Here is a 57,518-nt window from a genome sequence, read left to right on the forward strand (position 1 = left end):
GGCGGTCGCCCGCGCGGCGGTTGGTGACGGCGACGGCGGCGACGAAGCCGACCAGGGCACCGACGAGGGTGTCCGCGATCCGGTCGGTGATCAGCTCGGTGGCGTCCTGGGTACGGGCGAACTCGGTGATGAGCAGGGCCATCGGGGTGACGCAGACGCTGCCCAGCCAGTAGTTGCGGCCGATCAGCGCCTCGGCGCCGAAGTTGAGGGCGAGGCAGCACAGCACCAGGGCGGCGGGGTGCAGATGGGCGAGCGGGGCGAGCGCGGCGAAGAGGAGGACGCCGAGGAGGTTGCCGACGACCCGCTGGACGCCCCGGTTCCAGGTGAGGGTGACGTTGGCCTGGTAGAGCGAGGCCGCGGTGACCAGCGCCCAGTAGGGGCGGCCGACGCCGAGGGCGAGGGCGGCGTATCCGGCGAGGGCGCAACCGAGCGCGGTGCGCACGGCGAGCGGGGCGAGGGGAGCCAGGCGGTGCCACGGCGAGCGGGGCGGCAGGGCCTGTTCGGCGGCCAGGCCGAGGAGTTCGTCGGCGGACTCGCGCGGCGCCTCGACGCGCGGGACACGGCCGGTGCCGCGCAGGTCGCGGGCCCAGCCGCGCAGCCGGGCGGGGTCGGTGTCGGCGGGCGCGGCCAGGGCGACCTCGGCGCGGACGAGGAGTTGTTCGAGGGCGCGCCGGGTGCGGTCGGGGCGGGCGCCGGCGGCGAGCAGCGACTGCCAGGCGGCGTGGATCGCGGCGGCGGTCGCGGCGCGGGCCCGGGCGTGGCCGTCGGCGGTGCCGCGCGTGTCGGCGTACGCGGCGGCGGCGTTCAGGGCCTGGGCGGTGGCGCGGCGCTCGGGCCCGTGCGGGCGGAGCAGCCCGGGGGCCATGCCGACCAGCCAGGCCCAGGCACCGGCGGCCAGGGCCAGCCCGACGTGCCCGGGGACCTGGCCGGGGGTCTGCGGTGCGAACAGCGAGGCCGAGCTGATGAAGGTGAGGACCACGTTGCCGGGCGGTCCGATCCGGGTGGCGTCGCACACGGTCTTCTGGACCGCCGCCAGGACGGCGCCGACGGTGACGAGGACGACGGCGTTCGTGGTGAGCGCCGCGGCGAGCAGGGAGACGGCGAGGCCGCCGACCATGCCGAGCACGACCCAGGCGAGCGCGCGGGCCCGGGCGGCGTAGGGCCGGTTGTGGCCGTAGAGGGCGCACAGGGAGCCCGCCATCGTGTACATCGCGAGGTCGAGGCGGCCGAGGGCGAGCAGGGTGAGGTTGGGCGGGGCGACCGCGGCCACCACGCTCAGCGCGGGCTTGAACCAGATGTCGGAGGGACGCCCGAGGCGGAGGGTGGTGGCGAGGGGAAGACGGTGGGGGGTCGCACTGCTCATACCATCAATTTAGCATGTGTTTTACTCGTGAAACAGTCTGCGGAAGTCCTGGTCACCGACCGTGCTCCCCTGCATGCTCCGGGTGTACACCCTTGCGCTCGCGTGCGCTCCGCCGGCGGTGGGCATCGCACCCTCGACCGACCGTCGAGCGTGGAGGTGCGCGTGCACGGACCGGTGTCGATCGCCTGGCTGCTGGTCGCGCTGTGCGCGCTGACCGGGGCCTACTGCCTGCTGCGGATGCGCAGCGGTGTCGAGGAGCAGCGCCGGGCCGCGGGCGGCGAGGCGCTGATGGGCTTCGGTATGGCCGCGATGGCCGTCCCGGCGGCGGTGTTCACGCCACCGAGATGGGCGTGGCCGGTGTACGCGGCCGTGTTCGGCACGGCGGCCCTGCGCGCACTGTGGGCCGCGCGCGGCGCCCCGCACCATCTGCACCATCTGGTGGGCAGCGCCGCGATGGTCTACATGGCGGTGGCGATGGCCGCGTCGCCGCCCGCCGCCCACCACGGGCACGGCGGCACCGGCGTGCCGCTGCTGACCGGCGCGCTGCTGCTGTACTTCACGGGCTATGTGCTGCTCTCCGGCGCCCGGCTGGTGCCCGCCCCCGCCTCCGCGGGCGGGGGCGGCCCGGCCCACCGGGGCGACCGCCCCGAGCTGGCCCGGGCCTGCCGGCTGTCGATGGGGATCGGCATGGTCGCGATGCTGCTGGCCATGTAACGGCCGGGCTCCGCACGGCGCCCGCCCGCACGTCGGCGTCCGGACCCCTTGCTCGCGCCACTGGGGCGCCGCGGACCGTATCGCTGAGCGCCGCGCGCTCTTAGGGTGCTGACCATGACGGTCCCCGTGGCCCCGCTGCTGCTCGGCGCCCCGTGGATGCGGCTGGGGGTACCCCGGCCGGGGAAGCATCGGGGCCGCCGTCCTGTTGCGCCGCGCCCTGCCGACGCCCCTCGGCGCGGCGGCGGCCTGCGGAGTCCGGCGATGCCGGTCCGGGACGTCGTAAGGGCCCGGGCGCAACGGCGTGCGCGGCGCGCCGAACCGTTCGCCTGGAGGCTGCCCGGCGAAGGCGCCCCGGCTCGTCGTCACCTCGACCGCGTAGCTCCGCCTGAAAGCACGACGACGGGACGCGTCGCTCGCGCACGAGCAGGGACACGCGCGGGCCCGGCACGGCCGGCTCCCGGGCGGTCCGACCGCGCCGAACTCGGCGAGGAGCGGGACGCGTTCGGTGCCGGTCCGCCTCCGCACGCTCCCGTCCCGCACCGTGGACGGCGCCCGCCCCCAACGGCACCGGACCGCTTGCCGCCCCTACGCAGACCGCCCCGACACCACCAGCCCGGCTACCGCCCCTGCACAGACCGCGCCCGACACCACCACCCCGGCCGCCGCCCCTACGCAAACCACGCCCGACGGCGACCGCCGCACTCGACGGCGACCGCCGCGCTGGTGCCGGGGCCGCGGGCGCCGGGCTGCTGCCGTTCGCCTGACGGATCGCGCCCACCGGCACCGTGGCCACGGCGGCCCCGCCCCACCGGGACTTGGCCACGGCACCTCGCTTCCACAAGGATCACGGCATGCACCAGCGCCCTTCCGCTCCCCCGTCGCCCCCCGCCCCCGAGCCACCGACGACGCTCCGCAGAGCCGCCCGCGTGGCCGCCGCTCTCGGCGCCTGCTTCCTTGTGTTGCTGGTCCTCGTCGCCCTGCGCTGGCATCCCCTGATCACCGTGGACGGCGGCATCTCCCGGACCGCCCACCGCTGGGCGGTCCGCGACCACGAGTTGACGCATGTCTTCCGGGTGCTGACGGACTGGGTGTGGGACCCGACCACCATGCGTCTGGTCTGCGCCGCGGCGGCGGTGTGGCTCGTCTGGCGGCGCGCGGCCTGGTGGACGGCGCTGTGGCTGGGGATCACCTGCGCGGTGGCCACGCTCGTGCAGCAGTTCGTGAAGGCCGTCGTCGCCCGGCCCCGCCCGGTCTGGCCGGATCCGGTCGACTCCGCGCACTACGCGGCGTTCCCGTCCGGTCACGCGATGACCGCCACCGTCGTCTGCGGCCTGCTGCTGTGGCTGCTGCACCGCCACGGCCCACGCCCCGCCCTGTGGCGTACGGCGGTGACGGCGGCGCTCGTCTCGGTGGTGGGCGTGGGCGTGACCCGGGTGTGGCTGGGCGTCCACTGGCCCTCGGACGTGCTCGGCGGGTGGCTGGCCGGCGCGGCGCTGGTCGCGGCGGCGGTGACGGTCCACGAGTGGCCACGCGACGGCCGGGCGCGGCCGTCGCGCGGCCGGTAGGGTCCGGCGCATGACCGCCGTGCTGTTCGACTTCTCCGGGACGCTGTTCCGCGCCGAGTCCGCCGCGTCATGGCTGCGTGCGGTGCTGGACGAGACCGGCCACACTCTTCCCGAGCCCGAACTGGCCGCCACCGCCCGGGCGTTGGAGGCGGCCGGCGCGCTGCCGGGCGGTGCGGAGCCGGTGGAGCCGCCGGCGGACCTCGCGGCGGTCTGGGCGGCGCGGGACGAGAGCGCGGCGCTGCACCGGGCCGCCTGCACGGGCCTGTCCCGCCGGGTGCCGCTGCCGGATCCCGGGCTGCACGACGCCCTGTACGAACGGCACATGTCCCCCGCCGCCTGGACCCCGTACCCGGACGCCGGGAAGGTGCTGCGCGCCCTGCGCGGGCGCGGGATCGGCGTCGGCGTGGTCAGCAACATCGGCTGGGACCTGCGCCCGGTCTTCCGGGAGCACGGGCTCGACGCGTATGTGGACGCGTACGTGCTGTCGTACGAACACGGGGTGCAGAAGCCGGATCCGCGGCTGTTCGCGGTCGCCTGCGAGGCGCTCGACGCCGATCCGCGGCGGGTGCTGATGGTCGGCGACAACCGGGTGGCGGACGGCGGCGCCACCGCGCTCGGCTGCCGGGTGCACTTCGTGGACCACCTGCCGGCGGCCCAACGCCCCGACGCACTGCTGCCGGTACTGGATCTCGTCGGCTGAGCGCCGACGCGAACCGGCACACCGCACCGTCCGTCTGAGACGATCCCCCGCGTCGCCCCAGACGGACGGCTGTTCCGGGCAGGCCCGAGCATGGGCGTACCCGCTGCGTTGAGTATAGTTGGCTGGCAGCCAGTCAACGCAGGAGTTACAGAATGTCCCCGCGCAGCGCCTCGGTCAATGAAGAATTGCGGCGGCGTTCCCGGGAGCGGCTGCTACAGGCCGCCGTGGAGCTGGTCGGCGAGCGCGGGTTCGAGGCCACGACACTGGGCGACATCGCGGACCGGGCCGGTTCGGCGCGCGGCCTGGTGTCGTACTACTTCCCCGGCAAACGCCAGTTGGTCCAGTCCGCCGTGCACCGGCTGATGCACCGGACGCTGGAGGAGGCGCTGGAGCGGGAGCCGCGCACCGAGGACGGCCGGGAGCGGCTGGCCCGGGCCATCGACGCGATCCTGGGCCTCGCCCGGGACCGGCCCGTGCTGATGCGCCAGCACATGGCGGGTCTGCTCCAGGCCGAGGGCTTCGTGCAGTGCCCGGAGCAGCGCCGGCTGGCGGAGCTGCTCAGCGACACCGTCGCCCGGTACGGCGCGCAGAACGTCTCGGCCGACTACCCGATGCTGCGGGCCCTGTTGATGGGCGCGGTGTTCGCGGCGCTGGTGCCGGGCGTGCCGATGCCCGTGCCGGTGCTGCGGGCGGAGCTGTTCCAGCGGTACGGCCTCGACCGGGAGATGGGTGTGCCTCCCGAGGGCGATGCGGAGCCGGGGGCGGGGCTGGAGGACCTGTCCCGGTTCTTCGCCACGGAGGAGCGGCCGGGCACGCCCTGACGGGGTCCGGCCGCTCGTCAGCGCCGGGCGTGACGGGGCGCCAGCAGGCCCGCGTCCCGTGCCTGGGCGATCAGCCGGAGGGCGCGCCGGCGACCGCGTCCGGTCGCGTTCATCACGGCGAGCACCGGGTCGGCGCCCTCGTCCTGTGCCGCCCGGTACTCCCGAGCGACGAGCCGGCGGCCCTCGGTGCCACGCGGCCAGGGCGGCCGGGCCCGGCGTACGACGGCGTCGCCGGCGTCCGGCTGGGGTTGCCCGGCCGGAGGGCACGCGGCGTCCGGGGTCGCGCCGTCATCCGCCCCGTCCGTGTCCACGCCGCAGACCAGGTCGTCGCGCACCGGGTCCGCCTCGGCATCGACACCGCACGCCGCGAACAGCGGCCCCTCGATCCAGTCGGCGAGCGCCGTCAGGTCGGCGAGGGACAGGGCCGGCTCGGCCTGGACGTCCTCGATGGAGACACGCCCCGCGCTCACCACGGCCAAGGCGTCGACCCGGGCCCCGTCGGGGAAGGCCAGCCGGACCTGGAACCAGGAGGTGACGCCGCCGTGCTCCCGCACCTGCCACGCGGGCCACACGGAGACCGCGCCATCCTCCGGGTGCCGATCAGGAAGATCAAGAAAGGATGCTTCTGGCACACACGCAACGTAACGTCGTGACCACATCCGGACGTATGGACACGCACCCGGGTCACCCCACCGGCCCCTGCCGTCGGGGCCCCCGCGGTGCCATGCTGGAGCCGTCGCCACACCTCCTTCGGGCGAGGAGTACCGCTGTGCTGCGTGTCGCCGTCGTCGGTTCCGGGCCGAGTGGGTGTTACACCGCCCAGAACCTCGTTCAGCGTGATCCGGAGGTCCGGGTGGACGTCCTGGACCGGCTGCCGTGTCCGTACGGCCTGGTCCGCTACGGCGTCGCCCCGGACCACGAGAAGATCAAGTCCCTCCAGGGCAGCCTGCGGACGGTGCTGGAGCACGAGCGGGTGCGGTTCCTCGGCGGGGTCCGGGTGGGCGGCCCCGGCGGGCTGCCGGCACAGCGGCTGCGGGGGCTCTACCACGCGGTGGTGTACTGCGTGGGCGCGGCGACCGACCGCCGGTTGGGGATTCCCGGCGAGGACCTGCCGGGCAGCTGGTCGGCGACCGAGTTCGTGTCCTGGTACAGCGCGCATCCGGACGCGGTCGACGCGGGCTTCCTCCGCGGGGTGCGCTCGGCGGTCGTCGTCGGGGTGGGCAATGTCGCGGTGGACGTCACCCGGATGCTGGTCCGGGGTGCGGCGGAGCTGCGGCCCACGGACATCCCGCAGGCCGCGCTGGACACGCTGGCGGCGAGCGGGCTCACCGAGGTGCAGATGGTGGGCCGGCGCGGTCCCGCGCAGGCCCGTTTCACCACCAAGGAGCTGCGCGAACTGGGCGGGCTGCCGGACACCGACGTGATCGTGGACAAGGCCGAGCTGGCGCTCGATCCGGCCGATCCCGGCGCGCTGCCGGCGGGGCCGCGCCGCAATGTGGAGGTGCTGCGCGACTGGGCGGCACGGCCTCCCGCGGTGACCGCCGCGCGGCGGATCCGGCTGCGGTTCTTCCTGCGGCCGGTGGAACTGCTCGCCGACGACGGCCGGGTGGGTGCCGTGCGCTTCGAGCGGACGGCACCCGACGGCACGGGCGGCGTGACCGGCACGGGCCGGTACGAGGACGTGCCCGCCCAGTTGGTCCTGCGCTCGGTGGGCTATCGCGGGGTGCCGTTGGAAGGGCTGCCGTTCGACCCGGCGAGCGGCACCGTCCCGCACCAGGAGGGCCGGGTGCTGCGCGACGGCGTGCCCTCCCCCGGCGAGTACGTCGCCGGGTGGATCAAGCGCGGGCCTACCGGGGTCATCGGCACCAACCGGCCCTGCGCCAAGGAGACGGTGACCTCGCTGCTCGCGGACGCTCCCGCGCTCGCCCGCGCGGACGTGCCCGAGGAGCCGGTCGCGGCCCTGCGGGCGGCGGGCGTCGAGCCCGTGCCCTGGGACGGCTGGCTGGCGATCGAGCAGGCCGAGGCCGAGCTGGGGGCGCGGCTGGGGCGGAGCGTGGTCAAACTCTCCGACTGGGACGCGCTGCTCGGAGCGGCGCGGGTGCTGTCGTAGCGCGGCTGTCCGGGGGCGGGCAGGACACACACCGGCAACGGGCCGGAAATCAACAAACTGTTCAAGACGCCTACGGTCTCGTCCTGTCCGCATGCCACTCCCCACCCGCCGCTGATGGAGCTCCCATGGCCACGACCGCAGACGTGCACCCCGTCGACGAGATACCCCCGGTACGACAGCTCGCCGCCTTCGGGTTGCAGCACGTGCTCGCGATGTACGCGGGCGCGGTCGCCGTGCCGTTGATCGTGGGCGGCGCGCTGAAGCTGTCGCCCGCCGACCTGGCGTATCTGATCACCGCGGACCTGCTGGTGTGCGGCATCGCCACGCTGATCCAGTGCGTCGGCTTCCGGCGGTTCGGGGTCCGGCTGCCGATCATGCAGGGGTGCACGTTCGCCGCCGTGTCACCGATGGTGCTCATCGGGACGACGGGGGGCGGACTGCCCGCGATCTACGGCTCGGTGATCGTCGCCGGGCTGGCCATCATGCTGCTCGCGCCGCTCTTCGGCCGGCTGCTGCGCTTCTTCCCGCCGCTGGTGACCGGCACGGTGATCCTGATCATCGGGGTCTCGCTGCTGCCGGTCGCGGGCAACTGGGCGGCGGGCGGCGCCGGGGCGAAGGACTTCGGGGAGCCGAGGAACCTGGCGCTGGCGGGCTTCGTGCTGGCCGTGGTGCTCGGCGTGCAGCGGTTCGCACCCGCCTTCCTCTCCCGGATCGCCGTGCTCCTCGGCATCGCGGCCGGTCTGGCGGTCGCCGTGCCGTTCGGGTTCACCGACTTCAGCGGGGTCGGGGACGCCGACTGGGTGGGCGTCAGCACGCCGTTCCACTTCGGGGCGCCGCAGTTCCGCTTGTCCGCGATCGTGTCCATGCTGGTCGTCGCCCTGGTCACCATGACCGAGACGACGGGTGACCTGATCGCCGTCGGTGAGCTGACCGGGCGGAAGGTCGAGCCGCGCCCCCTCGCCGACGGGCTGCGCGCGGACGGCCTGTCGACCGTGCTGGGCGGGGTGTTCAACACCTTCCCGTACACGGCGTACGCGCAGAACGTGGGCCTGGTCGGCATGACCCGGGTGCGCAGCCGCTGGGTGGTGGCGGCGGCCGGCGGGATCCTGGTGCTGCTCGGCCTGCTGCCCAAGCTGGGCGCGGTGGTCGCGGCGATCCCGGCACCGGTGCTCGGCGGGGCCGGCCTGGTGATGTTCGGGACGGTCGCGGCGAGCGGGCTGCGGACGCTGGCCCGGGTCGGCTTCAAGGGCGACGACAACCTGACCGTGGTGGCCGTCTCGGTGGCGATCGGCCTGCTGCCGGTGGGCGTGCCCACGGTGTACGCGAAGTTCCCGGACTGGTTCCAGACGGTGATGAACAGCGGCATCAGCGCGGGCTGCCTGTCCGCGATCGTGCTGAACCTGCTCTTCAACCACCTTCCGGTGAGGCGCGGTTCAGCCGTCGGCGCGCAGTCGGCCGGACTGCCGGTCGGCGGCGGTGAGGAGGCTGTCGAGCAGCCCCGGGAAGAGGCCGTCTAGATCGTCCCGGCGCAGGCCGTTCATCTTGGCCGTGCCCCGGTAGACCTGCCGGATGACCCCGCTCTCCCGCAGCACCCGGAAGTGGTGCGTGCTGGTGGACTTGGTGACCGGCAGGTCGAACTGCGAGCAGGTCAACTCCGCTTCCCGCAGCGCGAGTTCGCGCACGATCTGGAGCCGCATCGGGTCGGAGAGCGCGTGCAGCACGGACTCCAGCCGGATCTGCTCCCGTTCCGGATGCGGCAGCGCACGGCCGGCGGTGGCGGTGTCGGTCACGGCGACTGCCCCTTCCTCGCAAGAAGCTCGACTGTCTGCATTGTACGAGAGCCATCGTAGTTTGACATTCATCGTAGTACGAGGAGTACCGTACGAACCGATCAGCGGTCCGTGACGAATGGAGTACGTCGTGAGTGCGCTCTTCGAGCCCATCACCCTGCGCGAAGTGACCATCCCGAACCGGGTGTGGATGCCCCCGATGTGCCAGTACTCGGCCGACCCGGAGGGGCCGCTCACCGGTGCTCCGAACGACTGGCACTTCGCGCACTACGCGGCGCGGGCCGCCGGCGGCACCGGCCTGATCGTGGTGGAGGCCACCGCGGTCTCGCCCGAGGGCCGGATCTCCCCGTACGACCTCGGGCTGTGGAACGACACCCAGGTGGAGGCCTTCCGCCGGATCACCCGCTTCCTCACCGCCCAGGGCACCGTCCCGGCGGTCCAGATCGGCCACAGCGGCCGCAAGGCGTCCACCGACCGGCCGTGGAAGGGCGGCGCGCCCGTCGGTCCGCAGGCGCACGGCTGGCAGCCGCTCGCCCCGAGCGCGCTGCCCTTCGACGAACGCCACCCCGTCCCCACCGAGCTGACGGTCAACCAGATCACCGAGATCGTCGGGCAGTTCGCCGCCACCGCGCGCCGGGCGCTCGCCGCGGGGTTCGAGGCCGTCGAGATCCACGGTGCCCACGGCTACCTGATCAACGAGTTCCTCTCCCCGCACTCCAACCACCGCACCGACGCCTACGGCGGCTCCTACGAAAACCGCACCCGGTTCGCCCTGGAGGTCGTGGACGCCGTGCGGGAGGTGTGGCCCGCGGACAAGCCGGTCTTCTTCCGCGTCTCGGCCACCGACTGGCTCCAGGAGGGCGGCTGGACCCCCGAGGACACGGTCCGCTTCGCCCGCGACCTGCACGCCCACGGTGTCGACCTGCTCGACGTCTCCACCGGCGGGAACGCCGCCGGCGTCTCCATCCCGACCGGGCCGGGCTACCAGGTCCCGTTCGCCGCCCAGGTGAAGGCCGAGACCCCGATGCCGGTCGCCGCGGTGGGCCTGATCACCGAGCCCGAGCAGGCCGAGAAGATCGTGGCGAACGGCGAGGCGGACGTGGTCCTGCTCGGCCGGGAACTCCTGCGCAACCCGTCCTGGGCCCGCCAGGCGGCACGCGAGCTCAAGGCGGGGATCCGGGTCCCGGACCAGTACCACCGCTCGGTCTGAGCCGGGGCCGCCGGGCCGGCTCCCCGGCCCGGCGGTGCGGGTCAGACCGGCAGCAGCCGCCCGACGGTCCGCTCCAGCCGGGGCAGTGTGCGCTGGCCCGCCAGGGCGAGGGCGATCGCGGCCACGACACCCGCCCAGGCGACCGGGCCGAGCGGGGTGCAGCCGAAGACGCGGCTGATGCCCGGGGTCTGGACCACGGCCACCAGGGCCAGCGCGGAGCCCAGCGAGGTGATCTGCACCAGGCGGCTGTCGCGCCGGTCGAGCAGGGTCTGCACGAGTTGGGTGCCGACCACCCCGCACAGCGCCATGGTGCTGGAGCGGCGGGCGGTGCCCGGTGTGAAACGGCCGATCAGCCAGGCCGTGAGCGCGCCCAGGCAGGTGGTCAGGGCCCGGTGCCGGATCTGCCGCAGCAGGGGATCGCCCAGCACTCCGGCGGCCTCCTCCACGTGCCCCAGGTCCGCCTCGCCCTCCTTCTCGGTCACCGCCACCGCCATCGACGGGAACAGGTCGGTGAAGAGGTTCACCATGAGCATCTGCCGGGTGGACAGCGGCGCCCGGCCGGACAGCAGCGCGCCGAGGATGCCGAACCCGACCTCGCCCGCGTTGCCGCCGATCAGGATGGCGATCGCGTCGGCCACGCTGTGCCACAGCGCGCGGCCCTCGCCGACCGCGTCGATCAGCACCGTCATGTCCTCGTCGGTCAGCACGATGTCCGCGGCGTTGCGCGCGGCGGCCGACCCGCGCGCGTTGATGCCGACGCCGATGTCGGCCGCGCGGATGGCCGCGGCGTCGTTGGCGCCGTCGCCGACCATGCCGACCACCCGGCCCGCGTCCCGCAGCGCCTCCACGACCTGGAGCTTCTGCTCGGGCGCCACCCGGGCCACCACGCCCGCGTCGCGCAGCATCCGGGCCCGGGACGCGCGGTCGGCCGCGGCCAGCTCGTCGCCGGTGACCACCACGGTGTCCTCCGGCCAGCCCAGGTCGGCGGCGATGGCCCGCGCGGTCTGCGGATGGTCGCCGGTGAGCATGACCGGTCGTACGCCCGCCGCGTTCAGCCCGTTCACCAGCGCCGTGGAGGTCTCGCGCGGTACGTCGGACAGCGCCAGCAGGCCGATGAACTCCAGGTCCTGGAGCGGCTGTTCGAGGACGTCGGACTCCTGCTCCCCCGCGCCGAGCCGGCGTTCGGCCACCGCGAGGACCCGCAGGCCGGCCCCGGCCAGCGTGTGCGCGGAGTCGGAGGCGTGCGCCGGCAGTCCGGTACAGGCGGGCAGCACGGTCTCCGGGGCGCCCTTGACCACCAGGACGGCCGGGCCGTCCCCGCTCCGGCCGACGGCGGCGGCGTACCCGCGCGCTGCCTCGAACGGCAGGTCGGCGAGCTGGGTCCAGTCGGGGTCGGGCGGCGCCGCGGTCAGCACGGCCTCGTCGGTGGCGTGCACCGGCCGGTCGGAGTCGCCGTTCAGCCGCGGGCAGGCCCGTGCGGCGGCCCGGATCGTCTCCTCGGAGCCGGCGTCGTCCACCGCGCGGACCGTGCCCCCGGCGTCGGAGGTGCGCACCAGCCGCAGCCGGTTCTCGGTGAGCGTGCCGGTCTTGTCGAAGCAGATGGTGTCCATGCGGCCCAGCGCCTCCAGGGCGCGCGGGGTGCGCACCAGGACACCGCCCCGGCTCAGCCGCCGGGCGGCCGCCAGCTGCGCGACCGTCGCCACCAGCGGCAGCCCTTCCGGTACGGCCGCCACGGCCACCGCCACCCCGCCGCTGACCGCCTCGCGGATCGGGGTGCCGCGCAGCAGCGCCAGCCCCGTCACCGCGGCGCCGCCCGCCAGCGTCAGCGGCAGTGCCTTACGGGTGAGTTCCTGGAGTCTGGCCTGGACACCGGCGGCCGGGGGCGTACGGGCGGCGAGGTGGACGGCACGGGCGGCCTCGGTGCGGTCGCCGGTGTCGACGACGATGGCCCGCGCGTCGCCCGCCACCACGGTCGTGCCCTCGAAGAGCATGCACCGCCGGTCGGCCACCGGGGCGTGCGGAGTGGGGTCCGTCTGCTTCTCCACCGGCAGCGACTCCCCGGTCAGGGCGGACTCGTCAACCTCCAGGCCCTCCTGCCACAGCAGCCGGGCGTCGGCGGGCACCACATCGTCCGTCTTGAGCTGGATCACGTCGCCCGGCCGGAGCTTGCCCGCCTCCACCGTGCGGATGCCGCCGGCCGGGGCCTCGGTCTCCGGCGGTACCAGGCGCGCCCTCTGCTTCTGCTCCGCGACGAGCCCGGACAGCGCCCGCTCGGCCCGCAACCGCTGGATGCCGCCGACCAGGGCGTTCAGGTCGAGGGCGCCGACGACGAGCAGCGCGTCCATGACGGAGCCGAGGATCGCCGACGCGGCCGAACCGACGGCCAGAACCGGGGTGAGCGGGTCCTGGAGTTCGCCGCGGACGGCGCGGCCGAGCCGGTAGGACCAGCGGGCGGGCGCGACGGCCGGATGCCGGCCGACACCCTCGGCCGCCTTGCGCATCCGGGTGCCCAGCCCGCCGAACGGGCCGGTCTCGGGGGCCGGTTCGTGGGCCAGCCGGTCACGGGCCTCCTCCGGGTCCAGCTCGTGCCAGTGCACCCGGGGGCGCGGGTGCGGGGTGCGGGCCGCCGCCACGCCCAGTGCGGACCGCATCCCGGACAGCAGGGCCAGGGCGGCGCCGGCGTCGACGGGTGCGTGCCGCAGCCCCGGCAGCACGGACCGGCGGCCACGTCCGCCGCCGGACTCGCCGACGGCGACGAGCAGCCCGGACAGCGCGGCACCGGAGCGGGCCAGGGTCTGGGCCCGGTGGCCGACCCGGCGGGCGGCCGGGACCGCGGTCAGCACCCGCCACACGTCGGGCAGGCCGTGCAGGGCGAGGATGTCCGCGCCCCAGACCACCGCCGCGTCCCGGTCGGTCAGGGCGAGCGCGACATCGGCGGCCCGCAGGGCGTCCAGCACGTCGTGCTCGTCGGCCGTGCGGACCCGGGCGGCCACCAGGACGGCGCCCTCGTCGCCGCGCGCCTCGTACACGACGTCGTCCAGCGGCCTGCGGGCGTCGACGACCTGGTCGGCGAGGCCGGTGAAGTCCTCCAGGGCCGGGTCGTCCACGAGGACGACCCGGAGCCCGGCCCGGCGGGCCGCGTCCAGCACCGGTTCGGCCCACGGGTCGGCCTCGCCGTCCTCGGTGCGCAGGGCACTCGGGTGCAGGACGACCGTGCCGGCCATCTCCAGCTGGCGCAGCCGCTGCGGGGCTCGGACCAGCACGCCGGTGCGGGCCAGGGCGGCGCTGAGCACGGCGTGGAAGGCGGCGGGACCGTAGCGGGCGGCCTTCGGCGAGCCGGCCAGCACCGCTTCGGCCGCCTCGGCGCCGTCGTGCTTGACCAGGAGGGTGGCCGCCGCGCCCAGGAGGCTGCCGGCGGAGGCGTGGGCCGCGTACTCCTGGGCCGGGGAGACGCGCAGCGGCGGGCGCGGCGGGCCCTGCGCGGCGAGGCTGACGCGGTCGGGGGCGCACAACTGGTCGTGCACGGCGTCGAAGGCGGCCGAGCGGGCCACCGTATCGGCCACCTGGCAGGCCCGCAGGACGCCGTCGAGCACCAGGGAGGTGGGGGTCTGGCCGGCGCCGTGCACGGCGGCGTTCGCGCAGGCCAGCAGGAGGTCCATCCCGGAGTCGCCGAGCCGGGCGCGCAGCCATGCGCGGGAACGGGGGTTCTCCCGCAGGAGCGTCACCGCCGCGGTCACCACCCGGGGCGAGGGCGGCAGCCGCAGCGCGTACGCGGTCAGCGCCACCGCGATCCCGGCGCCGTCGGCGGCGAGCGTGGCCACCGCTGCGCGCACGCCGGCCGGGTCGGCCGGGTGCGTGGTCTCCTCCACGCCCGCGCCCTCCAGGACGAGCCCGTGCCGCTCGGCGAGGCCGGCCGCGTGGTCCAGGACGCGGTCGGCGGCCTCCTCCTCGGTCACGGTCACCACCAGGCGGGCGAGTCCCTGGTCCCAGTAGGCGACGAGTACGTCGGGGTGCTCCGCCAGTGCCTCGGCCATCCGGCGCGCCAGGTGTTCCGTGCCGCCCGCGCGCCCGGCCTGCTCCAGGGGCCGTACCGCCAGGTGGGTGCGGGTCCCGGCCCGCCAGTGGTCACCGGAGCCGGGCAGCGCGTTGCGCACCACCCGCCCCACACGCGCGGCGGCGTCCAGGCCCCGCACGCCGGCGCGCGCGGTGCCGGCGGCGGCACCGGCGGCCAGTCCGACCGCCGGTGCCGCCGCCCGCGCGAGCAGGCGTTGCGCCGTCGGCAGCGAGCGGGGGGCGGGCGACGGCGCTGTCGGCAGACCGGGCACATGACCTCCTCAGAGCGTGGTGCGATCGGGGCGCGCGGTGGGTCCGAGGGGGCCGGAGGACGTCTTGCCCGCCGACGCCCGGGCACCGTGGGCGCCCTCGGGCGGGCTGGGCGCGGGTGAGGTACCGGGCTCCTCGGCGGGCCCCGGCGCCGCGGTACCGACCGGCGCCTGGGTACCCGCGGCAGTCCAGGTCCCGGCCGCCTGGTCGGGACCGTGTTCCCCACCGCCGGGCCTGAGGGCCGCGCTGCCCATGTCGTGCGCGGGTTCGGCGGGCGGGGCCGTCTCCCCGGCGCCCACCGGCTGAGCGGGCCGGGGCTGGGTGAGCCAGGCCACCGCCGCGCCGGTGAGGGCCACGGGCCACTCCACCACGCCCGCGGCGCCGAGCACGCCCGCTCCCGCGTAGACCGTCATGCGCCGACCACGGGGCGAGACCGCGCCGACCTTGTCCAGTGTTTCCCCGGCGGCCCTGGTCACCGTTCCGGCGCCGGGCACCCTGCGCAGTACCGAGGCCGCGCCGCGCAGGGGCGCCGTGAGGGCCGACGACTTCTGCTCAGCCATGACTCTCCTCGGGTGAGATCGTCTTGCGTGCCCCACCGAGTGCCCGCGACCGTGCTGGTCATCCCCTCCTTTCGCGGGGAAATCACCATTTCCAAGGAAATGCCATGAATCCCTTCGGCGCCACCCGTCCCACCCGTCAGGAGGTGTGCCGGAACAGCCCCGCGGGCACGGCCGCGGCGAGGACGCCGTAGCCGTCGGGGTTGAGGTGCAGCCAGTCCCCGGCGTGCAGCGCGGGCTGGAGCCGGTCGGGGACCTCGGGGTCCCGTACCGCCCGGTCGAAGTCGAGCACCGCGTCGAAGTGGCCGGGGGTGCGGATCCAGGCGTTGACGCGCTGCCGGGCGGCCTCCCGCTCGCCGGCCGGATCGTCGTACGGGGTGCTGCCGCCGAACGGGGTGAGAGTCGCGCCGTAGACCCGGATGCCCTGGGCGTGGGCGCGGACGACGATCTGCCGGTACCCGGCGATGAGGTCGTCGGTGACCGCGCGCTGCGCTTCGGGGGTGGCGTCGGCGGTGCCGATGTCGTTGACGCCCTCGAAGAGGATCAGCCAGGCCACGCCGCTGCGGGAGAGGACGTCCCGGTCGAGGCGGGCGAGGACGTTGGGGCCGAGCCCGTCGTTGAGGACGCGGTTGCCGCCGGCCGCCTGGTTGAGGACGGCGATGTCCGAGGTGGCGGGATTGCCGTGCAGGCGGTCGTAGAACTGGTCGGGCCAGCGGTCGTTGCCGTTGGTGGTGGAGCCGCGTCCGTCGGTGAGGGAGTCGCCGACCAGGGCGACCGCCTCGGTACGGCCGGAGGCCAGCACCTCGACGTCGCTGAGCAGGTACCAGTGGTCGACGGCGGTCGCGCCGGGGAGGTCCTGGTCGCGCGTGTGGTCGCCGTGCGCGAGGTACGACGTGGTGCGCGAGCCGGGATGGGAGGTGAGCGCGAGCGACGCCTGGCCGCGCGCGGTGTACGCCGTCACCGTCAGCTCGGACCCGGCACGCAGCTCGAAGTCAAGGGGGTCGGAGACCATCTGGGCGCCCACCGGGACGGTCGTGGAGTCCCGGCCGGCGAAGGTGACCCGGCGCAGGGTCCCGGGTTCGACCGCGCCGGCCCCGGCCCTGCCGTCGCGGGGCAGGGCCACGGTGACGGCGGTCAGCGGCAGCGGGGTGTCGCCGTACGCGTTGGAGAACCGCAGCCGGATGCGGGGGCCGCCGGCGGTGACGCGCACCGTCTGCCGCAGGGTGGTGTCGACGAGCACCGACTTCTCACCGGTGTACGGCGCGGGCGGCAGGTTGGCGGGCTCGGTCAGCTGGGGCATGCCGGTCCAGGTGTTCACCCAGTGCCGGCCGGGGGCGGCCGCTGCGGTGGCCGGTGCCGCCCTCTTGACCAGCGCCGTGAGCGCTGAGGCCGTCACGGCGAGGGCGAGGACGAGGACGCAGGTGCTGAGGACGGTGGCGAGCGGCGTTCTGCTGGGCGACTTCACGGAGACCTTTCCGGGGTGCGGGGCGACGGCGGGTGCCGGATGTGCGGTGCTGACAGCCGGGGCTGACCGAGGCTCCGGTGCGGCGGGGCGCGCGCCGACGGCTCATGCCACTGCGGTGCGCGCCCCCGGGTCATCGGCCGACCGTGCACGCACCGCCGTTGAGGCTGTAGGCGGCCGGTGCCGCGCTGTCGCCGGTGTGCGTGGCCTGGTAGCCGATGGTCACGCTCGCGCCGGGGGCGAGGGTGGCGTTGCACGAGGCGTGGGTCGCCGTCACAGCGCCGGAGTTCGGGCCGAAGGTGGCGTTCCAGCCGTTGGTGATGGTCTGGCCTGCCGGGAGGGTGCAGCCGAGCTTCCAGCCGTTCAGCGCGGTCGTATCGGTGTGGGTGACGGTCACGGAGGCGGTCGGACCGGTGCTCCAGGCGCTGACCTCGGCCGTGACCTCGCAGGCGCCGGCGGGCGGTTGCGGGGTGGTGCCGCCGCCGTCGAGACCGAAGAAGGCGAGTGCCCGGGAGGCCATACCCGGGCCGTAGAGGTTGTGGCCGACGCCCTGGAGGCTGATCGCCTCGACGGGAGCCCGGTCACCGGTGGCGCCGTAGCGGGTGCGGGTCCAGCCGGAGACGGGGGTGTCGGTCGCGGCCGGGGTCTGGCTCACGCCGAGCACGTTCGTCCACTGCTTGATCTCCTCCCCGAAGTCGGGGTAGCGCAGGGTGTCGTCCGCGGTGCCGTGCCACAGCTGCATCCGGGGGCGCGGACCGGTGTGGCCGGGGTGGGCGGCGCGCACGAGGTCGCCCCACTCCTGCGGGGTGTGGCTGACGGTGCCGCCGGAGCAGGAGCTGTTCCACTCGGAGCCGTCGGTGGTGGCGAAGCAGCCGAAGGGGACCCCGGAGAAGGCGGCGCCCGCCGCGAACACGTCGGGGTAGTCGCCGAGCAGGACGTTGGTCATCATCGCGCCGGAGGAGATGCCGGTGACGAAGACCCGGCCGGTGTCGGCGGCGTAGGTGCGGGTCGCCCAATCGACCATGGACCGGATGCCGACGGGGTCGCTGCCGCCGTCGCGGCGGAGCGCCTGCGGGGAGGAGACGCCGAAGCACTTGCCGGCGCGGGTCGCCGACGGGTACACGACGACGAACCCGTACCGGTCGGCCAGCGAGGCCCATTCGGTGCCGGAGTACATCGCGGAGGCGGAGCCGCCGCACCAGTGCACGGCCACCACGACCGCCGGGTGCGCGGTGACGTTGCCCGGTGCGTAGACGTACATCCGGAGGTCGCTGGGGTTGGTGCCGAAGCCGGTGACCTCCGTGAGGGTGGCCGTGGGGACGGTCCGCTCCCGGGCCGTGGCCGGGGGCACGGCGAGGGCCAGTGCCGCGAGGAGCGGCAGGAGGGCACCCAGGAGGGCGACAAGTGCCTCGCGGGTGCCGGTTCTTGAGCGGTGCGGTGTGGGGGGCACGTCACTTGTCCCTTCGGATCGCGGCTCGTGCGAGGGCGCGCTGCGTGCGCGTCGTGCGAGGAACATGCGAGGGACACCCCGGCATCGTGGCATGGACACGCGGTTCATGGAAGCGCTCCCACGGCACTTCCCCGCCGACCGGAACCGCGCCGCGCGACCTGTTGGCTAGAAAGCGCTTGCACTCTACGGTCCGTTCATCAGCGTGACCGACCGGCGCCCCAACGGGCCTCGGCGGCCACCGAACCCCCCACCAGCGTTCCGCAGGGCGTACCTGATTCACGTACACGACCGAGCCCACGCGGGACCCCACCCGGATCCGCACGAGCCCCACCCTGACCTCGATCTGACCTCACTCGGAAGACGGCATCCGGGACATGACCTCATCGGCACACGCGCGCGGTCTGCTGGGCGGCCTGGCCACCCTCGGACTCGCGCTTGGCATGATCATGGCATCATGAGCGCCGGCGGGCGCGGCCACCTGGCCCAGCGCCAACGGCAGCCAGGCGGTCTCCGCCACCATCTCCCTGTCCGGCACCAAGGACTACGGGATGAAGCGGCTGTACGGCTCCGGCGACCTCGGCAGCGACAGCCAGGACGAGGACCAGGGTCCCCTGCTGGAACTCGCCCCCGGCACGGCCCTCAAGAACGTCATCATCGGCTCCCCCGCCGCGGACGGCATCCACCGCCTCGGCAGCTGCACACTCCAGAACGTGTGGTGGGAGGACGTCGGCGAGGACGCGGCCACCTTCCTCGGCTCCTCGCCGTCCAACGTCTACACCGTCAGCGGCGGCGGGGCGAAGGAGGCCAGCGACAAGGTGTTCCAGTTCAACGGCGCCGGAACGCTGAACGTCTCCGGCTTCGCGGTGAAGAACTTCGGCACGTTCGCCCGCTCGTGCGGCAACTGCAAGACGCAGTACAAGCGGACGATCAACCTCAGCGGCATCGAGGCGGCCTACAAGGGCAGCAAGCTCGTCGGCATCAACACCAACTACGGCGACAGCGCGACCCTGAGGAACGTCACCATCGTCGGGGACACCGGCAAGAAGATCGTTCCGTGCCAGAAGTACATCGGCAACAACACCGGCAAGGAGCCGACCACGAACGGCTCGGGCCCGGACGCCACGTACTGCAAGTACTCCAGCTCGGACATCACCTACAAGTGATCGCCGGCCGGGCGCCCGGGGGTGCCACCGTCGCCCCCGGGCGCTCGCGCGGCCCGGACACCGCGGTGGGCGGGGCACCCGCGCCGGTGCATGGCGGTCCCACGTCCCGGCGGGGTCGTCACGGCAGGCCGGACCACCCCCGGCCGTGCGGTCAGCCTTCGCCTTCCGGTTCCAAGGCACCCAGGGTCGTGGCCAGTTCCCGCCGGTAGTCGGCGTAGGCCGTCCGCAGGTCCTCCCCCGGCCAGTCGGGGGGCAGCAGCGCGGCCGGCAGGACCGGGTCGGTGAGCAGGTGCCGGACGGCCGCCGCGTAGGCGGTGAGCCGGACGGCCGGGTGGTCGGCCCCGGTCGCGCGAGTGAGCAGGGAGCGCGCGGTGGCCGCCCAGTCGGCCAGCGGCCAGAGCCGGGCGGCAAGCTCGCGCGGGGGCTCGTCGGGGCGCGCGGTGTACGTGAGCGCCACCTGACGCAGGTCACCCGGCAGCGGGCGGTCGAGGTTGGCCGGGCGCAGCCAGACGCCCTCGCGGAGTTCGGCCAGGCGCAGGGTGGTCAGCCGGGCGCGCAGGTCGGCGCGTTCGGCGGGGCCGCGGCCCGTCGCCGTGATCACCACCATCTCCCAGTCGCCGTCCCACGCGCGCGTGCGGGGACGCACGGCTTCGTCCTGGCGGCGCTGCCGGGCCAGCAGCCGGTCGCTGAGCCGGTAGACGGCGTCGCCGCGCCGGAGGTCGCCGGCGGCCACCATCCGGCTCAGCGCGGCCCGCAGCGTCGAGCCGCCGACCCCGAACGGCTCCACCAGCCGGACCAGGTCCTTCACCGGCAGCCGGGGCGGATGCACGCCGAGGAGCAGGCTCAGCACGACCGATCGGGCCGACAGCGGTCGCAGGCCGGCCGCGTCCGCGTCCGGCTGCGCGGGGACGTTCATGCGCATGGCCCCGTACTGTACGTGCGTTCCCTTGTTGCATCATTGCTACAGCCGTAGGGAGAGTGCAACATGGCACTTATGGTCTCGATTTCCGAGCAGTCGAAGCTGCCGTCGCCGTCCCAGCCGTCGTACGCCACGCACGACGTGACCAACCAGCCCCCGCCGCTCGCCCCCTACGACGCCTCCGACGACCCGGCCCTGCTGGAGGGGCTGCGCCGGGAGGGCGCGGAGTGGGCCGAGGAGGGCGTCCGGCGGCTGGGGGCGCGCGCCGGCAGCGCGGAGGCGCAGGAGTGGGGCGAACTGGCGAACCGGTACGAGCCGGTGCTGCGCACCCACGACCGCTACGGCCACCGTGTCGACGAGGTGGAGTTCCACCCCAGCTGGCACCACCTGATGCGGACGGCGGTCGCCGAGGGCCTGGCCGGCGCCCCGTGGGCCGACGACCGGCCGGGCGCGCACGTCGCCCGGACCGCGGGCGGCCTGGTGTGGGGGCACACGGAGGCGGGACACGGCTGCCCCACGTCGATGACGTACGCCGCCGTGCCCGCCCTGCGCGCACAGCCGGATCTCGCCAAGCTGTACGAGCCGCTGCTCACCAGCCGGGAGTACGACCCCCGGCTGCGCGTTCCGGCCGAGAAACCCGGGCTGCTCGCCGGGATGGGCATGACCGAGAAGCAGGGCGGCTCCGACGTCCGGACGAACTCCACCACGGCCACGCCCACCGGGGAGGCGGGCGTCTACACGCTGCGCGGGCACAAGTGGTTCACGTCGGCGCCGATGTGCGACGTCTTCCTGGTGCTCGCGCAGGCCCCGGGCGGGCTGTCGTGCTTCCTGGTGCCGCGCGTCCTGCCGGACGGCAGCCGCAACACCTTCCGCATCCAGCGGCTGAAGGACAAGCTCGGCAACCGGTCCAACGCCTCCTCGGAGCCGGAGTTCGACCGGACCGTCGCCTGGCTGGTGGGGCCGGAGGGGCGGGGCGTGAAGACCATCATCGAAATGGTCAACTGCACCCGCCTGGACTGCGTGATGTCCTCGGCGACCCTGATGCGCAAGACGCTGGTCGAGGCGGGGCACCACGCCCGGTACCGCAGCGCGTTCGGCGCCCGGCTGATCGACCAGCCGTTGATGCGCAACGTCCTGGCCGATCTCGCGCTGGAGTCGGAGGCGGCGACGACGCTCACGCTGCGGCTGGCCGGCGCGGCCGACCGCGCGGTGCGCGGGGACGCCGGCGAGCGGGCCTTCCGGCGCATCGCCACCGCCGTCGGCAAGTACTGGGTCACCAAGCGGGGCCCGGCCTTCACCGCCGAGGCCCTGGAGTGCCTGGGCGGGAACGGGTACGTGGAGGACTCCGGCATGCCCCGGCACTACCGGGAGGCTCCGCTGCTGTCGATCTGGGAGGGCTCCGGCAACGTCAACGCGCTCGACGTGCTGCGCGCCCTGGGCCGCGAACCGGACACCGCCGAGGCGCTGTTCGCCGAACTCGCCCTCGCGCGCGGGGCGGACACCCGGCTCGACACGGCCGTGGCCGCGCTCAAGCGCGATGTGGCCGGAACCGACCAGGTGGGCGCTCGCCGGCTGGTCGAGCGGATGGCGCTCGCGCTCCAGGCCGCCCTGCTCGTCCGGCACGCTCCGCACCCGGTCGCGGACGCCTTCTGCGCGAGCCGGCTGGGCGGCGACTGGGGCCACTCGTTCGGCACCCTGCCGGCGGGAACCGACCTCGACGCCGTCCTGGGACGCGCCCTGCCCGACCGGAACTGACCCCTTCGCGCGCGCGTGCCGGGCGACCGCGTCCGGTGGCCGGTCACCGCCGACGGATCGCACACAGTCAGCGCCCGGTTCCGCACCGTTGTCAGTGCCGTGGTGCACACTCCCGATCAGGTGCCACTCGTCTGGGGAGGACAGGGAGGACAACGTGTTCACGGGGATCGACGAGGTCGACTGGGCCTCGCTGCGGCACGCGCACGGCAGAGCGGAGGACGTGCCCGGGTGGTTACGGGCCCTGGCGTCCCCGGACACCGTCGAGCGGGCGACCGCGCTCGACGGGCTGTACGACGCCGTGCACCACGAGGGGAGGGCGTACGAGGCGACGCCGGCCTGCGTGCCCTTCCTGTTCGCACTGGCGGCCCGCGAGGAGGTACCGGACCGGGGCTGCATCGTGGAGTTGCTGGTCGGCATCGGCGGGGAGGGCGACGGGAGCGCGGGCGCGGGGGGTGCGGCGAACGCGGCGTGGGAGGCGGTGCGCGCCGGCGCCGACGCCTTCGTCACGCTGGCCGGGGACCCGGATCCGGTGGTGCGCCGGGCTGCGGCCGGAGCCCTGGTGCGCTTCCTGGACGACCCCGTGCGGGTCCTGGGGCTGCTGCGCCGGCGACTGCGGGCCGAGCGGGACGACCACGTGCTGCCGGCCCTGACGGAGGCACTCGCCCTGTTCGCACGCCGGTATCCCGCCCTCGCCGACGGCGCGCTGGACCTCCTGGCCGAACAGAGCGCGCCGCCCTACGCGCCGGGCCCGCGGCTCGCGGCACTCGGCCAGCTCGCGCTCCACGCGCCCGTCCGGCTCCCCGCCGACCTGGTGCCCACGGCGGTCCGGCTGCTGCGCGAGCGGTCCGCGCAACGCCGGCCGCCCGCGGAGCGCTCCGGTACGGACACCCTGGTGCGCCGGATACGGCGGCTGCGTCCCTCGGACGAACAGGGCGCCGTGCTGCTGCGCACCCTGCACAGCGCGCTCGGAGACCGGGTGCACGACCGGATCGCCCTGCTCACCGGGCAGTTGACCAGCCCGGACCCGGTCGACCGGTGCAACGCCGTCTGGATGTCGGCGGGCCTGTTCCGTGGCTGGCGCGGCGACTACGGCGCGCTCGTCCGGCTGCTGGGCGCCCAGCTGAACACCGATCAGGACCGCCTGCGGGACGCGGCGGTCTCGGTCCTGGCGGAGCTGTACACGCTGGCGGCGCCCGCCGCGGACGACCTGCACGCGCTGGTGAGCACCCGGCCCGACCTGTGGACGCACCGCTGGGAACGCGGCTCCCCCGCGCTGGGCGGCCCGCTCAAGGCGCTGGCCCGGACCGGCGATCCCCGCGCGGTCCCGGCCCTGGCCCAGTTGCTGGCCGGTCCGGCGGCGCCGGTCGGACTGGGCTGCGAAGCCGCGCACCTGGGCCGGGCCGCGGCCCCGCTGGCCCCCGCGTTGAGGCTCCGCCTCGGCCGTGTCCCGCTCGCCTCCCCCACCGCCGCCCGGCTCGCCGGCCCACTGCTGACGGCGGTCAGGGCCATCGGCGACAAGGAGGCCGTGCCCGAACTGGTACGGCTGCTCTCGGGCGCCCCCGACGGCCTGGGAGCGCGGGACGTGGTCGCCGTCCAGGTGATCGAAACGCTGGCGGAACTGGGCGCCGCCGCGCAGACGGCACCACTCCTGCGCCGGCTGTTCCACACCCGGCACGCGGCCACCGCGGCGGGCGCGCTGTGGTCGGCGGACGGGGACGCCACCGCCGTACTCCCCGTACTGCTGCGGGAGTTGGCGCGGGACGATACCGATGCCCGGCGCGCCGCCGTCCGGCAGCTCGGCAGGCTGGGCCCGGCCGCGCGCCCCGCGCTGCCCGAGCTGCGCCGCCTGGCCCGGTCCGGGCCGGTGCGGGAGCGGATACCGGCCGCGTGCGCGCTGTGGCGCGTCGCCGGGGATCCCGAACCGGTGCGGCCAGTCTTCCGCTCCGCCTGGACGGCGGACCCCCGCACCCGCGGCCCGATCGCCCGGTGCCTGACCACGATGGGCCCGGCCGCAGGGCCGCTGCGCGACCTGATCACCGCCGAACTGACCCACCCACGCCGGCACACGGCCCCCGGGGGCGCGTACGGCAGACGTGACATCCCGGACGACGAGGAACTGCTGAGGAGGTGCCGGGAGGTGCTGGCGGGGCTTTAGGACCTGCCTGACGGTTCCGCTCTGCCGTGCGAGGTCGTGGAGCCCTGAGGCGCTGCTGCGGCCCGGCCCGCTTCCCCACGCCGTGGAGCGGGCCGCCGACGGTATCCGGAGTCCCGCCCGGGCCGGGCCGACGTATCCAGGGGGTCAGACCGTTCGGCCCCACTGGGGGCCCAGCCGGGCCCATTCCGCGTCCCATGCCTCCATGCGCCGGTGTTCCAGACGGCTCCGCACGGCCAGGCCGGCGACGAACGGGACGGCGGCGGTGCTCGCGCCGACCAGGAGGCCTATCAGGGTGGACCGGAACGCGGCCTCGGAGGCGGTGGCGGGGCGGGAGACCAGGTGGCCCCGCGGGTCGGTCCAGACGGTGACCGGTGTACCGGGCTTGCTGCCGGGCTCCACCCGGGTCCGGCCGGTGTGGGCGGAGCCGTCACTGACCGTCCAGCGGACCTCGGCCCAGATCCGTTCCCCGGCGGAGGCATGGCTGCTGTGCGCCGGGGACTTCCCCGGGACCTGCGCGACGACCCGGGCCACGGTGGGCCGCCAGGTGGCCCGTTCCCGGGCGAGTCCGTGCTCCACCGAGCCGGCCGCCGCCAGGCCGGCGAGCACACCGGCCAGGACGGTCAGCAGACAGGCGCCGAGCACCACCCAGGCCTCCACGACGTCGGCCCGGCGCTTGAGCGGGTTGCGCCGCCAGCGCCACAGCCACACCTTCGGACCACGGAACGCCTTCAAAGGCATCCTCCTCACGAGCGCACCGACCGGCCGGACCGCCCTCCCCTACGCGGGAGACCGCTCCGTTGCTCACGACGAGCCGTCTCCCCGACGGTCGCACGAGACACCCCTTTCCCGCAGGCGCATGCCGGAACGGAACCGGCCGATCTTGGCCGCACCCCGGCGACACAGGCGGTGACCTGGACGAACACGTACTCCGGGGGAGAGTGTCAGTGGCGGGGTGCAGACTGGCCGATATCTGACGGCTATCGGGACAACGGCGTCCCGGAGGTGATCGGCATGACCGAGGTACTGCTCGCGGTGGGCACCCGCAAAGGCCTGTTCATCGCGCGGCGGAGGGGCGAGGGCCCCTGGGAGTTCGACGAGCGTCCGTATTTCAACGCGCAGGCGGTCTATTCGGTGGCGATCGACACCCGCGGCACCCGGCCCCGGCTGCTGGCGGGCGGTGACAGCGCGCACTGGGGCCCGTCGGTGTTCCACTCCGACGACCTCGGCCGCACCTGGACCGAACCGGCCCGGCCCGCCGTGAAGTTCCCGAAGGAGACCGGCGCTTCCCTGGAGCGCGTCTGGCAGCTCCACCCGTCCGCCGCCGAGCCCGACGTGGTGTACGCGGGCACGGAACCGGGCGCGCTGTACCGCTCGGAGGACCGCGGCGAGACGTTCGAGCTGGTCCGGCCGCTCTGGGAGCACCCGTCCCGTCCGCAGTGGGTGCCGGGCGCGGGCGGCCAGTGCCTGCACACGGTGCTCACCGACGCACGCGACCCCAGGGTCGTGACGGTGGCCGTGTCCGCGGCGGGCGTGTTCCGCACGACAGACGGCGGCGCGAGCTGGTCGCCGTCCAACTCCGGTGTGTCGGCGGTGTTCCTGCCGGATCCGGACCCGGAGTTCGGCCAGTGCGTGCACAAGATCACCAGGGACCCGGCCGAGCCGGACCGGCTGTATCTCCAGAACCACTGGGGGGTGTACCGCAGCGACGACGCGGGCGCGCACTGGACCGACATCGGCGAGGGACTGCCGTCGACGTTCGGCTTCGCGGCGGCGGCGCATCCGCGCCGGGGCGACACGGCGTACATCTTCCCGATCAACGCGGACGAGGACCGGGTGCCCGCAGGGCGCCGCTGCCGGGTCTTCCGCACCACCGACGCCGGCCGCACCTGGGAGGCGCTGTCCAAGGGACTGCCGGAGGAGGACCATTACGGGACGGTCCTGCGGGACGCCCTGTGCACGGACGACTCCGACCCCGCCGGGGTGTACTTCGGCAACCGCAACGGCGAGGTGTACGCCTCGGCCGACGACGGCGACAGCTGGCACCTGCTGGCCGCGCATCTGCCGGACGTGCTGTGCGTACGGGCGGCGGTGATCGGCTGATCCCTCGTGGCCTGATCCCTCGCGCGGGCGGGCGGCGGCGAGGCGCCGCCCGCCGCCGTACTCCGGCCATCGGTTGATCACCGACGGGTGTACGGCAGTAGGGTGACGCCCGTGGCACCACGACCCTTGCATGAAATCGTCGAACCGGGCTGGGCGAAGGCCCTGGAACCCGTCGCCGGACAGATCGCCGCGATGGGCGACTTCCTGCGCGCGGAGATCGCCGCGGGGCGCACGTACCTCCCGGCCGGACCGAACGTCCTACGGGCCTTCCAACAACCCTTCGACGAGGTACGGGTCCTGATCGTGGGTCAGGACCCGTATCCCACGCCGGGGCACGCGGTGGGCCTGTCGTTCTCCGTGGCACCCGACGTGCGCCCGCTGCCGCCCAGCCTGATCAACATCTTCCGTGAGCTGACCGGCGACCTGGGGCTGCCCCAGCCGTCCACCGGGGATCTCACGCCGTGGACCCAGCAGGGCGTGCTGCTGCTGAACAGGGCGCTCACCACCGCGCCGCGCAGTCCGGGCGCGCATCGCGGCAAGGGCTGGGAGGAGGTCACCGAGCAGGCGATCCGGGCCCTGGCGGCACGTGGCAAGCCGCTGGTGTCCATCCTGTGGGGCCGTGACGCCCGCAATCTGCGTCCGCTGCTGGGCCGTCTGCCGGCGGTGGAGTCCGCGCACCCCTCGCCGATGTCGGCCGACCGCGGCTTCTTCGGCTCGCGCCCCTTCAGCCGCGCCAACGACCTGCTGATCCAGCAGGGGGGACAGCCGGTGGACTGGCATCTGCCGTGACCGCGTCCGGGGCGGCTCCCCGCCGCCGCCGACCAGCGGTTCCGTCTCGGGTTCCGCCACGACGGCCGGCACCTGTGCCGGGCGCGTGCCGGCCGCACGCGTCTCCCGCGCGTAACTCATCAGACAAAACAGGACGGATACCGCTCACCTGCACCCTCCCCGAACGGCGGAGGCCAGGAAGCCAGTAACATGCGGCGCCATGAGCTCCCCCACTGGACCCGCGTCCGGCCTGCCCGTACGAATGCCGCGACCTCGCCAGCCCGGACGGCACCGCCGTCCGGAACCGCTGGTGGCTCCCGAGGGCGCGCCCGCGCTCGTCCTCGCGGTGCCCGGTGTGCCCAGCACCACCACGCGCAGCCTCGCCGAGGAGGTCGTGAGCATCGCCCGCTCCGAGCTGCCCGGCCTCGACGCCCGGATCGGGTACCTGGACGGGGACGACGCCGAGTTCCCCGCGCTGCGTTCCGTGCTGGCGCGCGCCGCCGAGGAGCGCACCGCCCGGTATGAGCAGGCCGTCGCCGCCGGGGTCGAGGGGATCAAGGAGCCCGACGGCCCGGTCGCCGTCGTCGTCCCGCTGCTGGCCGGTCCGGACAGCGCGCTGCTGCGTCAGATCCGTCAGGCCGTCATGGACAGCCGGGTCGCCGCCGAATTGACCGATGTCCTCGGCCCGCATCCGCTGCTCGCGGAGGCGCTGCACGTGCGGCTGTCGGAGGCGGGCCTGGCCCGCGCCGACCGCGCCCGGCTGTTCACCGTGGCCACCGCCGCGGACGGCATCATCCTGGCCTCCGTGGGCGGCGAGGAGGCCGTCCAGGCGGCCGGGATCACCGGCATGCTGCTCGCCGCGCGCCTGGCCGTGCCGGTGATGGCGGCGGCCCTGGACCAGGAGGGCTCCATCACCTCCGTGGCCGAGCAGCTGCGTTCCGCCGGCTCGCAGCAGCTGGCCCTGGCGCCGTACCTGATCGGCCCGGAGATCGAGCCGGCGCTGCTGGCCGCCGCCGCCGAGGAGGCGGGCTGCTCCACGTCCGAGGCGCTCGGCGCGTACCCGGCGATCGGCAAGCTCGCGCTCGCCAAGTACACGACGGCGCTGGGCATCGCCCCGCAGCAGCCGCAGAGCGCGCCGGTCCGCTGACGCCCCCGGCACCCGTACGCCACAGGGCCCGCTCCCGTCCGGGAGCGGGCCCTTCGCCTTGACCGAGGGTCCCGGCGCGCTCAGGGGCGCGGCCTCACCAACCGGGTGACGGCGCCGCGGGCCCGCGGCGCAGTTCAGCCGAAAACGACACAGGAGGCCGCCGGAACCCGTACGGAGCCGTCGTAGCGGGGCACGCCCGTCGTCCTGTCCACGGCGAACCAGGTCACGTCGCCGGAGCGCTCGTTCGCGGCGTAGAGGAAGCCGTCGTGCTCGGCCAGGGCGCGCGGCCAGTGCCCGCCGCAGGGCACCGTTGCGGTCAGCCGGAGCCCGTCCGCCTCGACGGCGAAGACGGACAGGACGTCCTCGCCGCGGGTCGCGGTCCACACGAAGCGGCCGTCGGGCGAGACGGCGATTCCCGACGGGTAGGCGTCGCCGGCGGGCGCGCCGGGCAGCACGGGTACCTCCGTCAGCGGCTTCAGGAAGCCGCTCGCGGCGTCCCAGCGGCACACCGTGACCGTCGGGGTCAGCTCGTTGACCACGTAGGCGTGCTCGCCGTCCGGGTGGAAGGCGAGGTGGCGCGGCCCGGAGCCGGGGCGCAGGGCGATCTCGCGGTGCACGGCGGGACTGCCGTCCGCGAGGGTGCACACGCGCACCGAGTCGGTTCCGAGATCGACGCTGACCGCCCACCGCCCGCTGGGGTCGGGCCGCACCTGGTGGGCGTGCGGGCCGCGCTGGCGCCGGTCGTGCGGTCCCGAGCCGGTGTGCTGGAGCCGTCCGGAGGGCGCGCCGGCGAGCGTGCCGTCCGGGCGCACGGGGACGGCGGTGACGCTGCCGCAGCCGTAGTTGGCGGTCAGCACGTGCCCGTCGTACAGGCTGAGGTGGGTGGGGCCGCTGCCGGCCACCGGCACCGGGGGTCCGGCGGGTGCGAGCCGCTCACCGGTGACGCGGTAGGCGGCGACGGCGCCCTCGGCCGTCTCGCTGACCGCGTAGAGCGTGTGCCCGTCCGGTGACAGGGCCAGGTAGGACGGGTCGGGGACGTCCTGCACGGCGAAGACGAGGGTGAGCGCCCCGGTCCCCGGCGCGACCTCGGCGGTCACCAGTCCCGGGCCGCCCGCCGCCGTGAACGATCCGATGAACGCCCGGCGCCTGCCCGCGCTGCCGTCCTGTGCCACCGCTGTCCCCTCTCGGTCGAGCCCGTCGAGCCGGTCCGGGGCCGACGGTAGCAGTCGATCAGCCGAGGTCTAGACCAAGAGGCCGGGGCGGCAGGGCGGTTCTTCCGGGAGTTGGCGCACTTCCTCGCTCCGTGGGGGCGCGTTCAGGTCTCGTGCGCCCCGCCCCGGTCACGCCCCGGCCAGTCGGGAGCCCGACGGTGTGCGCAGCGGCTCCGCGAGGTCGGCGAGCGCGCTTTCCAGACCGTGCAGATGCGCCAGGGCGGGTTCGGCGGGCGGCTCGGCGGGGCGGCGCAGGGGTTCGGCGCGGCCGTCGGTGAGCGCCTCCACGGCGGCCTCCACCCGCCAGCAGGCGGCGGCGAGACGGGCGTCGTGGGATGCCTCGGGATCGGCGGCGACCGCGACCAGGCCCCGTATCTCGCGGGCGCAGTCGTCGAGGAGCGCCAGGACCCGGCGGGCCCGCGCCTTGCGCGCCGGCATCGGGTTCAGCGGGTGCACCAGCGGGGCCACCGAGAGCCGGACCCGGCCGAGCAGCTGCTCCAGTTCGGCCACGCGCGGCGCGGGGTCGGCCGTGGCGGAGCCGGCGAGGCGGGCGGCGGCCTCGGCCGTGCAGGCGTGCACACAGCGCAGGGCCCGCTGGATCCAGGCGTCGGTGGTGGCGTGCGTGGTGACCGGCAGCACGAACAGGACGGCGAGCGCGGCGCCGAGCGTCCCGACACCGGTCTCGACGAGCCGCAGCGCGAGCAGTCCGGGGCTGAGGACGCCGAGGAGGCCGTACAGGGACTCGGCGAGCAGGGTCACCCAGAGCATCATCCAGGTGTAGGAGACGGCGGCCGTGTAGAAGATGCCGAACACGGCGACCGCGACGAGGACGGCCGTCGGCAGGGGCGCGCCGTGCACCGGGACGGCGATCAGGAAGCCCAGGCAGATGCCGATGACCGTACCGAGGACCCGGCGGAAGCCGCGGACCAGCGTCTCACCGCGCGAGGCGGTGTTGACGAAGACCCACCAGGTGGCGCCGACGGCCCAGTACCAGCGCTGCCCGGACACCAGCTGGCCCACGACGAGCGCGAACCCGGCGCCGGCGGCGGCCTGGACGGCCTGCCGGGTGGTCACCCGGGCCAGCCCGGTCCCGGCGGGCGGGGCCGGTACGGCGGCCGGGGGCAGCCGGCGCTCGTAGCACCAGAGGCCGAACCGCACGACGGCCGCGCTGAGCACGGAGAGCAGGACGGCGGCGTACAGCTCCGGCAGCTGTCCCGGGGCGGCGTGCAGGAACTGGGCCACGAAGAACGTCATGAAGGCGAACACGCCGAGGCTGTGCCCGCGCGGCCCCCACCGGCGGGCGTAGACGCCGGCGCCGACGACGGCCAGGAAGGTGAGGTCGCGGGCGACGGGGTGGTCGTGCAGCCCGGCCGCGGCGGCGAGCACCGGCACACCCACGACGGGCAGCACGGCGGTGGTGACCGCCTGCCCGCGCACGGTGGGGTCGGCGACGGTGAACAGCGCGAGCAGCGCGGCGAGGCCGCCGGTGACCGCACCGGCGAGGGAGTGTCCGGCGAGCCCGCAGACCACCACCGCCAGTCCGATGCCGAGGACGGCCCGCGCGGCGAAGCGCAACCGCGCCCGTCCCGGGTCCGGAGCCGCGAACATCCTCTTCAGCACTGCTGCCCTCCCCTGGGTGCATGGGTGCATGGGTGCACCGGCACAGAAAAGGCGCCGCGGGGATCCGCAGCGCCATCGACACGCCCATAAGAGCATCACCGAGGTCACTGGCTCAAGTGTGACGCGAGTCGCTGAGCCATTGGCACAGCACCGGTTCGGCACCCACGCTCACCGGAATGCCATCGGACCAGGTAGGGCGGCACGCGCGGATCTGGAGCACCTGGGCCATTGGTACAGTCGTCCATCATGGCCGTGGACGCACTCGACACCCGCATCCTGCGGCTGCTCCTGGAGCAGCCGCGCACCAGCGTGCGCGAGTACGCCCGCATCCTCGGCGTGGCCCGCGGCACGCTCCAGGCCCGGCTGGACCGGATGGAACGGGACGGCGTGATCACCGGCACGGGTCCCTCCCTGTCCCCGGCCGCGCTCGGCCACCCGGTGCTGGCGTTCGTGCACATCGAGGTCACCCAGGGCCACCTGGACGACGTGGGGGACGCGCTGGCGGCCGTACCCGAGATCGTGGAGGCCTTCTCGATCACCGGTGGCGGAGACCTGCTCGCGCGTGTGGTGGGCCGGGACAACGCCCACCTGGAGGACGTGATCCAGAAGCTGATCAGCCTCCCGGGCGTGGTGCGCACCCGCACCGAGGTGGCACTGCGCGAGCGCGTCCCGTACCGGCTGCTGCCCCTGGTGGAGTCGGTGGGCCGGACGGCCCCCTCCTGACGCTTGGCATCCTGGACGCCATGAGCGATCTCGGCGCCCTCACGGTCATCTTCGATCTCGACGGAACGCTGGTGGACAGCGAGCCGAACTACTACGAGGCGAGCCGGCAGACGCTGGCCGAGCACGGCGTCCCGGACTTCACCTGGGAGGACCACGAGAGCTACGTCGGCATCAGCACCCGGGAGACGGTGACGATGTGGCGGGAGCGCTACGGCCTGCGCGCCTCGGCGGCGGAACTGCTGGCCGCGACGGACCGCCGCTATCTGGACCTGGCCCGCACCCGCACCCGCGCGTACCCGGAGATGCGCGCGTTCGTGGAGCTGCTGGCCGCGGAGAACGTCCCGATGGCGGTGGCGTCGGGCTCCTCCCCGAAGGCCATCGGGGCGATCCTGGCGGGCACCGGCCTGGACGCCTTCCTGCGCACGGTGGTCTCGGCCGACGAGGTCCCGCACGGCAAGCCGGCCCCTGACGTCTTCCTGGAGGCGGCCCGCCGGCTCGGCGCGGACCCGGCCGACTGCGTGGTGCTGGAGGACGCGGCCCCCGGGGCTGCCGCCGCCCACGCGGCCGGCATGCGCTGCCTGGCCGTCCCGTACGTCCCCGCCCAGGCCGACGCCCCCGGATTCGGCACCGCGACCCTGCTCCTGCCGGGCGGCCAGGCCGAGTTCACGGCGCGGTCGGCGTACGCGTGGCTGCGGGACACGGCCCGCTGATCAACCCGCTCGTCACGGCACCGGGTTCGCCCCCTGCCTGGGGGGAACCGCATGCCTGCGTGCGCCGCTCGGCGCGGTGGGGGCGGCGGCGCCCTTTCGGAGCAAGGGCACGCTGCCCGTCCATGTGGACAGGATCGGGGGTGCCTGGGTGGCCGAGGGACGGCCGGCTCGGGCGGACGGCGAGGCGTGGCGAGGGAACCGGGGGCGCGCAAGGCGCCGTTCCGGGGTGGCGCGCGGTCGTTCCCGGCGTGCACCCACGGCGATGACTGCATAGCGTGACCCCATGAGCACAGAACAGGCCCGGACCGCCCCCGACGAGCGGCGGTGGCAGGCGCTCGGGGTCTGTCTGGCAGCGGGCTTCATCTCGCTCCTCGACACCTCGATCGTGAACGTGGCGCTGCCCTCGCTGGAGCGCGGACTCGGGGCCTCGGAGGCGACCCAGGCATGGGTGGTCTCCGGGTACGCCCTCACCTTCGGACTGGCGCTGGTCCCGGCCGGCCGGCTGGGCGACATGCGTGGCCGGCGCCAGGCCTTCCTCTTCGGGCTCGCCCTGTTCACGGTGGCCTCGGCGGCGTGCGGGTTCGCACCCGGTACCGGCTGGCTGGTGGTGTTCCGCCTGATCCAGGGCGCGGCGGCGGGCATCGTCGCGCCGCAGACCTCGGGGCTGATTCAGCAGATGTTCCAGAGCTCCGAGCGCGCCAAGGCCTTCGGTGTGCTCGGCACCGTCATCGGGGTGTCCACGGCGATGGGCCCGCTGGCGGGCGGCCTGCTGATCGATGCCGCCGGCACCGACGACGGCTGGCGCTGGGTGTTCTTCGTCAATCTGCCGATCGGGGTGGCCGCCTTCGCCGCGGGCCTCCGGCTGCTGCCGCGTTTCCCGGCGACGGGGAAGCACGAGGAGTTCGACCTGTTCGGAGTGTTCCTCCTCGGCGCGGGCGTGCTCGCGCTCATGCTGCCCCTGGTCCAGGAGCAGCAGTGGACCGGCCGGGAGAAGTGGGCGCTGATGCCGCTGGCCGTGGTGCTGCTGGGCGCGTTCTGGGCGTGGGAGAGACGGCAGGGGCGGCTCGGCCGGGCCCCGCTGGTCGACCTGGCGCTGTTCTCCCTGCGCTCCTTCACGCTCGGCGCCCTGATCAGCCTCAGCTACTTCGCGGGCTTCACCACGGTCTTCTTCCTCTACGCCCTGTACCTCCAGAACGGCGTGGGATACAGCGCGCTGGCCTCGGGGCTCACGGTCCTGCCCTTCGCGGCGGCCTCGGCGGTCGGCGCCGCCCTCGGCGGCCGGCTGGTGGTGCGCTTCGGCCGCAAGCTGGTCGTCATCGGGCTGGCCGGGGTGGCCCTGGGCGTGCTCGGGGTCGTGGCGGCGGTGGAGCTGGTGCCCGGACGGAACGTCGGATGGGCGTCGGCACTGCCCCTGCTCGTCGGCGGCATCGGGTCCGGTCTGACCGTCTCCCCGAACACCACCCTCACCCTCACCCGCGTCCCCGTGCACCGGGCGGGCGCGGCCGGTGGCGTCCTCCAGACGGGCCAGCGCGTCGGCTCGGCGGCCGGGATCGCGGTGGTGAGCGCGGTGTACTTCGCCCACCTCGCCAATCACGGCCGCGCGGACACGGCACTCCAGCTCGGGCTGCTCGCCGTCGCGGGGATCATCCTGGTCGCACTCGTGCTCGCGGTCGCCGACCTGCGCGAACGCCAGGTGCGCCCGGAACCGGAGAAGGCCGCGGAGCCGGTCGGGCGGGGCTGGGAAGAGGGAGGTGCCGTGGAGGGGGTGCGGCCTGGTCCGTAAGGGCCTCACGACCTCCGGCGCGGCTTCCCCCGCTTGGCCGGCTTGGCCCCGCCGCCCGTGCGGGCGCGTGCCGTACGGCCGCCAGGCTTGCCCGAGGACCCCGCCGACGGCTTCCCGGACGACTTGGCCTGCGACTTCGCGGCCGGTGCCTGGCGGGTGCCGCCCTGGTCGGAGCGCTTGCGCTGCTCGCCGGCCGAGGACTTCACCGCCGTACGACCCCTGGTGCTGTTGACCGTGCGTCCGCGCACGATGCCGATGAACTCCTCCACCAGGTCGGTGGTGGCCTCCTCCGGCCAGGACAGGGCGACGCTGGACTGCGGGGCGTCGACGACCGGGCGGTAGGTGAGGTCCCGGCGGTGATACAGACGGGCCAGGGACTGCGGGACGACCAGGAGGCCGACGTTCGCCGCCACCAGTTCGATGGCGTCCGGGGTGGTCGCGGGCCGCTCGAAGGCCGGTTCACCGGGCGGGGCGTCCCAGTCGAGGACGTCGTCCAGGGGGTGGAAGAGCACCTCGTCGGCGAGGTCGGCCAGGGTCACCTCGTCCGCCGCCGTGAGCAGGTGGTCCTTGGGGACGACGACCACCGTGGTCTCGGTGTAGAGCGGGATCGCGCTGAAGAACGTACGGTCCACCGGCAGCCGGACGAAACCCGCGTCGGCCTCGCCCGCGCGCAGCAGCTCGGGCACCTCGGTGGCCGGGACCTGGGCCAGGGTGAGCGGGATGCCGGGCAGGCGCTCGTTCCAGATCCTCACCCACTTGGCGGGCGTCACTCCGGGAACGTACGCGAGCCGGAACGACGGTGAATCCTCCGAGCCTGTCATCAGGCCAGGTTACCGGCCCGGCCGGACCCCTCCCCCACGGGCCGCCGGCACGGCTCTCCGCCCCCGGCCACCACCGGGCCTCACCGGGCCTCACCGGGCCTCACCGGGCCTCACCGGGCCTCACCGGGCCTCACCGGCAGGCTCCCGCCTCCGCGCCGTCACCGTCCCCCTCCGGCCCTCGTCGGCCGGCACCCGCCTCCCGCACGCACCGAGACCTGCCGGCCGGCACCCGCCCCGCCCTACGGCACCGGCGCTCGCCGGCGGGCGCCGCCTGTGTTCCGGCACAGGCCGCCGTCCAGGCGCTCGTGACCGGCCGTGGTCGGCCCTCCCCCACGCGGCCGATACCCTGGAGGGCATGAAGTCGCAGCAGAGCACCCAGACGATGAAGCCCGCGACCGCGGCGAAGAAGCTGGGTGTGTACCTCCCCGCCACCCCCGCCTCCTTCCAGGAGGGTGTGGTCACGCGCGCCGAGCTGAACGAGTTGCAGGCCAACCCGCCGGAGTGGCTGCGCGAGCTGCGGACCGACGGTCCCCACCCGCGCCCGGTGGTGGCCGCCAGGCTGGGCGTGTCCATCGCGGGTCTCGCCCGGGGCGGCGTCACCGAGGCGCTGACCACCGAGCAGATCGAGGCGCTCAGGCAGGAGCGGCCCGAGTGGCTGGAGAAGGAGCGCGCCACCCAGGCGGAGGTCCGCAAGGAGGCCGCGCGGCTCAAGAACGTGAAGAAGGAGAAGGCGGAGGGCGGCGCCGAGCGCGGCTGATCCGTCCGCCCGTCCCGACGCCCTCCGGCTCCGCCCGGGGGGCGTTGCCCGTTGCCGGTGGAACGGCCGGGCGAGGAACAGGTACGCGGAGGGCGACACCGGACGGGCCGCCGTTCCCCCGTGCCGGCGGCCCCTCGGTCACGCTGTGTCCGAGCAGGCCGGTGTCGCCGGGTTGAAGTGTGCGACAGCCGGGGACCGCAGGGGTATGCGTACAACTGCGTACGCCGACGGGGAGGGCGCGTACGCAAGGCAACCGGAGAGGAACCCGTGCGGCTGGAGAAGGCCTACGAGCGGATGACGGCCGTCGCCGTGGCGGCGCTGCACGAACGGGAACCCGAGCGGCTGTGGCCGATGCTGGCCGGCACGCTGGCGGACGTGTGCGGCGGCGAGGCGGTCATCCACAAGCTGGACGAGTGGAGCGAGAGCGAGGGCACGCTCGGCACGGTGCCGGATGCCGCCGCCGCCGAGCTGGCCCGGCTCGGGGACGCCGACCTGGGCCTGCTGCGGGCGGGCTATCCCTTCGCCGGTCACTACGCGGCCGGAACCGACCGGACGCCGGTGAGCGCGCACCGGGCGGCGGGCCGTACCTGGCCCTCCAGTCCGACGGCCCGCATGCTCCGCGAGGTGCTCGACGTCGACCATGTGCTGGGCGTGCCGCTCCCGGGAAACGCCGCCCCGATCACCGGGTGCCTGGTGTACCGCGCCGGTACCGACTTCAGTGACGACCACCTGGCCATCGCCGAGCGCGCGCAGCCGCTGCTGGCGGCGGTCGAGCGGCAGCGGCAGCTGCTGGAGGAGTGGCGGCGGGCGCTCGGCCCGGCCGGCGCGCCGGACCAGCGGGCGGCGGACCGCGCGCTGACCCCCCGCGAGACCGCCGTCCTGCTGCTGCTCACGGACGCGCTCACCGCCGACGCCATCGGCCGCCGTCTCGGCATCTCGGTCCGCACGGTGCACAAGCACGTGGAGAACATCTACCGCAAGCTGGGCACTCGCGACCGCGTCGGCACGGTGCTGCGTGCGCAGCGGCTCGGCCTGGTGCCGACGCCCGGTCGGGCCGAGGCCGCCCGGCCTCGCCCTTCGTGACCCGGCACCAGGTCCTCCGGTGAGCCGGCGAAGCCCGGTCCGGTGAGACCGGGAAGCTCAGCCTGGGAACCTCAACCGAGGAACCTCCGTCCGGGAAGCTCAGCCGAGGAAGCTCAGCCGCACCTTGCGGTGGGCGTTGTCCTTGTTGGTGTCCACCAGACACACCGACTGCCAGGTGCCCAGCTCCAGGCGTCCGTCGATCACCGGGAGGGTCGCGTGCGGCGGCACGATGGCGGGCAGGACGTGGTCACGGCCGTGGCCGGGGCTGCCGTGCCGGTGCTGCCAGCGGTCGTCGGCGGGGAGCAGGGTGTGCAGGGCGGCGAGGAGGTCGTCGTCGCTGCCGGCACCCGTCTCGATGACGGCGATTCCGGCGGTGGCGTGCGGGACGAAGATGTTGAGCAGACCGTCGCGGCCGGCCGCCGCCTCCCGCAGGAAGTCCTCGCAGTCGGCGGTGAGGTCGACGACGCGTTCCCGGCTACCGGTGGAGACGTTCAGCACGCGCGTGGTGAAGGCATCGGACATGCCCTCATCCTGACCCATACGCGGGTTCCCACACCCCTCGGCACCCTCATTCTCTGATACACGTGGTCCACAGGACGAGACGCCGTTGACCTGTCCGCCGCCATCTGACTACGTTCTGCGGCATGTTGCGTTCAGCCCTGCTCACCACGCGCGGTCACATCGACCTGCTGCGGGTGGCCTCCGCCGCGTGTCGCCGCGGCTGCTGACGCCCTTCCCCCCTTCTCCCGCCCTTCGCTGCCTTCCCTGCTGCGTGGTGTCCCGCGGTGCGTCCGTACGTCACCTCCCACCCGTTCATTGTTGATCGGGGCATGACGTAACGGGGCCGGGCCGCGCCTCCCCCACCCCTCGCTCTCTGCCCGTGGAGCATTCATGAGCATCAGCCATGCCCCACCCAACTCCCCCGGGCCCGACATTTCGGGTACGTCCACGTCCGAAGCGCCCGCCGCGGACGCTTCCGGCCCCGCCTCCCCCGCCCTCCAGCCCGTCGTTCCCGCCTCCGCCCGTCGCGCCCGGGTCCCGCGCTGGCTGCGCCGGACCACCGGCCCGCTCCTGCTGCTGGCCCTGTGGCAGGTCCTCAGCGCCACCGGCGTGCTGGCAGCCGATGTACTCGCCTCGCCCGGCCGCATCGCGCAGGTCGGCTGGGATCTGATCGCCGACGGTTCGCTGCCCTCGGCCATGGCGACCTCGCTCCGGCGCGTCGCGTTCGGGTTGCTGTTCGGCACGGTCGTCGGCACCGGACTCGCCCTGCTCTCGGGGCTGTTCCGGATCGGTGAGGACCTGGTGGACGCGCCGGTGCAGATGCTGCGCACCGTGCCGTTCGTCGGTCTCATCCCGCTGTTCATCATCTGGTTCGGCATCGGCGAGACCCCGAAGACCGCGATCATCACGCTCGGCGTGACCTTCCCGCTCTACCTCAACGTCTACGCCGGCATCCGCGGGGTGGACTCCCAACTCATCGAGGCCGGCGAGTCGTTGGGCCTGTCCCGCTGGGGGCTGGTACGGCACGTGGTGCTGCCCGGCGCGCTCCCCGGGGCGCTGACCGGACTGCGCTACTCGCTCGGCATCGCCTGGCTCGCGCTCGTCTTCGCCGAGCAGGTCAACGCCGACGCCGGCATCGGGTTCCTGATGGTGCAGGCGCGGGACTTCCTGCGGACCGACGTGATCGTGGTCTGCCTGATCCTCTACGCCTTCCTCGGCCTGCTCGCCGACTTCATCGTCCGCTCCCTCGAAAGGCTGCTGCTGCAATGGCGACCGACGTTCACCGGACGGTGACCGGACCCGCGGTCCATGTCGAGGGGCTGACCCGCTCCTTCGACGGCCGCGCGGTCATCGACGACCTCCGACTCGACATCGCACCCGGCGAGTTCGTCGCCCTGCTCGGGCGCAGCGGCTGCGGCAAGTCCACTCTGCTGCGCATCCTCGCGGGCCTCGACCGGGACATCGAGGGCACGGCCCTGGTCCCGCGCCGCCGGGCCGTCGCCTTCCAGGCACCCCGGCTCATGCCCTGGAAGAAGGTGTGGCGCAACGTCCTGCTCGGGCTGCCGGGCCGCGCCGAACGGGTGGTGGCCGAGCGGGCGTTGGACGAGGTCGGGCTCGCTCATCGCGTCGACGCCTGGCCGAAGACCCTCTCCGGAGGCGAGGCCCAGCGTGCCTCGCTCGCCCGCGCGCTGGTGCGCGAGCCCGATCTGCTCCTGCTCGACGAGCCGTTCGGCGCCCTCGACGCGCTCACCCGGATCAAGGCGCAGCGCCTGGTCGGGGAGGTGTGGCAGCGCCGGGGCTGCGCGGTGCTGCTGGTCACGCACGACGTCGAGGAAGCGGTGCTGCTCGCCGACCGCGTCCTGGTCATGGACGGCGGCCGGATCGCCCATGAGCAGCACATCGACCTGGACCGGCCGCGCGAGATCACCGACCCCCGGTTCGCCGCCCTGCGCGCCCGCCTGCTCGAGCGGCTCGGTGTCGACATCGCCGCCACAGCCGTCTGAGCGCCCGCCCACGAACATGAACGGAACCGTCATGCGACGACGCCTCGTCCCCGCCGCGCTGCTCCTGCCCTTCGCGCTCCTGCTCACCGCCTGCGGCGGGAACTCGTCCGCCCAGACCGGCGCCGACATCGACGGAAAGGGCTCCGTCACCCTGGACGTCGGTGATCAGAAGGGCGGTTCCGAGGCCATCCTGCGCGCCGCCGGAGAGCTGGAGAACCTGCACTACACGATCAAGTGGTCGACCTTCACCTCCGGGCCGCCCCTGCTGGAGGCGGTGAACGCGAAGGCCGTCGACATCGGCGGCGTCGGCAACACCCCGCCCGTCTTCGCGGCCGGCGCCGGTTCGAAGATCACCGTCGTGGCCGCCTGGCACGGCACCTCCAAGGGCGACGCCATCCTCGTGCCGAACGGCTCCGAGCTGACCGGTCCGCGGCAGCTCAAGGGCAGGTCCGTCGCCGTCGCGCAGGGTTCCTCCGCGCACTACCAGCTGGTCGCCTCCCTCGAGGCCGCCGGGCTGAGCCTCGCCGATGTCCAGGTCAAGTACCTCCAGCCGGCCGACGCGCTCGCCGCGTTCACCTCCGGCAAGGTCGACGCCTGGGCGGTCTGGGACCCGTACACCTCACAGGTCCTCCAGGCCGGGCAGGGCCGCGTGCTCACCACGGGCGACGGCGTCACCAACGGACTCAGCTTCCAGGTCGCCGCGCCGGCCGCGCTGAAGGACCCGGAGAAGGCCGCCGCGATCAAGGACTACCTGGCGCGGCTGCGGCGGGCCACGGCCTGGGTGCACGACCACCAGGAGGAGTGGGCCAAGGTGTGGGCGAAGGACACCGGGCTGCCGTACGAGGTGGCACTGGCCTCGGTGAAGCGCACGAACTCCACCCGCGTCGCGGTCGCCGTCGACAAGCCGCTGGTCGCCTCCGAGCAGCGGATCGCGGACACCTTCACCGAGTTGAGGCTGATCCCGGGGAAGGTCGACTTCGCCGCCTTCACGGACCCGCGGTACAACGGCGGCCTGCCGCCGTCGACGACTGCGGCCAAGGACTGAGCGGCGGGGAAGATCCGTGCGCGGCCGGCTGTTGGCTGAGGCGTGGACGAAGTGCGCGAGGTCGATGTCGTCGTCATCGGTGCCGGTCAGGCCGGCCTGGCCGCCGCCTATCACCTGCGGCGCACCGGCTTCGAGCCGGACCGCGACTTCGTCGTCCTCGACCACTCCCCCGGGCCGGGCGGCGCCTGGCAGTTCCGGTGGCCCTCGCTGACCTTCGGCAAGGTGCACGGGATGCACGCGCTGCCCGGCATGGAGCTGACCGACGCCGACCCGGCGCGGCCCTCGGCCGAGGTCGTCCGGGAGTACTTCGACCGGTACGAGCGCACCTTCGACCTGCGGGTGCGGCGACCCGTGGATGTGCGCGCGGTGCGCGAGGGCCCCGGCGGGCGGCTGCTCGTGGAGACGTCCGACGGCACCTGGTCGACGCGGGCGCTGATCAACGCGACCGGCACCTGGGACCGCCCGTTCTGGCCGCGTTACCCCGGGCAGGAGACCTTCCGCGGCCGGCAGTTGCACACCGCGCAGTACGCCGGTCCGCAGGAGTTCGCCGGGCAGCGGGTCGTGGTCGTGGGCGGGGGCGCCTCGGGCACCCAGCATCTGCTGGAGCTGGCCCCGTACGCCGCCGCGACCACCTGGGTCACCCGGCGGCCCCCGGTCTTCCGCGAGGGCCCGTTCGACGAGGAGGCGGGGCGTGCGGCCGTCGCGCTGGTGGAGGAGCGGGTGCGTCAGGGGCTGCCGCCGCGCAGTGTGGTCTCGGTCACCGGGCTCCCGCTGAACGACGCCGTCCGGCAGGGCCTGGCGGACGGGGTCCTGGACCGGCAGCCGATGTTCGACCGGATCACCCCGGACGGCGTGGCGTGGCGGGACGGCCGGCAGGTGTCCGCCGATGTGATTCTGTGGGCGACCGGATTCCGGGCCGCGCTCGACCATCTCGCTCCGCTGAAGCTGCGCGAGCCGGGTGGCGGCATCCAGGTGGAGGGCACGCGCGCGGTCGCCGATCCGCGGATCCACCTCGTCGGCTACGGACCCTCGGCCAGCACCATCGGGGCCAACCGGGCCGGGCGCGCGGCCGTCCGGGACATCAGGCGGCTGCTCGCCGGGGAACCCGTCGCCGCGTGACGTCCCGTCGGCTCAGCGGAGCGCGGGCTCGGGGCCGACGGGCGCGGACGGAGGCGCCGGCGGGCCGTCACCGGTCGGCTGGGCCGTCCCCGCGTTCTGGTGGAGGGCTTGGAACTCGGCGACGTTCCGCAGGTGTGTGTTGTAGTCCGCGGTGAAGCGGGTTTCCCCGGGGGCGATCGTGACGAAGTACAGCCAGTCGCCCGGCGTCGGGTTGAGCGCGGCGCGCATCGCGTCCTCGCCGGGGTTGTCGATCGGCGTGGGCGGCAGGCCCGTGCGCTGGTGGGAGTTGTACGGGTTCCCCTCCTGGGTGTCGCTCTGGCTGGTGTCGGCGGTGTTGCGGTTCAGCGCGTAGTGGAGGGTCGAATCCATCTGAAGCGGCATTCCGCTGTTCAGCCGGTTGAAGATGACCCGGGCGACCTTGCCCATGTCCGCCTTCGTCGAGGCCTCCGCCTGGACGATGCTGGCGATGGTGACCGCCTGGTAGACGTTCATCGCGTTGCGCTGGGCCCCGGCCGCGACGGGGGCGCCGTTGAACTTCTGGTCCGCCGCGTCGATCATCAGTTGCAGCATGGACTCGGGCGTCGCTCCCTTCCGGACGGGATACGTCGCCGGGAAGAGATAGCCCTCCGGATTGCCCCCGGCCTCGTTCGGCAGCTTCAGGGAGGCCTTGCCGACGGCGGCACGGGTGCTGCCCGGGGACAGCTTGAGGGCCTTGTCGATCGCGTCGTAGATCTGGCTCGCGCGCCAGCCCTCCGGAATGATCAGCGTGGCGGGCTTCGCCTGCTCACGGCCGGTTGCCAGCGTCAGCAGCGGCACCGCCACGGCGGTGCCGGCCATGACGGCGCCGGTCACGAGGACGGCGAGTCTGCCGCGGCGTGTCAGTCGGGTCCTGCTCCGTGACGGAGTGTTCGTCTGCATGCGGGCACGGTAATACGCATATCCTCGCAAACCCGGCATATTTTCAGTTTGTCGGTGCAGGTTCAGTTCGTCGTGGGTTGCAGTTGCGCGTCCCGGCGTACCAGGGCCGCGTACCGGCCGTCCCGCTCCAGGAGTTCCTCGTGCGTGCCCCGTTCGGCGACCCGGCCGGAGTCCAGCACCACGATCTGGTCGGCGCCGCGGATCGTGGACAGGCGGTGCGCGATGGTGATCGTCGTGCGGTCTGCCGACAGCGCGTCGATGGCCTCCTGGACGGCGGCTTCCGTGCGGGTGTCGAGCGCGCTCGTCGCCTCGTCCAGGATGAGGACCGGTGGGTCGCGCAGGATGGTGCGGGCTATCGCGAGGCGCTGCTTCTCACCGCCGGAGAAGCGGTGGCCGCGTTCACCGACGACGGTGTCGTAGCCGTCGGGCAGCGCCGCTATGTGGTCGTGGATCTGGGCCGCCCTGGCCGCCGCGTGCAGCTCCTCGTCGCTGGCGTCGGGCTTGGCGAAGCGCAGGTTGTCGGCGACCGAGGCGTGGAAGAGGTACGTCTCCTGCGAGACCACGCCGACCGCTCGGGCGAGGGTGTCGAAGTCGAGGTCGCGGACGTCGACGCCGTCCAGGGTCACGCGGCCACCGGTGACGTCGTACAGACGGGGCACCAGGTAGCCGAGGGTGGACTTGCCGGCGCCGGTCGGGCCGACGACGGCGAGACTGCCGCCGGCCGGCACGGTGACGTCGACGCCGTCGAGGACGGGGCCGTGGCCGCCCTTGTCGTCGTAGCGGAACTCGACGTCCTCGAAGCGGACCTCGCCCTTGATCTGGTCGAGGTGGACCGGCCGTTCGCGCTCGGTGATGTCGACGGGCAGGTCCAGGTACTCGAAGATGCGCTGGAAGAGCGCGAGCGAGGTCTGGATCTGCACGCCGGTCGCGAGCAGGCTCACGGCCGGGCGGAACAGGCCCTGCTGGAGCGAGACGAAGGCGACGATCGTGCCGAGGGAGACCTCGGGGCCGCCGAACCGGAGGGCGAGGCCGGCGGTCCAGTAGATGACGGCGGGCATCGCGGCCATGACGATCGAGATCACGGCCATCCGCCAGCGCCCGGCCATGTTCGACCGCACTTCCAGGTCGACCAGGCCCTCGGACTCGTCCGCGAAGGACGCCGTCAGCGAGTCGGAGCGGCCCATCGTGCGGCCGAGCAGGATGCCGCTGACCGAGAGCGACTCGGTGACCGTGGCCGCCATGGCGGCCATCTGCTTCTGCCGCTGGGTGGTGATCTTCTTGCGCTCCTTGCCGACGCGGCGGCTGATCCACACGAACACCGGCAGCAGGAGCAGGGAGACGATCGTCAGCCGCCAGTCCAGGGCGACCATGGCGACGATCGTGGCGACCACACTGGTGGCGTTGGACACCAGGGAGGTGGCGGTGGAGGTGACGGTGGCCTGCATGCCGCCGATGTCGTTGGCGATGCGGGACTGCACCTCGCCGGTGCGGGTGCGGGTGAAGAAGGCCAGCGACATGCGCTGGAGGCGGCCGTAGACCGCGGTGCGCAGGTCGTGCATGACCCGCTGGCCGACGGTGGTCGAGATCAGGGTCTGCAACACACCGAAGACGCCGCCCAGGACGGCACTGAGGATCATGCCGAGCGCGAGCAGGCTCAGCAGGCCGGTGCGGCCCTGCGGGATCGCGACGTCGAGCGTCTCCCTCAACAGGAACGGTGTGGCCACCGAGACCAGCGACGAGGCGCCGACGAGCAGGCCGACGACGGCCAGCCGCCCGCGGTAGGGACGGAACAGCCGCAGGATGCGGCGCACCTGCCGGGGCTGTTCGCCGGCGTCGGCAGGTGGGGTCCAGGAAGGTTCACGGTCGGGGTGCATGGGCTCCTACGGGTGAGCGGGGCGCCGGCCGGAGGTCGGCCGACGGCGACGGAACGGATCGTAGGTCATTGTTACCTATACTCACAATGAACGGCATCCTGATATTGTTCCCGCATGACCACCCCAGATCCCGAGGGCCTGCTCGCCGAGCAGTTGCTGCGGCTCACCCGCCGGGTGCACCGCATCCAGAAGCGCCATCTGGAACAGCGCGACCTGGGCGTCACCCCGGCGCAGTCCCGGCTGCTGCGCACCCTCGCGCACTACGGCTCCCCGCCGCGCATGACGGACCTCGCCGAGCGCCTGGAGGTCGTGCCCCGCGCGGTGACGACCCTGGTGGACGGGCTGGAGGCAGGCGGCAAGGTACGGCGGGTGCCGGATCCGGCGAACCGCCGCGTGACCCGGATCGAGCTGACGGACGAGGGGCGCGCGGCCCTGGGCGAACTGCGCGGCGCCCGCCGCTCGGCGGCCGAGGAGATACTGGCGCCGCTGACGGAGAAGGAGCGTCAGGTGCTCGGCGTCCTGCTGGACACCCTGATCGACGGGGACGCCGCCCAGCGCTGCTGAACGGCGACGGCCCCTTGCCCGCCTCCGGCGCGACGGTGGTCCCCCGTCCAGCCCGGCCCTGCGGCTCGGCCCACGGGGGACGCGTCCCGGACCACGGGTCTCAGCAGCGGCTGCGGTCCTCCGTCAGCACCCCCTGAACCGTGGTCAGCGAACGGTCGTAGCAGCCGTCCGAGCCGAGGAGCCGGTAGCGCTCGGCCGATGTGCCGACCGCGTGCCGCTGGTCGCGCGGGACGTCGACCGTGTACGTGGCGTCGCCGCTGTAGGTGTCGTCCAGCCGCGACCACGCGGTGCGCCGGCCGCCTTCGCGTGTCACCGCCGACGCCCGGTCGCCGAGGGTCAGCACGGTGCGCAGCCGGTCGTCCGCGCCCAGCGTCGTGGCGCCGTTCATGGTGTACGTCCGGTGCGTGCGGGTCGTCCGCGCGGGGCCGCGGCCGGCGACACCGACCGCCTCGTCGTCGGTCCAGGTCGCGTCGAGCCCGTCCACCGCCTCGCCGTCGGTCCACCGGTGGACGGAGGAGTGGGCGAGCGTCCGGGTGACCGTGGTGGTCACACGGCCGTGCGAGGTGTCCAGGTGACCCGAGACAGCGAGCCGGTGCCCCGCCTCGGTGTGCACGCGGTTCTCCGCACCGGGGGTGAAGGTGGAGGAGTCGGCGAGGCCGGTCGCCCTGTCCTCGGTGAGCGCGCCCGGCACATGGGCGCGGTGCGCGTCCTGCCAGACGAGCACGTTCACCGGCGCGCTCCAGCCCGACTGACCCGCGGGCACGCCGAGGACGGACACCTCGACGCGGTGCGGGCGGCCGTCGTTGAGGAGGCCGGCGAAGGGGGTGAGGTCGTACTCGATCGGCCGCACGTCGAAGGCGCGCGGGGCCGGGACGACGTACCAGAGGAAGGGGTTGGACCAGCCGCCCGTCCAGACGTTCGGGAACGGCGCCGCGATACCGGCGAGCCGGCCGTCGACGCTGATCCGCACCTCGCGGTACGGGCCGCGGTCGGCCTTGCACGCGTACGGCGCCGGGTCGGCGACGGGCTTGGGGGGTGTGTACGCGCCCCGGTACGGCGTGAAGTCGCGGAACCGGGCGTCGGCGAGGGTGACCTGGCAGGACTTGGTGTGCGGCCGGTCGACGGGCGGCGCCGCGGTCACCAGGTCGTGCCAGTCGGTGCCGAACTCGGCGGACACGTCGGCCGCTTGGGCCGCCTGGGTTCCCGTGCCGAAGAGCGCGCTCACCACGAGGGTCGCCCCGGTAAGCATGGACATGACGGTCCGTCTTCTCATGGCCGGTGTTCTACGGGCAGACGGGCCGCCCCGCAATGACGCCCCGGACAGACCGGCGCGATGAGGCCGGTCACCGCACAGACTCGGGCAGGCACCTACCGAAGGAACATTTAGTGAGATAAACGGATCTTGCTGGCATAGTGCGGACATGGAGATCACCAAGGGGCCGGGCAAGGAATCGGCACATGGGGAATCCCGGCACACACGCCCCCGTCATGTCCTCCGCACCCGTCGCGCGGCCCTGATCCTCGCCCTCGCCGGAGCGGGTGCGTTGACCGGTACCGCCGTCTGCACCGGCATGCTCCCGCACGGATCCGACGGCTCACCGGCCCCCGGTCCGGCCGCCTCGTCGGGCCCGCCGCCGACCCCCGGCGCAGCGGGTATCGGCGACCCGCTCATGCCGCTCGCCGGCAACGGCGGCTACACCGTCCGCCGTTACACCCTCGACTTCGACTGGCGGGCCCCCCGCACTCCGTTCGAGGCCGGCGCCACCATCAGCGCCACCGCCACACAGGCCCTGTCCCGCTTCGACCTGGACTTCGCGGGCAACGCGCTGCACCGCGTCACCGTCGACGCGGTGCCCGCCATCGCGCGACGCGACGGCGACGAACTCGTCGTCACCCCCGCGCGACCGATCCCGCGCGGCAGCACGTTCACCGTCCGCGTCGCCTACACCGCCGACCCGACGCAGGGACGGCACCGCGACGACGCGATCCAGGACTACGGCTGGGTGCCCACCGCCGACGGCACCGTGGTCTGCGCGCAGCCGGACGGCGCCCGCATGATCTTCCCGGCGAACGACCACCCGAGCCTGCGGGCACCGGTCACGTTCCACATCACCACCCCGCCGGGGCTCAGCGCGGTGGCCAACGGCCGGCTCGTCGGCACCGTCCGGCGGCCCGACGGCCGGACCCGGTGGACGTACGACTCCGAGCATCCCCTCGCGGCGCAGCTGGTCCAGCTGGCGATCGGAAGGTTCACCTTCGTCGACAGCAGCGGCCCGCGCGGGCTGCCCGTCCGGGACGTGGTCCCGGACGACCTGGTCACCGACACCGAGGAGTACCGCTCGCTCACCCCGGACCATCTGGCCTGGCTGGAACGGCGGCTCGGCCCGTACCCGTTCCGCCGCTACGGCGTGCTCGTCGGGGACACCGATCTGCCGGTGGCGCTGGAGACCCAGTCGCTCTCCGTCCTGCCGCGGGAGGACCTGCTGGGCGACCGGGTCGACGCCGAACGCAACCTCGTCCACGAGCTGACCCACCATTGGACGGGCGACAGCGTCGCCATCCGGCGCTGGTCCGACCTGTGGCTGAGCGAGGGGCACGCCCGTTTCTACGAACGCCTCTACTCCGACGAGCACGGCGGCGTGAGCCTGGAGTCGGTGATGCGGTCGGCGTACGAGCAGCACGACCAGTGGCGGCACGACGAGGGGGCGCCCGCCGAGCCCGGCGAGGCGACGCTGTTCAAGCTGATGCGGTACGACGGCTCGGCGCTGGTGCTGTTCGCACTGCGGGAGAAGGTCGGCGCGGAGACCTTCGAGAGGATCGAGCGTGCCTGGGTGACCGAGTACCGGGGCCGTACCGCGGGCACCCGGGATTTCATCGCCCTCGCCTCCCGGGTCGCCGGCGAGGACCTGACACCGTTTCTGCATCCGTGGCTGTACGGCGCGCACACCCCGCCCATGCCCGGCCACCCCGACTGGCGGGTGGACCCGGTCGAGGACTGAGCCGCGCCCGGTTCGCCCGTCGTTGCCCCAGGCAGCCGAGTCACTGCCGCCGACCGGGTGGCCTCGGCCGGACCGCTGGTCCACCCCGGTGACGTTCGCCACGACACGGCGCCTGGGGCACGGAAACGTACGAGGGGTGGCGCTACGGGCAACTCCTTTGTCCTGGTGCGATCGAGCGTGGTTGGGAGAGCCTCTGCGATGAGAAGAAATGTTTCTGCACATGTCCCTGGTGCCATCCGGAGGTGCCGCCTTACGGCTTGCGTGATCGCGGGGGCGGCTCTGCTGCCGCCGCTGCTGATCCTCCCGATGTCCGGCGCCGACGACGCGGACGACCGGCGTCTACAGGACGCCTTCACGAACGCCTCGCGCGAGTTCCACGTGCCGCGCAGTGTGCTCATGAGCGTGTCCTACATGCAGTCCCGCTGGGACTCCCACCCGGGCGCGCCCAGCGTCGTCGGTGGCTTCGGGCCCATGCACCTGGTGGACACCGACCGCGTCCAGGCCTCGGCGGCGCCGTCCGAACCACAGGCGCCGCTCGATGAGCCCCTCACGGGCGCGGCGGGAACGCCGGCCACGGGCGCCACGGCGGGCCACGCCGCGCCACCGGCGGACCTGCGCAACGCGGCCCGCCTGATCCAGGTCCCGGTCGAACGGCTGCGCACGGACGACGTCGCCAACGTCCGCGGCGGAGCGGCACTCCTGGCGGCCACGCAACGACAGCTCGGCAAGCCCCTGAGCAGCGACCCGGCGGACTGGTGGGAGACGGTCGCGCGCTTCCCGGGCAACCGTGACGTCGCGTCAGCCGCGGCCTACGCCGACGACGTCTTCGCGCTGATCCGGCGCGGAGCACACCGCACCACCGCCGAAGGGCAGGACGTGGCGCTCCCCGCCACCCCCAGCCTGCAACCGCACCCCCACACCCCCCAGGCACAGGGCCCGCAGCGGCCGAAGCAGGTCGAGTGCCCCGCCGAACTGACCTGTGACTGGCTCGGCGCGCCGTACGAGGAGATCGACGACGGCGACTACGGCAACCACGACCTGGCCGACCGGCCCAGGGACCAACCGATCGAGTACATCGTCATCCACGACACCGAGGCCGTGCTGCCGAGCATGCTCCAGACGGTGCAGGACCCGACGGAGTCGTCGTGGCACTACTCGATCCGCTCCAGCGACGGCCACGTCACCCAGCACATCAGGACCAAGGACGAGGCCTGGCACTCCGGCAGCCAGTTCGTGAACGCCCGCTCGATCGGCATCGAGCACGAGGGGTTCCTCACGCAGCCCGGGACCTGGTACACGGAGCGGATGTACCAGGCCTCGGCGCGCCTGGTGCGGTACCTGGCGCAGAAGTACAGCATCCCGCTCGACCGGCAGCACATCTTCGGCCACGACAACGTGCCCGCTCCGACCGCCGGCACCATCCCCGACATGCACGACGACCCCGGCCCCTTCTGGGACTGGCGGCACTACTTCGACCTCCTCGGCGCGCCGCTGAAGGCCACGGCGGGCCCGGACAGCGACATGGTGACGATCCTGCCGGACTTCGCCCGGCACAAGCCCGACTACACGGGATGCGGCGGCAGCGGCAAACCGTGCCCGCCGCACGGCTCCAGCGCCGTCCGCCTGCACACCGAACCGAACGAGAAGGCCCCGCTGATCCAGGACCCGGGCCGCAAGCCCGACGGCGACGATTCCACGAAGGACGTCAACGACCTGGGGTCGCGCGTCTCCACCGGCCAGACGTTCGCCGTCGCCGACCGCAGCGGCGACTGGACGGCGATCTGGTTCCAGGGCCGGAAGGCGTGGTTCGAGAACCCCAAGAAGCACCCGACCGCCGTCGGTGCGAGCGGGCACATGATCACACCGAAGGAGGGTCTGGACGAGATCCCGGTGTACGGCCGCGCCCTCCCCGAGGAGGATGCCTACCCGGAGGACGTCGACGGGCCGACCGAGTCGCCGCTCCCGTACCCGATCCTGGCGGGCCAGCGGTACGTGACCCAGGCCGGCGTCGGCAGTTCCTACACCGCCAAGTCCTTCAGCGACACGCCCAACCCGGTGGTGTGGGGCCGGGAGCGGTACTACGAGATCCAGCTCGGCCACCGGCTCGCGTACGTCCGGGCCAGCGACGTGGACGTGGTGGACTCGTCCGGCGCGGCGGGGCCGCAGGGGCGGCAGGCGGCCCCTCCGGGCGGGCGCTGACGTCACGGAAGCCGGGATCGCTCCGGCTTCCGCGCGAAAGGAGCCGCGGCACGACGCCTTCACCGGGCCGTGAGGTGCGCGGGCACTTCACGGCCTTCCCGCCAGACGCCGGCGCGGGCCGAGGTGCCGCTGCCGTGGTCCACGTGCCACGGATGCCGGCGTCCTTCCGGTTACGTCATCCGCCGCGCTGGTGGGCCTCACTGGTGGCGGTCCTGCCGCGGGCGGACGGCCGCACGGCGCTCGACAGGCGGGGCAGCGGGCCTGGCCCGAACTGTGGTCATGGCCGGAAATGGGCGATTTGCGCGCGCCCTGGAGAAAACCGTTTGAAATTCACCACTCTGCGACGCGAACCTTTCACGGCTTGTCGCCGCTCCCCGCGGCGTCCCGCTCCTTCCCTGCCCGTGACACGAGCCACTGGGACGTCATGCAGATTCAAGACCTTCCGTATCCCGATCCGGGCGTGCCCGACGCGCGTTCGGGCCCCCGATTCCTGTGGTGGCTCTGGCGCAACCAGCTGGGCGGGCAGCTGAAGTCGCTCGCCTGGGGCCTGCTGCACTTCGTCTCCGTCTCCGCCCTCCCCTTCTGCGTCGGCCTCGCCGTGCAGGCGGCCGTCGACCGCTCCGGCACCCGGCTCGCCCTGACGGGTGGTCTGATGGTGCTGTGCGGAACGGGCATCGCCGTCGGCGACACCTTCCTGCACCGGACCGCCGTCACCAACTGGATCACCGCGGCCGCCCGCGTCCAACAACTGCTGGCGCGCAAGGCCGCCCAGCTGGGCTCGGCCCTGACCCGGCGGGTGGCCGCCGGTGAGGTGGTGGCCGTCTCCACCGGCGACGTGGAGAAGATCGGCTGGTTCGTCGAGGCCGTCTCCCGCTTCACCGCAGCCGCGCTCACGGTCCTGGTCGTCTGCGTCAGCCTGCTCGTGTACCAGCCCGCGCTCGGCGTGGTCGTCGCCGTGGGCCTGCCGGTCGTGGCCCTCGCGGTACTGCCGCTGCTGCCCCGGGCGACACGCCGCGCCGACGTGCAGCGCGAGAAGGCGGGACGGGCCACAGAACTGGCCTCCGACACCGTCGCCGGCCTGCGGGTGCTGCGTGGCATCGGCGGCGAGGAACTGTTCCTCGACCGCTACCGCCGGGCCTCGCAGGAGGTACGGCACGCCGCCGTGCGCAGCGCCCGGATGTGGTCGCTGATCTCCGCCGTCCAGGTGCTGCTGCCCGGTCTGCTGCTGATCGCCGTCGTCTGGCACGGCATCGGCCTGGCCCGCCAGGGCCGGATCACGGTCGGTGAACTCGTCACGGTCTACAGCGCGGTCGTGGTCCTGAACTACCCTCTACGGCACTTCGAGGAGATCGCCATGGCGTACTCCTTCTCCCGCCCCTCGGCCAAGCGTGCCGCGCGCGTGCTCTCGCTGGAGCGGTCCACGGCCACCGACGGCACCCGCGCGGCCGAGGTGCCGGGCGGCGACCTGTACGACCCCACGACCGGTCTGCTCGCTCCCACCGGCCGGTTCACCGCCGTCGTCTGCGGTGACCCGGACGCGGCGGGCAGGCTCGCCGAACGCCTGGGCGGCCACCCCACGGAGCCGGGCCGGTCGGTGCTGCTCGGCGGGGTCCCCCTGGACGAACTCCCCCTCGACAGCGCCCGGACCGCCGTCCTCGTCCAGGACAAGGACCCGGTGCTGCTCTCCGGCACGCTGCGCGAACTGCTCGACGTGCCCGCCTCCGGTGCCGTACGGGCCGAGGACGCACTGGCAGCGGCACAGTGCGACGACGTGCTGGACGCGCTCGTGCAGGGTTCGCTGGACGCGGTGGATCCGATGGACGCCCGGATCACCGAGCGCGGACGCTCCCTCTCCGGCGGCCAGCGCCAGCGGCTCGCCCTGGCCCGGTCGCTCGTCACCGATCCGGAGGTGCTGGTGCTGGACGAACCGACCTCCGCGGTCGACTCGCACACCGAGGCCCGGATCGCAGACGGGCTGCGCCGGCTGCGGTCGGGACGGACGACTGTGGTGTTCACCTCCTCCCCGCTGCTGCTCGACCGCGCGGACCGGGTCGTCCTGGTGCACGAGGGCGAGGTCGTGGCGAGCGGCGTGCACCGCGAACTCGTCGACGGCGAGCCGCGGTACCGGGCCGTGGTGACCCGGGAGACCGACGACGAACTGACCGCGACCGACGAGGGCATGCTGCTGGACGCGCTCCAGGAGCTGGAAGAGATCGAGGAGAGCGCATGATCGGCGTTGCGCCACCGGCGTACGACCCGGCGGCCCCGACGACCGCCACCACCCTGCCCGTCGGCGCCGCCGCGACCGTACGCGCCTACGTCACCGAGCTGTTCCGCCGGCACCGCCGTGCCTTCCTGCTGCTCATCGCCGTCAACACGGTGGCCGTGGTCGCCTCCATGGTGGGCCCGTTCCTGCTCGGCGGCCTGGTCGAGCGGGTGACGGAGGAAGCCGCGAACCTCCAGCTGGGCCTCACCGCCGGGCTGTTCGTGCTCGCGCTGGCCGTGCAGGCCGGGTTCGTCCGGCAGGTGCGGCTGCGGGGCGCGATGCTGGGCGAGCGGATGCTGGCCGACCTGCGCGAGGACTTCCTCGTACGCTCCGTCGGACTGCCGCCGGGCGTGCTGGAGCGGGCGGGCACCGGCGACCTGCTCTCCCGCATCACGACCGACATCGACCGCCTGGCCAACGCCATGCGCGAGGCCGTGCCGCAGCTGGCCATCGGTTTCGTGTGGGCCCTGCTGCTGCTCGGCGGACTGGTCGTGACGGCCCCGCCGCTGGCCGCCGCCGTGCTGCTCGCCGTCCCGGTCCTGGTGGTCGGCTGCCGCTGGTACTTCAAACGGGCTCCGTCCGGCTACCGCTCCGAAGCCGCCGGATACGCCGCCGTCGCCGCCGCTCTCGCCGAGACCGTGGACGCGGGCCACACCATCGAGGCACACCGCCTCGGCGCCCGCCGCGTGGCCCTGTCGGAACAGAGGATTTCGCAGTGGGTCGCGTGGGAGCGCTACACGCTCTGGCTCCGCTCCGTGCTCTTCCCGGTCATCAACACCGTCCACCTCCTCGTGCTCGGTTCGGTCCTGATGGTCGGCGGTGTCTTCGTCCTGCACGGCTGGATCGGAGTGGGCCAGCTGACCACCGGCGCGCTCATCGCCCAGATGCTGGTCGATCCGGTGAACCTGATCCTGCGCTGGTACGACGAGGTGCAGGTCGCCCAGGTGTCGCTGGCCCGGCTGGTCGGCGTGCGGGAGATCGAGCCGGAGGCCGGGGAGGCCGCGCCGGCCCCCGACGGACGGGTCGTGCACGCCGACCGGGTGCACTTCGGCTACCGCGAGGGCGTCGACGTGCTGCGGAAGGTCTCCCTGGAGGTCGCGCCGGGCACCCGGCTCGCCCTGGTCGGCCCGTCCGGCGCGGGCAAGTCCACGCTGGGCCGGCTGCTCGCCGGGATCTACGCGCCCCGGGACGGCCGGGTCACCCTGGGCGGGGCGGAGCTGTCCCGGATGCCCGCGGAACGCGTCCGCTCCCACGTGGCCCTCGTCAACCAGGAGCACCACGTCTTCGTGGGCTCCCTGCGCGACAACCTCCTGCTGGCCCGCGCCGGCGCCACGGACGCCGAGCTGTGGGCGGCCCTGGGCGCGGTCGACGCGGACGGATGGGCGCGGGCGCTGGACGACGGCCTGGACACCGAGGTGGGCTCCGGCGGCTTGGCCCTGACCCCGGCGCAGGCCCAGCAGATCGCGCTGGCCCGGCTGGTGCTGGCCGATCCGCACACGCTGGTCCTGGACGAGGCGACCTCGCTGCTCGATCCGCGCGCGGCCCGCCACCTGGAACGCTCTCTGGCGCGAGTCCTCGACGGCCGCACCGTGGTCGCCATCGCCCACCGTCTGCACACCGCCCATGACGCCGACGTGATCGCCGTCGTCGAGAACGGCCGCATCAGCGAACTGGGCAGCCACGAGGAGCTGGTCGCGGCGGAGGGAGCGTACGCGGCGCTGTGGCGGTCTTGGCACGGGTGAGACTGGCACCGGTGAGATCGGGATAGCGGTGGTTGTGGGGAGGGGGTGACTGATCCGACGGGGTGACGGCGGGGGTAGCTGGGGCGGCCGGGTCGGTCGGGTCGGTCGGGGCAGATGGGTTGTCGCGTGGAGGGGGAGGCTGGGTCGGTCGGGGAGGCTGGGTCGGTCGGGGGGTTGGGTCGGTCGGGGGGATGGGTAGTCGCGGTGGACGGGGGGGCTGGCTGGGTCGGCGCGGCTCGGCAGGTCGGCAGGTCGGCAGGTCGGCAGGTCGGCAGGTCGGGTTGATTGTCGCGGTCGGCTCGGTCGGCTCGGTCGGTTCGGTCCTCTCGTTCCGATGGATCGGCTCGGCCCGGCTGCTTCCTTGGGTCGGAGCGGCCAGGCCCCGGTGCACGGGGGCGCGGCACCGCCGGGACTCGTGCCGTTGCGCGGTGCCGAGCAGGGGTGGAAGGCTGGAAAGCGGCACCGGGTCGGGGTGTGTCCGGGAACCAGGCGGTTCACGGTGTGTCTCCGTGCCCTGCGTGCCGACGGTCCGCCGCCCACTGGGACGGCACCGGGCCGTGCTCACCACCTGGAGGTAGTCGTGGACACGGACGGCTGGGGGGACGACGTCTACCAGCCCGATCCCTCGGAGATCCGGGAGGACTCGGGGGTGCTCGACGTCGAGGACACATTGGATTTCGACGGCGTCGCCGACCCCCTGGACCGCGGCTGGTCCCCTCCCGAGCGGCCGTGGGCGGTCGAACACACCGGCGTGACGGCGGCCGAACGCCAGGCGGGCGAGACCCTCGACCAGCGGCTCGCCGAGGAACAGCCGGACCTCGCCGCTCCCGACGGCGACGGCATCGGCGACTGCGACGGCACGGATGGTGAGCTCCTGGACAACGAGGTCGGCAATTCCCGCTCCGGCCGGCTGGTGGCCCCCGACGAGGGTGCGCACGAGGACGAGGAGGCCGCCCTCGTCGCGACCGACGTCGGCATCGACGGTGCCGCCGCCTCCGCCGAGGAAGCCGCGATGCACATCGTCGACGAGGACTCCCTCCCTGGCTGAGCCGGCCCCTTCGGCCGCCCCCGCCCCGAGCGCCCCGCACAAGGAGCCGCCATGCAGCAGGACAAGCACCCCGACTACCACCCCGTGGTCTTCCGTGACCGCGCCGCCGGCTACGCCTTCCTGACCCGGTCCACCGCGCGGAGCGAGCAGACCATCGAGTGGGACGACGGCCAGACCTACCCGGTGATCGACGTGGAGATCTCCTCGGAGAGCCACCCCTTCTACACGGGCAAGGCCCGCACGGTCGACACCGAGGGCCGCATCGCCCGCTTCGAGCGCCGGTACGGTGCGGCGGACGCGGGCGAGGCGACCTGATCCGGAGGGCTCCCCCAACCCTCCGGACCCCCTCAGATCACATTGAGGGCGGCGGCGCAGCCCGCTCCCCCGAGCAGCATGAACACCGGCATCAGTACCTTCAGCTCGACCCAGCTGCCCGCCCGGAACCGCATCGCCTTCGGCGGCCCCAGCGGGTACCAGCGCTTGCGGCCGACCGGGATCGGCCACAGGATCGGGCAGCCGGACACGGTCAGCGCGTCGCCGATGTCGTGCACCAGCGCGCCCAGCACGATCGGCAGTCCCAGCCAGAGGTACTCCTGCCCGGGCGCGGTGAACAGCCAGTCGGAGCCGTTGCCCGGCTTGTCCAGCACGCCCGCCAGGATCCACGCGCTGGTCGCCGCCAGCAGCCAGACCAGGACATCGCTGCTGGAGCCCCGCGCCGCCCGCCACAGCAGACCTTCGATGGCGAGCACCATGTGCGCGAACAGGATCGCCAGCACCGCCCAGCGGCCCCCCGTGATCGCAGCGGCCGAGCAGCCGGCGCCGATCAGCACGGCCCACAGCCAGGTGTGCGTCAGCGTGCGGTGCCCGCCGGAGCGGCGCGGATCGCCCTGCTTCCTGGTGGCCTTGTAGACCGCGTACGACAGCTTGTCCACGATCTCGCAGAGCCAGCGGGAGAGCGGGCCGAAGGCCCGGGAGATGGTGGCGGCCTTGTGATCGAGGTCCGGGGCGAGCGCGGCGCCGGCGCAGATCAGGGCGCCGACGAGGAGGACCGGCCAGGGCATCGGGTGTCCGGCCGCCGCGGTGGCGGCTCCGACGCCGAGCCAGGCCGCCGCCCCCGACAGTGAGTGTGCTGGTCCCATCATGGCCGCTTCCCGCCCCATTCCTCGTGTGCCGCTGACCAGTTGACCTGGTGCGCTGACGCCGCATCGGCGACACAGCGTAGCGGTCGTGATCTTCGGATCCCCAGCCGATTCCCCGCTCGGGCGGAAGGCCAGGCAAGATGGGGGCGTGACCCTCATCGATCAGCTGCCGCCGACCGCCGACCCCGACGCCCTGTACGAAGCCTTCGAGTCGTGGGCGCAGGAGCGCGGCCTCACCCTCTACCCCCACCAGGAAGAGGCGCTGATCGAGGTGGTCTCCGGGGCGAACGTGATCGTCTCGACGCCGACCGGCTCCGGCAAGAGCATGATCGCCGCGGGTGCGCACTTCGCCGCGCTGGCCCGGGACGAGGTCACCTTCTACACGGCACCGATCAAGGCCCTGGTGTCGGAGAAGTTCTTCGAGCTGTGCAAGCTGTTCGGCACCGAGAACGTCGGCATGCTCACCGGCGACGCCTCCGTGAACGCCGACGCGCCCGTCATCTGCTGCACCGCCGAGGTGCTGGCATCGATCGCGCTGCGCGACGGCAAGGACGCGGATGTCGGCCAGGTCGTCATGGACGAGTTCCACTTCTACGCCGAGGGTGACCGCGGCTGGGCCTGGCAGATCCCGCTGCTGGAACTGCCGCAGGCGCAGTTCATCCTGATGTCGGCCACTCTGGGCGATGTGTCCTTCTTCGAGAAGGACCTCACCCGCCGCACCGGCCGCCCCACCTCGGTGGTCCGTTCGGCGACCCGCCCGGTGCCCCTCTCCTACGAGTACAAGCTGACCCCGCTCACCGAGACGCTCACCGACCTGCTGGAGAGCAAGCAGGCGCCGGTGTACATCGTGCACTTCACCCAGGCGCAGGCCGTGGAGCGGGCGCAGGCGCTCATGAGCATCAACATGTGCTCGCGCGAGGAGAAGGACAATATCGCCGAGTTGATCGGCAACTTCCGTTTCACGACCAAGTTCGGCCGTAACCTCTCCCGTTACGTCCGGCACGGCATCGGCGTGCACCACGCCGGCATGCTGCCCAAGTACCGGCGCCTGGTGGAGAAGCTCGCCCAGGCCGGTCTGCTCAAGGTCATCTGCGGCACGGACACACTCGGCGTGGGCGTCAACGTGCCGATCCGTACGGTGCTGTTCACGGCGCTGACCAAGTACGACGGCAGCCGGGTGCGCACGCTGCGGGCCCGTGAGTTCCACCAGATCGCGGGCCGGGCCGGCCGGGCCGGCTTCGACACGGCGGGGCTGGTGGTCGCGCAGGCGCCTGAGCACGTCGTCGAGAACGAGAAGGCGCTGGCGAAGGCGGGCGACGAC

The 57,518-nt window shown here is 73.9% G+C and carries 47 protein-coding genes and 1 pseudogene (2 of these 48 cut by a window edge); 31 read left to right on the plus strand and 17 right to left on the minus strand.

What is annotated here, in order from left to right; all coding sequences use genetic code 11:
• Positions 1-1,363: the 5' portion of an FUSC family protein gene (locus IE294_RS23105; protein ID WP_189889068.1), read on the minus strand. Its footprint begins 350 nt before the window's first position; only the first 1,363 of its 1,713 coding nucleotides appear in the window; its start codon is at positions 1,361-1,363; the stop codon falls past the left edge of the window.
• 162 nt (positions 1,364-1,525) lie between these two features.
• Here IE294_RS23105 and IE294_RS23110 point away from each other — a divergent pair, with 162 nt between their 5' ends.
• The 4 genes from IE294_RS23110 to IE294_RS23125 all read left to right on the plus strand — a co-directional run bounded on the left by IE294_RS23110 (position 1,526) and on the right by IE294_RS23125 (position 5,163).
• A complete protein-coding gene (locus IE294_RS23110) occupies positions 1,526-2,077 on the plus strand; it encodes a DUF5134 domain-containing protein (protein WP_189889070.1) in 552 nt (183 codons plus the stop codon).
• 851 nt (positions 2,078-2,928) lie between these two features.
• Positions 2,929-3,642, plus strand: a complete 714-nt coding sequence (locus IE294_RS23115) for a phosphatase PAP2 family protein (protein ID WP_229917305.1) — start codon at positions 2,929-2,931, stop codon at positions 3,640-3,642.
• A gap of 10 nt (positions 3,643-3,652) precedes the next feature.
• Positions 3,653-4,342: an HAD family hydrolase gene (locus tag IE294_RS23120; RefSeq protein ID WP_189889072.1), complete on the plus strand. Its 690-nt coding sequence runs from the start codon at positions 3,653-3,655 to the stop codon at positions 4,340-4,342.
• A 152-nt stretch (positions 4,343-4,494) separates the two neighbouring features.
• Positions 4,495-5,163, plus strand: coding sequence for a TetR/AcrR family transcriptional regulator (locus tag IE294_RS23125; protein ID WP_189889074.1), 669 nt, complete (start codon positions 4,495-4,497; stop codon positions 5,161-5,163).
• Between the two features lie 17 nt (positions 5,164-5,180).
• Here IE294_RS23125 and IE294_RS23130 read toward each other — a convergent pair whose 3' ends face one another.
• Positions 5,181-5,735 (minus strand): DUF6214 family protein, encoded by a 555-nt coding sequence (locus tag IE294_RS23130; RefSeq protein ID WP_189889076.1) that lies wholly within the window; start codon positions 5,733-5,735, stop codon positions 5,181-5,183.
• 197 nt (positions 5,736-5,932) lie between these two features.
• On the opposite strand from IE294_RS23130, the gene IE294_RS23135 reads away from it, so the two are divergent.
• Both IE294_RS23135 and IE294_RS23140 read left to right on the plus strand, forming a co-directional pair.
• Positions 5,933-7,273 carry an FAD-dependent oxidoreductase gene (locus tag IE294_RS23135; RefSeq protein ID WP_189889078.1) on the plus strand — a complete coding sequence of 447 codons (1,341 nt, stop codon included), beginning with the start codon at positions 5,933-5,935 and terminating at the stop codon, positions 7,271-7,273.
• A gap of 125 nt (positions 7,274-7,398) precedes the next feature.
• Entirely contained in the window at positions 7,399-8,790 is a 1,392-nt protein-coding gene (locus IE294_RS23140) for a nucleobase:cation symporter-2 family protein (RefSeq protein WP_189889080.1), read from the plus strand.
• On the opposite strand, the gene IE294_RS23145 is transcribed toward IE294_RS23140, so the two are convergent.
• A complete protein-coding gene (locus tag IE294_RS23145; RefSeq protein ID WP_229917306.1) occupies positions 8,707-9,063 on the minus strand; it encodes an ArsR/SmtB family transcription factor in 357 nt (118 codons plus the stop codon). The genes IE294_RS23140 and IE294_RS23145 overlap by 84 nt on opposite strands.
• Positions 9,064-9,193: 130 nt before the next feature.
• On the opposite strand from IE294_RS23145, the gene IE294_RS23150 reads away from it, so the two are divergent.
• Complete coding sequence (locus IE294_RS23150; RefSeq protein WP_189889084.1) at positions 9,194-10,273, plus strand: NADH:flavin oxidoreductase/NADH oxidase; 1,080 nt, start codon at positions 9,194-9,196, stop codon at positions 10,271-10,273.
• Positions 10,274-10,314: 41 nt separating this feature from the next.
• Here IE294_RS23150 and IE294_RS23155 read toward each other — a convergent pair whose 3' ends face one another.
• From IE294_RS23155 to IE294_RS23170, 4 genes are all read right to left on the minus strand, one after another.
• Positions 10,315-14,598: a cation-translocating P-type ATPase gene (locus IE294_RS23155; RefSeq protein ID WP_189889086.1), complete on the minus strand. Its 4,284-nt coding sequence runs from the start codon at positions 14,596-14,598 to the stop codon at positions 10,315-10,317.
• A 9-nt stretch (positions 14,599-14,607) separates the two neighbouring features.
• On the minus strand, positions 14,608-15,156 hold the full coding sequence (locus tag IE294_RS23160; RefSeq protein ID WP_189889088.1) for a hypothetical protein: 549 nt from the start codon (positions 15,154-15,156) through the stop codon (positions 14,608-14,610).
• 136 nt (positions 15,157-15,292) lie between these two features.
• Positions 15,293-16,618, minus strand: coding sequence for an SGNH/GDSL hydrolase family protein (locus IE294_RS23165; protein WP_189889090.1), 1,326 nt, complete (start codon positions 16,616-16,618; stop codon positions 15,293-15,295).
• Between the two features lie 130 nt (positions 16,619-16,748).
• Positions 16,749-18,065 (minus strand): extracellular catalytic domain type 1 short-chain-length polyhydroxyalkanoate depolymerase, encoded by a 1,317-nt coding sequence (locus IE294_RS23170; protein ID WP_189889092.1) that lies wholly within the window; start codon positions 18,063-18,065, stop codon positions 16,749-16,751.
• A gap of 374 nt (positions 18,066-18,439) precedes the next feature.
• Here IE294_RS23170 and IE294_RS23175 point away from each other — a divergent pair.
• Positions 18,440-19,228 (plus strand): annotated as a pseudogene (locus IE294_RS23175) (pectate lyase).
• A gap of 151 nt (positions 19,229-19,379) precedes the next feature.
• Here the strand turns inward: IE294_RS23175 and IE294_RS23180 are convergent.
• Entirely contained in the window at positions 19,380-20,150 is a 771-nt protein-coding gene (locus IE294_RS23180; protein ID WP_189889094.1) for a PaaX family transcriptional regulator C-terminal domain-containing protein, read from the minus strand.
• Between the two features lie 72 nt (positions 20,151-20,222).
• Between IE294_RS23180 and IE294_RS23185 the strand changes: the two genes are divergently transcribed.
• Both IE294_RS23185 and IE294_RS23190 read left to right on the plus strand, forming a co-directional pair.
• Positions 20,223-21,902: a DNA alkylation response protein gene (locus IE294_RS23185; RefSeq protein WP_189889096.1), complete on the plus strand. Its 1,680-nt coding sequence runs from the start codon at positions 20,223-20,225 to the stop codon at positions 21,900-21,902.
• A gap of 154 nt (positions 21,903-22,056) precedes the next feature.
• Entirely contained in the window at positions 22,057-24,057 is a 2,001-nt protein-coding gene (locus IE294_RS23190; RefSeq protein ID WP_189889098.1) for a HEAT repeat domain-containing protein, read from the plus strand.
• 144 nt (positions 24,058-24,201) lie between these two features.
• On the opposite strand, the gene IE294_RS23195 is transcribed toward IE294_RS23190, so the two are convergent.
• Complete coding sequence (locus IE294_RS23195; protein WP_435858134.1) at positions 24,202-24,789, minus strand: Rv1733c family protein; 588 nt, start codon at positions 24,787-24,789, stop codon at positions 24,202-24,204.
• Positions 24,790-25,068: 279 nt separating this feature from the next.
• On the opposite strand from IE294_RS23195, the gene IE294_RS23200 reads away from it, so the two are divergent.
• The 3 genes from IE294_RS23200 (at position 25,069) to IE294_RS23210 (ending at position 28,072) form a co-directional block, all read left to right on the plus strand.
• On the plus strand, positions 25,069-26,157 hold the full coding sequence (locus IE294_RS23200) for a WD40/YVTN/BNR-like repeat-containing protein (protein ID WP_189889102.1): 1,089 nt from the start codon (positions 25,069-25,071) through the stop codon (positions 26,155-26,157).
• A gap of 111 nt (positions 26,158-26,268) precedes the next feature.
• Complete coding sequence (locus IE294_RS23205) at positions 26,269-26,946, plus strand: uracil-DNA glycosylase (RefSeq protein WP_189889104.1); 678 nt, start codon at positions 26,269-26,271, stop codon at positions 26,944-26,946.
• A 199-nt stretch (positions 26,947-27,145) separates the two neighbouring features.
• The gene (locus IE294_RS23210) at positions 27,146-28,072 is read left to right on the plus strand and encodes a sirohydrochlorin chelatase (protein WP_189889106.1); all 927 of its coding nucleotides are present in this window, start codon (positions 27,146-27,148) and stop codon (positions 28,070-28,072) included.
• Positions 28,073-28,206: 134 nt separating this feature from the next.
• Here IE294_RS23210 and IE294_RS23215 read toward each other — a convergent pair whose 3' ends face one another.
• Entirely contained in the window at positions 28,207-29,244 is a 1,038-nt protein-coding gene (locus IE294_RS23215; protein ID WP_189889107.1) for a lactonase family protein, read from the minus strand.
• Positions 29,245-29,412: 168 nt separating this feature from the next.
• Positions 29,413-30,903 carry an FUSC family protein gene (locus tag IE294_RS23220; RefSeq protein ID WP_189889109.1) on the minus strand — a complete coding sequence of 497 codons (1,491 nt, stop codon included), beginning with the start codon at positions 30,901-30,903 and terminating at the stop codon, positions 29,413-29,415.
• Between the two features lie 246 nt (positions 30,904-31,149).
• Here IE294_RS23220 and IE294_RS23225 point away from each other — a divergent pair, with 246 nt between their 5' ends.
• The 3 genes from IE294_RS23225 (at position 31,150) to IE294_RS23235 (ending at position 34,119) form a co-directional block, all read left to right on the plus strand.
• Positions 31,150-31,626, plus strand: coding sequence for an Lrp/AsnC family transcriptional regulator (locus IE294_RS23225; RefSeq protein ID WP_189889111.1), 477 nt, complete (start codon positions 31,150-31,152; stop codon positions 31,624-31,626).
• Between the two features lie 20 nt (positions 31,627-31,646).
• Positions 31,647-32,336 (plus strand): HAD family hydrolase, encoded by a 690-nt coding sequence (locus IE294_RS23230; protein ID WP_189889113.1) that lies wholly within the window; start codon positions 31,647-31,649, stop codon positions 32,334-32,336.
• A gap of 283 nt (positions 32,337-32,619) precedes the next feature.
• Complete coding sequence (locus IE294_RS23235; RefSeq protein WP_189889115.1) at positions 32,620-34,119, plus strand: MFS transporter; 1,500 nt, start codon at positions 32,620-32,622, stop codon at positions 34,117-34,119.
• Positions 34,120-34,124: 5 nt separating this feature from the next.
• Here IE294_RS23235 and IE294_RS23240 read toward each other — a convergent pair whose 3' ends face one another.
• Positions 34,125-34,940, minus strand: coding sequence for a LysR family substrate-binding domain-containing protein (locus IE294_RS23240; protein WP_189889117.1), 816 nt, complete (start codon positions 34,938-34,940; stop codon positions 34,125-34,127).
• Between the two features lie 355 nt (positions 34,941-35,295).
• Between IE294_RS23240 and IE294_RS23245 the strand changes: the two genes are divergently transcribed.
• Complete coding sequence (locus IE294_RS23245; RefSeq protein WP_189889119.1) at positions 35,296-35,697, plus strand: DUF5997 family protein; 402 nt, start codon at positions 35,296-35,298, stop codon at positions 35,695-35,697.
• 267 nt (positions 35,698-35,964) lie between these two features.
• Complete coding sequence (locus IE294_RS23250; RefSeq protein WP_229917307.1) at positions 35,965-36,780, plus strand: helix-turn-helix transcriptional regulator; 816 nt, start codon at positions 35,965-35,967, stop codon at positions 36,778-36,780.
• Between the two features lie 99 nt (positions 36,781-36,879).
• Here the strand turns inward: IE294_RS23250 and IE294_RS23255 are convergent, their stop codons facing one another.
• The gene (locus tag IE294_RS23255) at positions 36,880-37,302 is read right to left on the minus strand and encodes a secondary thiamine-phosphate synthase enzyme YjbQ (RefSeq protein WP_189818628.1); all 423 of its coding nucleotides are present in this window, start codon (positions 37,300-37,302) and stop codon (positions 36,880-36,882) included.
• A 122-nt stretch (positions 37,303-37,424) separates the two neighbouring features.
• Between IE294_RS23255 and IE294_RS49730 the strand changes: the two genes are divergently transcribed.
• The 5 genes from IE294_RS49730 to IE294_RS23275 all read left to right on the plus strand — a co-directional run bounded on the left by IE294_RS49730 (position 37,425) and on the right by IE294_RS23275 (position 41,448).
• Positions 37,425-37,508 carry a putative leader peptide gene (locus tag IE294_RS49730; RefSeq protein ID WP_349817350.1) on the plus strand — a complete coding sequence of 28 codons (84 nt, stop codon included), beginning with the start codon at positions 37,425-37,427 and terminating at the stop codon, positions 37,506-37,508.
• 163 nt (positions 37,509-37,671) lie between these two features.
• Positions 37,672-38,574 (plus strand): ABC transporter permease, encoded by a 903-nt coding sequence (locus tag IE294_RS23260; RefSeq protein ID WP_189889121.1) that lies wholly within the window; start codon positions 37,672-37,674, stop codon positions 38,572-38,574.
• Positions 38,547-39,284 carry an ABC transporter ATP-binding protein gene (locus IE294_RS23265; RefSeq protein ID WP_189889123.1) on the plus strand — a complete coding sequence of 246 codons (738 nt, stop codon included), beginning with the start codon at positions 38,547-38,549 and terminating at the stop codon, positions 39,282-39,284. Before IE294_RS23260 ends, IE294_RS23265 begins: the two co-directional genes overlap by 28 nt.
• A gap of 31 nt (positions 39,285-39,315) precedes the next feature.
• Entirely contained in the window at positions 39,316-40,329 is a 1,014-nt protein-coding gene (locus tag IE294_RS23270; RefSeq protein WP_189889125.1) for an ABC transporter substrate-binding protein, read from the plus strand.
• Positions 40,330-40,371: 42 nt separating this feature from the next.
• Positions 40,372-41,448: an NAD(P)-binding domain-containing protein gene (locus tag IE294_RS23275; RefSeq protein WP_189889127.1), complete on the plus strand. Its 1,077-nt coding sequence runs from the start codon at positions 40,372-40,374 to the stop codon at positions 41,446-41,448.
• A 12-nt stretch (positions 41,449-41,460) separates the two neighbouring features.
• On the opposite strand, the gene mltG is transcribed toward IE294_RS23275, so the two are convergent.
• Together mltG and IE294_RS23285 are read right to left on the minus strand one after the other, a co-directional pair.
• Positions 41,461-42,366 carry an endolytic transglycosylase MltG gene (gene mltG / locus IE294_RS23280; RefSeq protein ID WP_189889129.1) on the minus strand — a complete coding sequence of 302 codons (906 nt, stop codon included), beginning with the start codon at positions 42,364-42,366 and terminating at the stop codon, positions 41,461-41,463.
• Between the two features lie 62 nt (positions 42,367-42,428).
• Positions 42,429-44,240, minus strand: coding sequence for an ABC transporter ATP-binding protein (locus IE294_RS23285; protein ID WP_189889131.1), 1,812 nt, complete (start codon positions 44,238-44,240; stop codon positions 42,429-42,431).
• Between the two features lie 114 nt (positions 44,241-44,354).
• Here IE294_RS23285 and IE294_RS23290 point away from each other — a divergent pair, with 114 nt between their 5' ends.
• Positions 44,355-44,804 (plus strand): MarR family winged helix-turn-helix transcriptional regulator, encoded by a 450-nt coding sequence (locus tag IE294_RS23290; RefSeq protein ID WP_189889133.1) that lies wholly within the window; start codon positions 44,355-44,357, stop codon positions 44,802-44,804.
• A 100-nt stretch (positions 44,805-44,904) separates the two neighbouring features.
• On the opposite strand, the gene IE294_RS23295 is transcribed toward IE294_RS23290, so the two are convergent.
• A complete protein-coding gene (locus IE294_RS23295) occupies positions 44,905-46,077 on the minus strand; it encodes a peptide-N4-asparagine amidase (protein ID WP_306433461.1) in 1,173 nt (390 codons plus the stop codon).
• Between the two features lie 148 nt (positions 46,078-46,225).
• Here IE294_RS23295 and IE294_RS23300 point away from each other — a divergent pair, with 148 nt between their 5' ends.
• From IE294_RS23300 to IE294_RS23325, 6 genes are all read left to right on the plus strand, one after another.
• Positions 46,226-47,803, plus strand: coding sequence for a M1 family metallopeptidase (locus IE294_RS23300; protein WP_229917308.1), 1,578 nt, complete (start codon positions 46,226-46,228; stop codon positions 47,801-47,803).
• A 261-nt stretch (positions 47,804-48,064) separates the two neighbouring features.
• On the plus strand, positions 48,065-50,002 hold the full coding sequence (locus IE294_RS23305; protein ID WP_189889137.1) for a peptidoglycan recognition protein family protein: 1,938 nt from the start codon (positions 48,065-48,067) through the stop codon (positions 50,000-50,002).
• A 424-nt stretch (positions 50,003-50,426) separates the two neighbouring features.
• Positions 50,427-52,232, plus strand: a complete 1,806-nt coding sequence (locus tag IE294_RS23310; protein ID WP_189889139.1) for an ABC transporter transmembrane domain-containing protein — start codon at positions 50,427-50,429, stop codon at positions 52,230-52,232.
• The gene (locus IE294_RS23315; RefSeq protein WP_189889141.1) at positions 52,229-54,010 is read left to right on the plus strand and encodes an ABC transporter ATP-binding protein; all 1,782 of its coding nucleotides are present in this window, start codon (positions 52,229-52,231) and stop codon (positions 54,008-54,010) included. Before IE294_RS23310 ends, IE294_RS23315 begins: the two co-directional genes overlap by 4 nt.
• Positions 54,011-54,590: 580 nt before the next feature.
• Positions 54,591-55,058 (plus strand): DUF5709 domain-containing protein, encoded by a 468-nt coding sequence (locus IE294_RS23320; RefSeq protein WP_014671209.1) that lies wholly within the window; start codon positions 54,591-54,593, stop codon positions 55,056-55,058.
• 51 nt (positions 55,059-55,109) lie between these two features.
• A complete protein-coding gene (locus IE294_RS23325; protein ID WP_014671210.1) occupies positions 55,110-55,373 on the plus strand; it encodes a type B 50S ribosomal protein L31 in 264 nt (87 codons plus the stop codon).
• A 32-nt stretch (positions 55,374-55,405) separates the two neighbouring features.
• Here the strand turns inward: IE294_RS23325 and IE294_RS23330 are convergent, their stop codons facing one another.
• Positions 55,406-56,200 carry a metal-dependent hydrolase gene (locus IE294_RS23330; protein WP_189889143.1) on the minus strand — a complete coding sequence of 265 codons (795 nt, stop codon included), beginning with the start codon at positions 56,198-56,200 and terminating at the stop codon, positions 55,406-55,408.
• Between the two features lie 145 nt (positions 56,201-56,345).
• Between IE294_RS23330 and IE294_RS23335 the strand changes: the two genes are divergently transcribed.
• Positions 56,346-57,518 carry the start of a DEAD/DEAH box helicase gene (locus IE294_RS23335; protein WP_189889146.1) on the plus strand. Its footprint extends 1,341 nt past the window's final position, so the window shows 1,173 of its 2,514 coding nt (coding positions 1-1,173); the start codon lies at positions 56,346-56,348; its stop codon lies off the right edge, out of view.

Origin of the sequence: Streptomyces canarius (assembly GCF_014650735.1) — a bacterium.
GTDB lineage: Bacteria > Actinomycetota > Actinomycetes > Streptomycetales > Streptomycetaceae > Streptomyces > Streptomyces olivaceoviridis.

Excerpts from the sequence above, each read along its gene's own strand:
- IE294_RS23115 (WP_229917305.1), top strand. The coding sequence starts at position 2,929 with ATGCACCAGCGCCCTTCCGCTCCCCCGTCGCCCCCCGCCCCCGAGCCA.
- IE294_RS23120 (WP_189889072.1), top strand. The coding sequence starts at position 3,653 with ATGACCGCCGTGCTGTTCGACTTCTCCGGGACGCTGTTCCGCGCCGAG.
- IE294_RS23125 (WP_189889074.1), top strand. The coding sequence starts at position 4,495 with ATGTCCCCGCGCAGCGCCTCGGTCAATGAAGAATTGCGGCGGCGTTCC.
- IE294_RS23140 (WP_189889080.1), top strand. The coding sequence starts at position 7,399 with ATGGCCACGACCGCAGACGTGCACCCCGTCGACGAGATACCCCCGGTA.
- IE294_RS23160 (WP_189889088.1), bottom strand. The coding sequence starts at position 15,156 with ATGGCTGAGCAGAAGTCGTCGGCCCTCACGGCGCCCCTGCGCGGCGCG.
- IE294_RS23180 (WP_189889094.1), bottom strand. The coding sequence starts at position 20,150 with ATGCGCATGAACGTCCCCGCGCAGCCGGACGCGGACGCGGCCGGCCTG.
- IE294_RS23185 (WP_189889096.1), top strand. The coding sequence starts at position 20,223 with ATGGTCTCGATTTCCGAGCAGTCGAAGCTGCCGTCGCCGTCCCAGCCG.
- IE294_RS23200 (WP_189889102.1), top strand. The coding sequence starts at position 25,069 with ATGACCGAGGTACTGCTCGCGGTGGGCACCCGCAAAGGCCTGTTCATC.
- IE294_RS23210 (WP_189889106.1), top strand. The coding sequence starts at position 27,146 with ATGAGCTCCCCCACTGGACCCGCGTCCGGCCTGCCCGTACGAATGCCG.
- IE294_RS23225 (WP_189889111.1), top strand. The coding sequence starts at position 31,150 with ATGGCCGTGGACGCACTCGACACCCGCATCCTGCGGCTGCTCCTGGAG.
- IE294_RS23230 (WP_189889113.1), top strand. The coding sequence starts at position 31,647 with ATGAGCGATCTCGGCGCCCTCACGGTCATCTTCGATCTCGACGGAACG.
- IE294_RS23235 (WP_189889115.1), top strand. The coding sequence starts at position 32,620 with ATGAGCACAGAACAGGCCCGGACCGCCCCCGACGAGCGGCGGTGGCAG.
- IE294_RS23240 (WP_189889117.1), bottom strand. The coding sequence starts at position 34,940 with ATGACAGGCTCGGAGGATTCACCGTCGTTCCGGCTCGCGTACGTTCCC.
- IE294_RS23245 (WP_189889119.1), top strand. The coding sequence starts at position 35,296 with ATGAAGTCGCAGCAGAGCACCCAGACGATGAAGCCCGCGACCGCGGCG.
- IE294_RS23255 (WP_189818628.1), bottom strand. The coding sequence starts at position 37,302 with ATGTCCGATGCCTTCACCACGCGCGTGCTGAACGTCTCCACCGGTAGC.
- IE294_RS49730 (WP_349817350.1), top strand. The coding sequence starts at position 37,425 with ATGTTGCGTTCAGCCCTGCTCACCACGCGCGGTCACATCGACCTGCTG.
- IE294_RS23260 (WP_189889121.1), top strand. The coding sequence starts at position 37,672 with ATGAGCATCAGCCATGCCCCACCCAACTCCCCCGGGCCCGACATTTCG.
- IE294_RS23265 (WP_189889123.1), top strand. The coding sequence starts at position 38,547 with ATGGCGACCGACGTTCACCGGACGGTGACCGGACCCGCGGTCCATGTC.
- IE294_RS23270 (WP_189889125.1), top strand. The coding sequence starts at position 39,316 with ATGCGACGACGCCTCGTCCCCGCCGCGCTGCTCCTGCCCTTCGCGCTC.
- mltG (WP_189889129.1), bottom strand. The coding sequence starts at position 42,366 with ATGCAGACGAACACTCCGTCACGGAGCAGGACCCGACTGACACGCCGC.
- IE294_RS23285 (WP_189889131.1), bottom strand. The coding sequence starts at position 44,240 with ATGCACCCCGACCGTGAACCTTCCTGGACCCCACCTGCCGACGCCGGC.
- IE294_RS23290 (WP_189889133.1), top strand. The coding sequence starts at position 44,355 with ATGACCACCCCAGATCCCGAGGGCCTGCTCGCCGAGCAGTTGCTGCGG.
- IE294_RS23295 (WP_306433461.1), bottom strand. The coding sequence starts at position 46,077 with ATGAGAAGACGGACCGTCATGTCCATGCTTACCGGGGCGACCCTCGTG.
- IE294_RS23300 (WP_229917308.1), top strand. The coding sequence starts at position 46,226 with ATGGAGATCACCAAGGGGCCGGGCAAGGAATCGGCACATGGGGAATCC.
- IE294_RS23310 (WP_189889139.1), top strand. The coding sequence starts at position 50,427 with ATGCAGATTCAAGACCTTCCGTATCCCGATCCGGGCGTGCCCGACGCG.
- IE294_RS23315 (WP_189889141.1), top strand. The coding sequence starts at position 52,229 with ATGATCGGCGTTGCGCCACCGGCGTACGACCCGGCGGCCCCGACGACC.
- IE294_RS23325 (WP_014671210.1), top strand. The coding sequence starts at position 55,110 with ATGCAGCAGGACAAGCACCCCGACTACCACCCCGTGGTCTTCCGTGAC.
- IE294_RS23330 (WP_189889143.1), bottom strand. The coding sequence starts at position 56,200 with ATGATGGGACCAGCACACTCACTGTCGGGGGCGGCGGCCTGGCTCGGC.